The sequence below is a fragment of the Streptomyces griseosporeus genome, assembly GCF_014656055.1.
In the GTDB taxonomy this organism is placed as follows: Bacteria; Actinomycetota; Actinomycetes; order Streptomycetales; family Streptomycetaceae; genus Streptomyces; species Streptomyces griseosporeus.
Genome location: NZ_BNBR01000003.1, coordinates 712433 through 770103, shown reverse-complemented (window position 1 = coordinate 770103; position 57671 = coordinate 712433). Strand labels below are relative to the sequence as shown.

Here is a 57671-nt window from a genome sequence, read left to right as displayed (position 1 = left end):
TCCCGCTCAGCCTCGTCGGCATGCCGCAGGAGACCCTGCGCTTCAAGCTGTTCCACCAGCGCGACCTGTTCGACGACACCGCCGCCGCGGCCGTCGCGGACCGCTTCCTCGCCCTGCTCGACATCCTCGTCGGCGAGCCCGGCAGGCCGCTCGGCCGGATCGACGTGATCGGCGCCGACGAGACCGCCCGCGCGCTCGCCGCCGCGGCCGGACCCGAGGGCGCCGCCGCCCACGGCGTCCGCCTGCCCACGCTGCCCGAGCTGTTCACCGACCAGGCCGCCGCGACCCCGGACGCCCCCGCCGTGCGCGCGGGCGACGAGGTCCTCACGTACCGCGAACTCGACGCGCGCGCCAGCCACGTCGCCCGCACGCTGGTCGCGCGCGGTGTCACCCCCGGCCGCACCGTGGCCGTGCTGCTGCCGCGCGGCATCGACCTCGTGGTGGCGCTGCTCGGCGTCGCCAAGTCCGGTGGCGCGTACGTGCCGCTGGACCCGGAGCACCCGGCCGAGCGGATCGCCGCGGTGCTCGCCGACGCCGACCCCGTGCTGGCCCTGGTCGAGCCGGGCATCGACCTGCCCGACACGCCGACGCTGGCCGTCACCGACGAGGAGGCCGCCTCCTTCACCGCGGCCCCGCACCCGCACGACCCCGCCTACCTCATCTTCACCTCCGGCTCCACCGGACGCCCCAAGGGCGTGGTCGTCGAGCACGGCTCCGTGGCCGCCTACCTCGTACGGGCCCGCGCGGCCTACCCGGATGCCGCGGGCCTCACCCTCGTGCACTCCTCGGTCACCTTCGACCTCACCGTCACCGGCCTGTACACCCCCCTGGTCTCGGGCGGCTGCGCCCACCTCGCCGAACTCCCCGAGGCCGTCGGCGGACCGCGCCCGACCTTCCTCAAGGGCACCCCCAGCCACCTGGAGCTGCTGGACACCCTGCCCGCCGAGGTCTCCCCGTCCGGCACCCTCGTCCTCGGCGGCGAGGCCCTGCGCGGCGAAGCCCTCCGGACCTGGCGCGCGGCCCACCCCGACGCCACCGTGATCAACGCGTACGGGCCCACCGAGGCGACCGTCAACTGCCTGGAGTTCCGCATCGAGCCCGGCACGGAACTCGCCGACGGCGCCGTCCCGATCGGCCGCCCCTTCGCCGACACCCGCGCCTACGTCCTGGACGCCGCCCTGCGCCCCGTCGCGCCCGGTGTCGCGGGCGAGCTGTACATCTCCGGCGTGGTCCTGGCCCGCGGCTACCTCGGCCGCCCCGGCCTCACCGCCGAGCGCTTCGTCGCCGACCCCTACGGCCCGCCCGGCGCCCGCATGTACCGCACCGGCGACCTCGCCCGGCGCCTGCCCGACGGCACCTTCGTCTACGCGGGACGCGCCGACGATCAGATCAAGCTGCGCGGCTTCCGTATCGAACCCGGCGAGATCGAGGCGGTCGCCGCCGCCCACGCCGACGTCACCCGCGCCGTCGTCCTCGCCCGCGAGGACCGCCCCGGCGACGCCCGGCTGATCGCCTGGGTGACCCCCGAGACCGTCGACACCGAGGCGCTGCGCGCCCACCTCGCCGACGCGCTGCCCGCCTACATGGTGCCGGCCGCGATCGTCGCGCTGCCCGCGATGCCGCTCACCCCCAACGGCAAGATCGACCGCAGGGCGCTGCCCGCCCCCGACGAGACCACCACCGCGCTGCCCGTGCAGCGGGCCCGGCGCGACCCGCGCGAGGACCTCGTGCGCGACCTGTTCGCGGGGGTCCTCGGTCTCGCCTCCGTCGGACCCGACGACGACTTCTTCGACCTCGGCGGCCACTCCCTGCTCGCCATCCGCCTCGTCAGCCGGCTGCGCGCCGCCCTGGGCGTCGAGCTGTCCGTCAAGCACCTGTTCCGCAGCTCCACCCCGGCCGCCCTCGTCCGCTCCCTCGGCGAGGCCGAGGAGGCGCGCCCGGCGCTGGTCCGCACCGAACGTCCCGAGCGGCTGCCGCTCTCCTACGGGCAGCAGCGCCTGTGGTTCCTGCACCGCATGGAGGGCCCCAGCCCGGTCTACAACCTGGCCTCCGCCCTCCGCCTGACCGGCCCCCTCGACCACGACGCGCTGCGCGCCGCGTACGCCGACGTCGTCGCACGCCACGAGAGCCTGCGCACCGTCATCGCCGAGGACGAGCAGGGCGCCCACCAGATCGTCCTGGACGACGTACGCCCCGAACTCACCCACGTGCGCTGCACCGAGGACGAGCTGGCGGAGCTGCTCGCCGAGCACGCCCGCCACCCCTTCGACCTCTCCGCGGACCTGCCGCTGAAGCTGTTCCTGTACGAGCTGGCCGAGGACCGGCACGAACTGCTCGTGCTGCTGCACCACGTGGCCGGCGACGGCTGGTCCACACCGCTGCTCACCCGCGACCTGACCCGCGCGTACGCCGCCCGGGCCGAGGGCGCCGAACCGCAGTGGCGGGAACTGCCCGTGCAGTACGCCGACTTCGCGCTGTGGCAGCACCGGCTGATGGGCTCCGAGGACGACCCGGACAGCCGCGCCTCGCGGCAGCTCGCGTTCTGGCGCGAGACCCTCGCGGACCTGCCCGAGGAACTGGCCCTGCCCACCGACCGGCCGCGCCCCGCCGTCGCCTCCTACCGCGGCGACAACGTGCGGATCACCGTGCCCGCCGCCCTGCACCGCGCCGTCGCCCAGTGCGCCCGCGCCGCCGACGCCACCGTGTTCATGGTGGTCCAGGCCGCGCTGGCCGTCACCCTGTCCCGGCTCGGCGCGGGCGACGACATCCCGCTCGGCTCGCCGGTCGCGGGCCGGCTCGACGAGGCGCTCGACGACCTCGTCGGCGACTTCATCAACACCCTCGTCCTGCGCACGGACGTCAGCGGCGACCCCACCTTCGCCGAGCTGCTCGCCCGCGTACGGGAGACCGACCTCGCGGCCTGGTCCCACCAGGACCTGCCGTTCGAACGGCTCGTCGAAGTGCTCAACCCGGCGCGCTCGCTGGCCCGTTCGCCGCTGTTCCAGACTCTGCTGGCGTTCAACAACACCGGCGGCCCGGCGGGTTCGGGTCAGGCCGAGGCCCGGCTCGGCCGGCTGTCGGTGACCGCGCGCGGCGGGGTCGGCAGCGGGGTCGCCAAGTTCGACCTCGCCTTCAACCTGCACGAGCGGCACGCGGACGACGGTGCGGCGGACGGCATGACCGGCATCCTCGAATACGCCGCCGACCTGTTCGACCACAGCACGGCCGAACGCCTCGCGGAGCGCTTCGTCGCCGTCCTGGCCCGCCTCGTCGCCGACCCCGCACAGCGCGTCGGCGCCGTGGACGTCCTCCTCGACGGGGAGCGCGCCGCCGCCCTCGTCCTGCCCTCCACCACCGCCCGCGCCGCCGAGGACCGCTGGTTCCTCGACCGCTTCGAGCAGCACGCCGCCCGGCGCCCCGACGCGCCGGCCGTCACGGCGGGCGACCTCACCCTCTCCTACGGCGAGGTCAACCGCCGCGCCAACGCGCTGGCCCGGCTCCTCACCGAGCGGGGCGCCGCCCCCGAGCGCTTCGTCGCCGTCGCCCTGCCCCGCACCGCCGACCTGCTCGTCACACTGCTCGCCGTGCAGAAGTCGGGTGCCGCCTATCTGCCGCTCGACACCAACTTCCCCGCCGACCGCATCCACCGGATGATCACGGACGCCGCCCCGGCCGTCCTCGTCACCACCGCGCAGCTGCTGCCCGGCCTGCCCGACGTGGCCGTGCCCACCGTCCTCGCCGACGAGGCGGACCCGGCCGGGTACGCCGACCACGACCTCGGCGTGCGCGCCCCGGCCACCGGCGCGGCGTACGTGCTGCACACCTCCGGCTCCACCGGCGTCCCCAAGGGCGTCGTCGTGCCGCGCGGGGCACTCGACAATTTCCTGCGGGCGATGGCCGACCGGTGCCGGGTCACCGCGGACGACCGGCTGCTCGCCGTCACCACCATCGGCTTCGACATCGCGGGCCTGGAGCTGTACCTGCCGCTCGCCTGCGGCGCGCACGTCGTCGTCGCCGGACCGGACACCGTGCGCGACCCCGAGGCCCTGCGCGCCGCGGTCACCCGGCACGGCATCACCCTCATGCAGGCCACGCCGACCCTGTGGCGGGCCGCGACCGGACGGGACGCCTCGTTCCTGAACGGCGTCCGCGTCCTGGTGGGCGGGGAGGCGCTGCCCGCCGACCTGGCCGCCACCCTCACCGCCGGCGCCCGCTCGGTGCTCAACGTGTACGGGCCCACCGAGACCACCGTCTGGTCCACCGCCGCCGAGATCACCGACCCCGCCGGCATCCACCTCGGCGACCCCATCGACAACACCGGCGCGTACGTCCTGGACGACCGGCTGCGCCCCGTCACCCCCGGCGTCCCCGGTGAGCTGTACCTGTCCGGCTCCGGCCTGGCACGCGGCTACCTCCGGCAGCCGGGCCGCACCGCCGAGCGGTTCGTGGCCGACCCGTACGGCGCCGCGGGCAGCCTCATGTACCGCACCGGCGACCTGGTGCGCCGTACGCCCGCCGGGCGTCTGGAGTACGTCGGCCGCGGCGACCAGCAGGTCAAGCTGCGCGGCTTCCGCATCGAGACCGGCGAGATCGAGGCCGTGCTCACCGCCCACGCGGACGTCCGCGCCGCGGCCGTCGGCGTCCGGCCCGACGCGTCCGGGGAGGCCCGGCTCGTCGCCTGGGTCGTCACCGACCTCGACGTCCTCGCCCTGCGCGGCCATGTGTCCGCCGCCGTCCCCGAGTACATGGTCCCGGCCGCCTTCGTGACGCTGCCCGAGCTGCCGCTGACCGCCAACGGCAAGCTCGACCGGAAGGCCCTGCCCGACCCGGCCGAGACCCACGACACGGCGGGCCGTCCGCCGCGCTCGCCGCAGGAGGAGATCCTCTGCGGGCTGTTCGCCGAGATCCTCAGCCGCCCCCGCATCTCCATCGACGACGACTTCTTCGCCGCCGGCGGGCACTCGCTCGCCGCGATGCGCCTGGTCGGCCGGATCCGTTCGGTGCTCGACGTGGACCTGCCGATCAGTGTCCTGTTCGAGGCGCCCACCGTCGCCGCGCTCGCCGCCCGGCTCACCGGTGCGGGCGCGAGCCGGGCCCCGCTGACCGCGGGGGAGCGCCCCGAGCGGCTGCCCGCCTCGCCGGCGCAGCAACGCCTGTGGTTCCTCAACAAGTTCGAGGGGCCCGGCAGCCCCACGTACAACGTGCCCGTGGTGCTGCGGCTGAGCGGCGCCCTCGACGAGCAGGCCCTGGCCGCCGCGCTCACCGACGTCGTCACCCGCCACGAGACCCTGCGCACGGTCTTCGCCGAGGACGCCGAGGGCCCGTACCAGGTCATTCTCGATCCGCGCCCGGTACCGACGGCCCAGCGGCCCGCCACCGAGGAGGAGCTGCCCGCACTGCTCACCGAGGCCGCCCGCACCGGCTTCGACCTCGCGGCCGATCTCCCGCTGCGCGCCCACCTGTTCGCGCTCGCGCCCGACGAGCACGCCCTGCTGCTCGTCATGCACCACATCGCCGGCGACGGCGGCTGGTCGGTGCCGCTGCTCGTCAAGGACCTCGCCACCGCGTACGCGGCCCGGCGCTCCGGCGAGGAGCCCGGCTGGCAGCCGCTCGCCGTGCAGTACGCCGACTACACGCTGTGGCAGCGCGAGGTGCTCGGCTCCGCCGACGACCCGGACAGCGAGCTGGGCCGTCAGCTCGCCCACTGGCGCGAGGCACTCGCGGACCTGCCCGAGGAACTCACCCTGCCCACCGACCGGCCGCGGCCCCCCACGGGCACCGGCCAGGGCGCGGACCTGCGCTTCCACATCCCGGCCGAGCTGCACGCCGAGCTGGAGTCCCTCGCCCAGAAGCACCGGGCCAGCCTGTTCATGGTGGTCCAGGCCGCCGTCGCGGTGGCCCTGTCCCGGCTCGGCGCCGGCGAGGACATCCCGCTCGGCACGCCCAGCGCGGGCCGCGTCAACGAGGCGCTCGACGGGCTCATCGGCTTCTTCGTCAACACCCTCGTGCTGCGCACCGACCTGTCCGGCGACCCGACGTTCGCCGAGGTGCTCGACCGGGTCCGCGGCACCTCGCTGAACGCCTACGCCCACCAGGACGTGCCGTTCGAACGGCTCGTGGAGGCCCTCAACCCCGACCGGTCGCTGGGCCGGCACCCGCTGTTCCAGACGATGGTCACCTGGAACAACGCCGCCCAGGACGCCACCGGCAGGCTCGCCGAGGACCTGCCCGGTCTGCGTATGCGGGTCGGCGAGGTGGACGCGCGGGTGGCCACCTTCGACCTGCTGTTCGCCTTCTCCGACCTGCGGACCGAGCGCGGCGCACCCGACGGTCTCGCCGTCCGCCTGGAGTACGCCACGGACCTGTACGACCCGGCGACGGCCGAGCTGTTCGTGTCCGCCCTGACCACCGTGCTCGCCGCGGTCGCCGCCGACGCCGAGCGCCCCGTGCACCGCATCGACGTGCTGCCGCCCGCGGCCCGCGCCCGGCTGCTCGGCACGGCGGACGGCCCCGAGCCGCGCCCGTACCGGCCACTGGCCCGGCTCCTCGCCGCGCAGGCCGAGCGCACCCCGGACACGGTCGCCATCACCGACGAGCACGGCAGCCTCACCTACCGCGAACTGCACGAGCGGGCCCGCGCCCTGGCCGTCGAACTGCTCGGCCTGGGCCTCGGCCCCGAGGACCGGGTCGCCGTGGCCCTGCCGCGCGGCACCGACCTCGCCGTCGCGCTCGTCGCGACGCTCACCGCGGGCGCCGCCTACGTGCCGGTCGACCCGGACCTCCCGTCCGAGCGCGTCGCGCTGATCCTCGCCGACACCGCGCCCGGCGCGCTGGTCACCACCGCCCGCACCGCCGCGCGCCTGCCCGCCGTCGGCGTGCCGCAGGTGCTCGTCGAGGTGCCCTGGCCGCCCGCCGACGCCACGCAGGCCTTCCCCGACGCGCTGCCCGGCCACCCGGCGTACGTCATCTACACCTCGGGATCCACCGGCCGCCCCAAGGGCATCGTCATGCCGCACGGGGCGCTGGCCAACCTGCTCGACTGGCACGAGCGGGCGGTGCCCGAGCCGCCCGGCACCGTCGTGGCCCAGTTCACCGCCGTCGGCTTCGACGTCTCCGTGCAGGAGATCCTCTCGGCGCTGCTCACCGGCAAGACCCTCGCCGTGGTCCCCGAGGACACCCGGCGCGACCCGCGGGAGCTGGCCCACTGGCTCGCCGACCACGAGGTGGCCGAGCTGTACGCGCCGAACCTGGTGATCGACGGTGTCCTGGAGGCCGCCCGCGAGTGCGGCGCCGACCTGTCCGGGCTGCGCCACCTCGTCCAGGCCGGCGAGGCCCTGACCCTGCGTGAGCCCGTGCGCGCCCACCACGCCGGGGCCCCGACCCGGCTGCACAACCACTACGGGCCCGCCGAGACCCACGTGGTCACCGCGTGGACGCTGCCCGCGGACCCCGCGCACTGGCCGGACACCCCGCCCGTCGGCCGCCCCGTCGACGGCGTCGGCGTCCGCCTCCTCGACGCGGGCCTGCTGCCCGTGCCGCCCGGCGTCGTCGGTGAACTCCACCTGTCCGGCGTGGCGCTGGCCCGCGGCTACCTCGGCCGGCCCGACCTGACCGCCGAGCGCTTCGTCGCCGACCCGTACGGCCCGCCCGGCAGCCGCATGTACCGCACCGGGGACCTGGCCCGGACGACCCCGGACGGCGACCTCGTCTACGTCGGCCGCGCCGACCACCAGGTCAAGATCCGCGGCTTCCGCATCGAGCCCGGCGAGATCGAGGCCGCGCTCACCGCGCACGAGGACGTGGCGCGCGGTGCCGTCGTGGTCCGCGAGGACACCCCCGGCGACAAGCGGCTCGTCGCCTACGTCGTGCCCCGGCAGGGCGGTTCGCCGTCGGCGTCCGCGCTGCGCTCCCACCTCGCGGGGCTCCTGCCGTCCCACATGGTGCCCGCCGCGTACGTCCTGCTCGACGCACTGCCCCTGACCCGCACGGGCAAGCTCGACCGGGCCGCGCTGCCCGCGCCCGCACCGGACCTGGCGGCGGTCCGCGCCCCGCGCACCGCACGCGAGGAGGCGCTGTGCGGCCTGTTCGCCGAGGTGCTCGGCCGCCCCGTGGTCGGCGTCGACCAGGACTTCTTCGAGCTGGGCGGCCACTCGCTGCTCGCCACCCGCCTGGTGGCCAGGATCCGTACGGTCCTCGGCGTGGAACTCGCCGTGCGCGGCCTGTTCGAGCAGCCCACCCCCGCCGGCCTCGCGGCCCTGCTCGACGAGGCCGACGGCGCCCGCCCGGCGGTGACCCGCCGCGAGCGGCCCGAGCGGATCCCGCTCTCGCCGGCCCAGCGCCGGCTGTGGTTCCTGCACCGCCTGGAGGGCCCCGGCGCCACCTGGAACATGCCCACGGCCCTGAGACTGACCGGCCCCCTCGACGAGGAGGCGCTCGGCGCGGCCCTCGCGGACGTCGTCACCCGCCACGAGTCGCTGCGCACGGTCTTCGCCGAGGAGTCCGGCAGCGGCCACCAGGTGATCCGCACACCCGAGGAGACCCTCGCCGCGCTCGGCACCCTGCGGGCCGCCGACGTGGCGCGCGACCGGCTCGAACGGGAACTGTCCGCGGCCGCGGCCCGCCCGTTCGACCTCGCCGCCGAGCCGCCGCTCAGGGCGACCCTGCTGCGCACCGGCCCGCAGGAGCACGTCCTGCTGCTCGTCGTGCACCACATCGCCACCGACGGCTGGTCGGCGCCCGTGCTCGCCCGTGACCTCACCGAGGCGTACACGGCACGGCACGCCGGCCAGGCTCCCTCCTGGGCCGAACTCCCCGTCCAGTACGCCGACTACACCCTGTGGCAGCGCGACGTCCTCGGCGCGGAGGACGACCCCGACAGCGTCGCCGCGCGGCAGCTCGCCTACTGGAAGCGCGCGCTGGCCGGAATCCCGGAGGAACTGGCGCTGCCCGCCGACCGGCCCAGGCCCGCGGTCGCCTCGCACCGCGGCGACACCGTCCCCTTCCACCTCCCCGCCGACCTGCACGCGGGCCTCGCCCGGCTCGCCGGCGAGAACCGGGCCAGCCTCTTCATGGTGGTCCAGGCGGCCTGGGCGACGCTGCTGTCGCGCCTCGGCGCGGGCGAGGACATCCCGGTCGGCACACCGATCGCCGGCCGCACCGACGAGGCCCTGGACGATCTGGTCGGGTTCTTCGTCAACACCCTGGTGCTGCGCGCCGACCTGTCCGGCGACCCCTCCTTCACCCAGCTCGTGGACCGGGTCCGCGAGACCTCGCTCGGCGCATACGCCCACCAGGACGTGCCGTTCGAGCGTCTGGTGGAGGTGCTCAACCCGGCGCGCTCCCTGGCCCGCCACCCGCTGTTCCAGACGATGCTGATGTGGAACAACAACGACGACCTGACCGCGGCCGGTGCCGCGGACGGCTTCGCCGGCCTGACCGCCGAGCCGCTGCCGCTCGGCACCGGGGTCGCCAAGTACGACCTCACGCTGGCCCTGAAGGAGGCCTACGCCGCCGACGGCGGAGCGGCCGGACTCCACGGCCACCTGGAGTTCGCGACGGACCTGTTCGACCGGTCCACCGCCGAGAGCTTCGTCGAGCGGTTCACGCGGGTCCTGCGCACGGTGGTGGAGCGGCCGGGGATCCCCGTCGCGGACGTGGACGTGATGGCCCCCGGAGAACGGGAGAAGGTGCTCGGTGAGGGGAACGACAGCGACCGTGAGGTCCCGGACGCCCCGCTCACGCGGCTCTTCGCGGACCGCGTGGCGATATCGCCTGAGGCGTGCGCTGTGGTCTTCGGTGACCTGGCCCTGTCGTACCGGGAGCTGAACGCCCGCGCGAACCAGCTGGCGCACTGGCTCGCCGAGCGGGGCGCCGGGCCCGAGCGCCTGGTCGCCGTCGCCCTGCCGAGGTCGCCGGAGCTGCTCGTCGCGCTGCTCGCCGTCCTCAAGACCGGCGCCGGATACGTGCCGGTGGACCCCGACTTCCCCGAGGAGCGCATCGCCTACATCCTCCGGGACGCCGACCCGGTCCTGACCCTGACCGGGGAACTGCTCGCCGGCACCGACCTGTCGGCGTACGGCTTCGACGACCCGGTGGTCCGGGGCGGTTCGGCCCGGAACACCGCGTACGTCATCTACACCTCGGGCTCCACGGGCCGCCCCAAGGGGGTGACCGTCACCCAGGCGGCCCTGGTGAACTTCCTGACCGCGATGCAGGACCGGTTCGCGCTCACCGAGTACGACCGGCTCGTGGCCGTCACGACGGTCGGCTTCGACATCGCGGGCCTGGAGCTGTTCCTGCCGCTGCTGCACGGCGCGCAGGTCGTCCTGGCCCCGCGCGAGGTGGTCCGCGACCCGGCCGCCCTGGCGTCCCTGGTCGACGACGCGGGCGCCACGCTCATGCAGGCCACCCCGAGTCTGTGGCAGGCCCTCGCCGAGGCCGGGGGAGTGCCCGCGGGGCTGCGGGTCCTGGTCGGCGGCGAGGCGCTGCCGGCGCCGCTCGCGCGCACCCTGGCCGGGGGCGGGCGCACGGTGACCAACCTGTACGGGCCGACGGAGACGACCGTCTGGTCCACGGCCGCGGACGTCACGGGATCCGGTGGCGTCACCATCGGCGGCCCGATCGCCAACACCCGGCTGTACGTGCTGGACGCGCGTCTGCGGCCGGTGCCGGCCGGTGTGGCGGGCGAGCTGTACATCGCGGGCGCCGGTCTGGCCCGTGGCTACCACCGCCGGGCGGGGCTCACGTCGGAGCGGTTCGTCGCCGACCCCCACGGCCCGGCCGGCACGCGGATGTACCGCACGGGCGACCTGGTGCGCCGTACGGCCTCGGGCGACCTGGAGTACCTGGGCCGCACCGACTTCCAGGTCAAGGTGCGCGGCTTCCGCATCGAACCCGGCGAGATCGAGAGCGCGGTGCTCGGCCACCCGGACGTCGTCCGCGCCGCGGTCGTCGTCCGCGAGGACAGCCCCGGCGACAAGCGCGTCGTCGCCTACGTCGTGCACGGCCCGGACGGCTCGCCCGACGGTGACGTGCTGCGCAAGCACGCCGCCGTGAGCCTGCCCGACTACATGGTGCCGTCCGCGTTCGTCGTCCTCGACGAACTGCCGCTCACCCCCAACGGCAAGCTCGACCGCGCCGCCCTGCCCGCACCCGCGCTGGGCGCGCTCGGCGAGGGACGCCCGCCGCGCACCGAGCAGGAGGAGATCCTGTGCGGCCTGTTCGCCGAGGTGCTCGGCGTCGAGCGGGTGAGCATCGACGACGACTTCTTCGCCCTCGGCGGCCACTCGCTGCTCGCCAACCGCCTGGCCGCCCGCGTCCGTTCGGCGCTCGGCAAGGAGATGAGCATCCGCGGCTTCTTCGCGAACGCCACGGTCGCCGCCCTGGCCGAGAGCCTCGCCACCGCGACCGCCACCACCACCCGTCCCGCGCTGCGCCGCCGCACCGGTACCAAGGAGAACTCGTGACCACGCTGTCCTTCTCGCAGCGCCGCCTGTGGTTCCTCAACCAGCTGGACGGCCCGAGCGCGATCTACAACATCCCCACCGCCCTGCGCCTGTCCGGAACCCTCGACCGCGACGCCCTCACCGCGGCCCTGGCCGATGTGATCACCCGCCACGAGACGCTGCGCACGGTCCTCGCCGACGGACCCGAAGGACCCCGCCAGGTGGTCCTGGACGCCGGCGACGAGGCCGCCGCTCCCGTGCTCACCATGGCCGGCGCCGACGAGGCGGGCCTGGACGCGGCCCTTCAGGAAGCGGCCCGGTACACCTTCGACCTGCTCGGCGAGACGCCGATCCGCTGCACCCTGTTCGAGCTGGCGCCCGACGACCACGTCCTGCTGGTGCTGCTGCACCATGTGGCGGGCGACGGCTGGTCCGTGCCCGTGCTCGTCCGCGACCTGCTCGGCGCCTACGCGGCCCGGCAGGCCGGACGCACCCCGGGCTGGCCCGAACTGCCCGTCCAGTACTCCGACTTCACCGTCTGGCAGCAGGAGCTGCTCGGCTCCGAGGACGACCCGGACAGCGTGATCTCCCGGCAGCTGTCCTACTGGCGCGACACCCTCGCGGGCCTGCCCGAGGAGCTGGGCCTGCCCACCGACCGGCCGCGTCCCGCGACCGCCACCCACCGGGGCGACACGCTGCCCCTCGCGGTGCCGGCCGACGTGCACGCACGCCTCGTCGAGCTGGCGCGGGAGAACCGGGCCAGCCTGTTCATGGTCGTCCAGGCCGCACTCGCCGCCCTCCTGTCCAAGCTGAGCGGCAGCACGGACGTGCCGATCGGCACGCCGATCGCGGGCCGCACGGACGAGGCCCTGGACGATCTGGTCGGGTTCTTCGTGAACACCCTGGTGCTGCGCGCCGACCTGTCCGGCACCCCCACCTTCCGCGAACTGCTCACCCGCGTGCGGGACGCCGACCTGGCGGCGTACGAGCACCAGGACGTGCCCTTCGAGCGCCTGGTGGAAGTGCTCAACCCGCCGCGCGCGATGGCCCGCCACCCCCTGTTCCAGACCCTGCTGACCTGGAACGACAACGACCAGCGCCAGGCCCGTACGGCCGCCGCCGAACTGCCGGGCCTCACCGTGCGCGGCCACAACGCCGAGACCCGCACCGCCCGTTTCGACCTCTCCTTCACCGTCGAGGAGCGCCCGACGCGGACGGGTGCGCCCGAAGGGCTGAGCGGTGCCCTGAACTACAGCACCGACCTGTTCGACCGGGCCACCGCCGAGCGCGTCGCGGAGCGCTTCACCCGGGTCCTCGCGGCGGTCGCCGCCCGGCCCGACGCCCCGGTCGCCCGCCTCGACCTGCTCACCGGGGACGAGCGGCACGAGGTCCTCGAACGGGCCAACGCGACCGTGCGGGACGTGCCCTCCGCCACCGTCCCGGAGCTGTTCGCGGCCCGCGCCGCGGCCGCACCCGACGCGCCCGCCCTGTCCTTCGGCGCGGAGACCGTCTCGTACGGGGAGCTGAACGCCCGCGCCAACCGGCTCGCGCACTGGCTCGTCGAGCGGGGCGCCCGGCCCGAGTCGCTGGTGGCCGTGGCGCTGCCGCGGTCGGTCGACCTGGTGGTGGCGCTGCTCGCCGTCCTGAAGTCGGGCGCGGGCTATGTGCCCGTGGACCCCGAGTTCCCGCAGGACCGGATCGCGTACATCCTCCAGGACGCCGCACCGGTCCTGTCGCTCACCGCGGACGTCCTCGCGGCGGCCGACCTCACCGGCTGCCCCGCCGAGGATCCGCAGGTCGCGGGGGGCTCGGGGGACACCACCGCGTACGTCATCTACACCTCGGGCTCGACGGGCCGCCCCAAGGGCGTGGCGGTCCCGCACGCGCCGCTGGTGAACTTCCTGACCGGGATGCAGGACCGGTTCGCGCTCACCGCCGGGGACCGCCTCGCGGCTGTCACGACGGTCGGCTTCGACATCGCGGGCCTGGAGCTGTTCCTGCCGTTGCTGCACGGCGCCCAGGTGGTGCTCGCGCCCCGCGAGGTGGTCCGCGACCCGGCCGCGCTCAGCACGCTCGTACGGGAGTCGGGGGCCACGCTCATGCAGGCCACCCCGAGCCTGTGGCACGCGATGGCCGAAGCCGGGGGAGTGCCCGAGGGACTGCGCGTCCTGGTCGGCGGCGAGGCACTGCCCGCGGCCCTCGCCCGCACCCTCGCCGAGGGCGGGCGGCCGGTCACGAACCTGTACGGCCCGACCGAGACCACCATCTGGTCCACGGCCGCCGACATCACCGGCGAGGTGACCATCGGCGGTCCGATCGCCAACACCCGGCTGTATGTGCTGGACGCGGGACTGCGCCCCGTCCCGGCCGGTGTGGCGGGCGAGCTGTACATCGCCGGCGCCGGTCTGGCCCGCGGCTACCACCGCCGTCCGCAGCTCACCTCCGAGCGGTTCGTCGCCGACCCCTACGGTCCGGCCGGCACGCGGATGTACCGCACGGGCGACCTGGTGCGCCGTACGGCCTCGGGCGACCTGGAGTACCTCGGCCGCACCGACTTTCAGGTCAAGGTGCGCGGCTTCCGCATCGAACCCGGCGAGATCGAGACCGTCATCGCCGACCACCCCGACCTGGCCCGCGCCGCGGTCGTCGTCCGCGAGGACAGCCCCGGCGACAAGCGCATCGTCGCCTACGTCGTCCCCGTCGGCGGCAGCGGCGGCCCGCACCACGCGCTGCTGCGCAAGTACGCGGCCGCGTCCCTGCCCGAGTACATGGTGCCGTCCGCGTTCGTCGTCCTCGACGAGCTGCCGCTGACCCCCAACGGCAAGCTCGACCGCGCCGCCCTGCCCGCCCCCTCCTACGGCCTCGACCAGGCCGGCCGTGCCCCGCGCACCCCGCAAGCTGAGATCCTGTGCGGCCTGTTCGCCGAGGTCCTCGGGGTGCCGAGGGTCACGGTCGACGAGGACTTCTTCTCACGCGGCGGGCACTCGCTGCTCGCCCTGCGCCTGATGACCCGCGTGCGCGCCACCCTCGGCGTGGACCTGCCGGTCCGCCAGCTCTTCGAGACACCGACCGTCGCCGGCCTCGCCGCGCTGCTCGGCTCCGGCGGCACCGCACGGCCCGCGCTCGGGGCCCGCCCCCGCCCCGAGCGCGTGCCGGTCTCCTTCGCGCAGCGCCGCCTGTGGTTCCTCAACCGGCTCGAAGGCCCGAGCGCCGCCCACAACATCCCCACCACCCTGCGGCTGTCCGGCTCCCTCGACCGCGAGGCGCTGGCCGCCGCGCTGGCCGACGTGGTCACCCGGCACGAGACCCTGCGCACGGTGTTCGCCGAGGACGAGCAGGGCCCCCACCAGGTCGTCCTCAGCCCCGAGGAGGCACGCCCCGCACTCCGCGTCACGCGCACCGACGAGGCGGGCCTGGCCGAGGAGCTGCGCCGGGCCGCACGCCGGGGCTTCGACCTGCAGGCCGAACCGCCGCTGCGCGCCCACCTGTTCGAGCTGGACCAGGACGAGCACCTGCTGATGCTGCTCGTCCACCACATCGCGAGCGACGGCGGCTGGTCCACGCCGGTCCTGGTCCGCGACCTCACCACCGCCTACGCCGCGCGCTGCGCCGGCGAGGCCCCGGCCTGGACCCCGCTGCCCGTGCAGTACGCCGACTACACCCTCTGGCAGCACGAGGTGCTCGGCTCCGAGGACGACCCCGAAAGCCTCGTCAGCCGGCAGGTCGCCCACTGGAGCGAGACCCTGCGCGACCTGCCCGAGGAACTGCCGCTGCCCACCGACCGGCCGCGCCCCGCCGAGAGCAGCTACCGCGGCGCCACCGTGCCCGTCACGATCCCCGCCGAGCTGCACCGCCGCCTCGACCACCTCGCCCGCGAGAACCGCGCCAGCCTCTTCATGGTCGTCCAGGCCGGCCTCGCCGCCCTGCTCGCCAAGCTGAGCGGCACCACGGACATCCCCCTCGGCACCCCCATCGCGGGCCGCACGGACGAGGCCCTGGAGGACCTGGTCGGGTTCTTCGTCAACACCCTCGTCCTGCGCACCGACGTCTCCGGCGACCCGACCTTCACCGACCTCGTGGCGCGCGCCCGCGGCACCGACCTCGCCGCCTACGCCCACCAGGACGTGCCCTTCGAGCGGCTCGTCGAGGTGCTCAACCCGCCGCGCGCGAGGGGCCGCCACCCGCTGTTCCAGACCATGCTCGCCTTCAACAACGTCGACCAGAAGGCCGCGCTCGGCGAGGGCCGGCTGCCCGGCCTGACCGTCTCCGGCGACAAGGTCGGCACCGGGGTCGCCCAGTTCGACCTGCTGCTCGCCGTGGCCGACGGCCGCGCAGACGACGGCACACCCGCCGGGATCACGGGCCACCTCGAATACAGCGAGGACCTCTTCGACCGGTCCACGGCCGAGACCCTCGTACGCCGCCTCACCCTGCTGCTCGACGCCCTGGCCGAACAGCCCGATCTGCCCCTGAGCTGGGTCGGCGTCCTGGAGGACGACGAGCGCGCGCGCATCCTCGGCAGCTGGCTCGACACCGCCGCCGAGGTGCCGCACGCGACCCTGCCCGCCCTGTTCACCGCCCAGGCCGCCCGCACCCCCGACGCCCCCGCCGTGCGGCACGGCGAGCACACCCTCTCGTACGCCGAACTCGACGCCCGCAGCAGCCGGCTGGCGCGCCTGCTCGTCGCGCACGGCGCCGGGCCCGAGCGGTTCGTGGGCATCGCCCTGCCGCGCACCGAGCTGACGCTCGTCGCCGTCCTCGGCGTCCTCAAGTCCGGCGCCGCCTACGTGCCCGTCGACCCGGGCTATCCCGCCGACCGCCAGGCCCACCTGCTGCGCGACGCCGCGCCCGCCCTGGTGCTCACCGTGCGGGACGTGGCCGGCGGGCTGCCCGCGGAGGGCGCCGAGCTGCTCGTCCTCGACGATCCGGCCACCGAGGCCGCCCTCGCCGCGACGTCCGCGGACGAGGTGACCGACGCGGAGCGCCGCGCCCCGCTGCTGCCCTCGCACGCCGCGTACGCCATCTACACCTCGGGCTCCACCGGCCTGCCCAAGGGCGTCGTCGTCCCGCACGAGAACGTCGCCGACCTGGCCGCCTGGGCGCTCGCCGAGTTCGGCGCCGAGGGCATGGCCCACGTGGTGGCCTCCACCTCCCTCAACTTCGACGTCTCCGTCTTCGAGATGTTCGGCCCGCTGCTCAGCGGCGGCAGCGTCGAGGTGATGCGGGACGTCCTGGAACTCGGCGACCCCGCCCACGCCGGACGCCCGGTCTCCCTGATCAGCGGCGTGCCCTCCGCGGTCGCCCAGCTCGTCGCGGAAGGCGGCCCGCTGGTCTCGGCGCGCGAGGTCGTGCTCGCCGGCGAGGCCGTCTCCGCCCGCGACGCCAACGACGTCGTACGGGCGGTCGGCGCCGAACGCTTCGCCAACATCTACGGGCCCACCGAGGCCACCGTGTACGCGGCCGCCTGGTACAGCCGGGAGGAGATCACCCGCGTACCGCCCATCGGCGCCCCCCTCCGCAACACCCGCCTGTACGTCCTGGACGCGGCCCTGCAGCCGGTCCCGGTCGGCGTCCCCGGCGAGCTGTACATCGCGGGACCCGGCCTGGCCCGCGGCTACCACCGCCGCGCCGGCCTCACGGCGGAACGCTTCGTCGCCGATCCGCACGGTAGGGCCGGCACCCGCATGTACCGCACCGGCGACCTGGTCCGCTGGACCGCCGACGGCGACCTCGACTACCTCGGCCGCACCGACTTCCAGGTCAAGGTGCGCGGCTTCCGCATCGAACTCGGCGAGATCGAGGCCGTCGTCCTCGGCCACGAGGACGTCGCCCGCACCGCCGTGCTCGTCCGCGAGGACCGGCCGGGGGACAAGCGGCTGGTCGCGTACGTGGTTCCGGCCGCCGGACGCGACGTGGACCGGGCCCGGCTGCGCGCCCATGTGGCCGCCGCGCTGCCCGACCACATGGTGCCCTCCGCGTTCGTCGCCCTCGACGCCCTGCCGCTCAACCCCAACGGCAAGCTCGACCGGGCCGCGCTGCCCGCGCCCGAGTACGGCCCCGCGCAGACCGGCCGCGCCCCGCGCACCCCGCAGGAGGCGATCCTGTGCGGGCTGTTCGCCGACGTCCTCGGCGTGCCGCGGGTCTTCATCGACGACGACTTCTTCGCGCTCGGCGGCCACTCCCTGCTCGCCACCCGCCTCGCGGGCCGGATCCGCGCCACCCTCGGCGAGGAGCTGACCATCCGGCAGTTCTTCGAGACGCCGACGGTCGCCGGGCTCGCCGCCGCGCTCGGCGCCGGCGGACCCGCCCGCCCCCCGCTGCGGGCCGGCGCACGGGCCGCGCGCGTCCCGCTCTCCTCCGCCCAGCAGCGCCTGTGGTTCCTCGGCCGGTTCGAGGGCCGCAGCCACACCTACAACGTGCCGACCGCCCTCCGGCTCGCCGGCGCGGTCGACCGGGAGGCGCTCGCCGCCGCGCTCGCCGACCTCGCCCTGCGCCACGAGACCCTGCGCACGGTCTTCGCGGAGGACGCCGAAGGCCAGTACCAGACCGTCCTCGACCCCGAGGACGCCCGTCCCGTCCTCGCCCTGCGCGAGACCACCGAGGAGCAGCTGACCGCGCACCTGGAGCAGGAGGCGCGGTACGCCTTCGACATCGGCGCCGAACCGCCGCTGCGCGCCACCCTGTTCACCGTCGGCCCCGACGAGCACGTGCTGCTCGTCCTCGTCCACCACATCGCCACCGACGGCTGGTCGATGCCGCTGCTCGTCCGCGACCTCACCACCGCCTACGCCGCGCGCTGCCGCGGCGCGGAGCCCGGCTGGCAGCCGCTGCCCGTGCAGTACGCCGACTACACCCTGTGGCAGCGCGACCTGCTCGGCTCCGAGGACGACCCGGCGAGCCTGGCCGCCCGCCAGCTCGCCCACTGGCGCGAGACGCTGTCCGGGCTCCCGGAGGAACTCGACCTGCCCACCGACCGGCCGCGCCCCGCCGTCTCCTCCTACCGCGGGGACCTGCTCGACGTGGAGATCCCGGCCGCGGTCCACGCCCGGCTCGGCGCACTGGCCCGGGACAACAACGCCAGCCTCTTCATGGTCGTCCAGGCCGCGCTCGCCGCGCTGCTGTCCAAGCTGAGCGGCTCCACGGACGTCCCGATCGGCACCCCGATCGCCGGCCGCACCGACGAGGCCCTGGAGAACCTGGTCGGCTTCTTCGCCAACACCCTCGTCCTGCGCACCGAGGTGGCGCCCGACGAGCCGTTCACCGCGCTCGTGGCGAAGGTCCGCGAGACCGACCTGACCGCGTACGCCCACCAGGACGTGCCCTTCGAACGGCTCGTGGACGTGCTCAACCCGGTCCGCTCCATGGCCCGCCACCCGCTGTTCCAGACCATGCTGACCTTCGACAACGTGGCCGCCCGCGACACGGCGGACCCCGCCCACGCGGGACCGATGCCCGACGTGGCCGCGTCCGGACAGCACGTCGGCACCGGCGTCGCCCGGTTCGACCTGATGTTCCGGCTCGGCGAGCGGCACACCGCGGACGGCACCCCCGGCGGGATCGCCGGTGTCCTGGAGTACGCCGCCGACCTGTTCGACCGGGACACCGCCCGCCGGCTCGCCGACCGCCTCGTCGCCGTCCTCACGGCCGCCGCCGACCGCCCCGACGCACCGGTGGGCGCCCTCGACACCCTGCCGGAGAGCGACCGCGGCCGCCTCCTCGTGGACTGGAACGACACCGCGCGCGAACTGCCCTCCGAGCACCTGCCGGCCCTCTTCCGCGCCCAGGCCGCCCGTACACCCCACGCGCCCGCCCTCGACTTCGAAGGCCGCACGCTCGGCTACCGGGAACTGGACCTGCGCTCCGACCGGCTCGCCCACGCCCTCGCGGCCCGCGGCGTCGGCGCCGAGGACCTGGTCGCGGTGGCCCTGCCGCGCACCGACGCGATGGTCGTCGCGCTGCTCGCGGTCCTCAAGGCCGGCGCGGCCTACGTGCCGATCGACCCGGAGTACCCGGCCGACCGCGTCGCCTACATGCTCGACGACGCCGCCCCGGCCCTGCTGCTCACCGACCGGGACACCGCGGCGGGACTGCCCCCCGGCACCGCGGTGCCCCGCCTGGTCCTGGACGACACGCGGACGGCCGACGAGCTGGCCGCCGTCACCGAAACCGGGCTGGACCGGGTCCGCCGCATCCCCGCGCCCCACCCGGAACACCCGGCGTACGTCATCTACACCTCCGGCTCGACCGGCCGCCCCAAGGGCGTCGTCGTCGGCCACGAGAACCTGCTCAACCTGCTCAACGCCATGCAGGGACAGCTGCGGCTGACCGCCGGGGACCGGCTCCTCGCCGTCACCACCATCGGCTTCGACATCTCCAACCTGGAGCTGTGGACGCCCCTCGCGCACGGCGCCCGCCTGGTGCTGGCCGCCCGCGAGACCGTCAAGGACCCGGTGGCGCTCGCCCGGCTCGTCGAGGAGTCCGGCGCGACCGTCCTGCAGGCCACCCCGACCGCCTGGCAGGGCCTGGTCGCCACCCGGCCCGACGCGCTGCGCGGCCTGGTCAAGCTCGTCGGCGGCGAGGCCCTGCCCGGGCCGCTCGGCCGCGCCCTGCACGACCTCGGCGGCTCGCTCACCAACGTCTACGGCCCGACCGAGACCACCATCTGGTCCACCTCCGCCCTCCTCGACGCGACCACGTGCGAACGGCCGCCCATCGGCCGCCCGCTGGACAACACCCGGGTGTACGTCCTGGACGCGGGCCTGCGCCCGGTCGCGCCCGGCGAGGCCGGCGAGCTGTACATCGCCGGCACCGGTGTGGCCCGCGGCTACCTGAACCGGCCCGGCCTGACGTCCGAGCGGTTCACCGCCGACCCCTTCGGCCCGGCCGGCAGCCGTATGTACCGCACCGGCGACCTGGTCCGCTGGAGCGCCGAGGGCGACCTGGAGTACATCGGCCGCACCGACCACCAGGTGAAGGTGCGCGGCTTCCGCATCGAACTCGGCGAGATCGAGGCCGCGCTGACCACGCAGGAGGAGATCGCCCAGGCCGTCGTCGTCGCCCGCGAGGACACCCCCGGCGACAAGCGCCTGGTGGCGTACACCGTGCCGGACCGCGGGGACGGCAGCCGCGACACCGAGGCCGAGGAGCACCAGGTCCGCGAGTGGGAGGAGGCCTACGACGCCCTCTACGGGGAGCCCGGCTCCGACACCTTCGGAGAGGACTTCGGCATCTGGCGCTCCACCTACACCGGCGACCCGATCCCCCTTGAGGAGATGCGCGAGTGGCGTGCCGCCACCGTCGAGCGCATCCTCGCCGGCCGGCCACGCCGCGTCCTGGAGATCGGCGCCGGCACCGGCCTGATCCTCGCCCACGTCGCCCCGCACTGCGAGAGCTACTGGGGCACCGACCTGTCCGCCTCCGTCATCGAGCGGCTCGGCGCCCAGGTCGCCGGGCGCCCCGAACTCGCCGACCGTGTCACCCTCACCGTGCAGCCCGCCCACGACACCGACGGCCTGCCGAAGGGCGCCTTCGACACCGTCGTGCTCAACTCGGTGGTCCAGTACTTCCCGAGCGCCGACTACCTCGCCGAGGTCCTCGGCAAGGTGCGCGAGCTGCTCGCCCCCGGCGGCACCGTCTTCATCGGCGACGTCCGCAACCTCCGTACGCTGCGGGCACTGCGCGGAGCCGTCGCCCTCACCGGGCAGGACACGCCGGCCGAGGGCGCCGGACGGGACGCGCTGCGCGCCGGGGTCGAGCGAGCGGTGGCCCGCGAGAAGGAACTCCTGCTCGCACCCGAGTGGTTCACCGGCCTGCCCGGGGTGAGCGGCGTGGACCTGCGCGTCCGCCGCGGCGTCCACCACAACGAGCTGACCCGGCACCGCTACGACGTGGTGCTGCGCACCGCACCCGGCGACGAGGCCGCCGACACCGCCGACGCCCCGGTCCTGCCCTGGGCCGGCGCGGAGCACCTGGCCGCCGAACTCGCCGCGGGCCGCCCGGCCCTGCGGGTGACCGGCATCCCCAACCTCCGCCTGACCGCCGAGGTGACGGGCGTACGCGCCCTGTTCGACGAGGACGCGCCGCCGGCCGACGCCGTGGACCCCGAGGACCTGTACGCGCTCGCCGAGCGCACCGGCCACCGGGTGGCCGTCACCTGGTCGGCCACGGACGCCGAGGACGGAGCCCTGGAGGCCCTGTTCGTCCGCGGGGACGGCCCGGTGGACCTGGCGCTCGCCGGGACCTACCGGCCCGCACCCGGACCCGACGCCCGGCCACGGGCCAACGACCCGGCGAGCCGCCGCGACGACACCGGACTCGGACCCGTCCTGCGCGACCGGCTCAAGGAGACCCTGCCCGCGCACATGGTGCCCGCCGCCGTGGTCGTCCTCGACGCCCTGCCGCTCACCCCGAACGGCAAGGTCGACCGCGCCGCGCTGCCCGCGCCCGACTTCGGCACGCACGGCGACGGCCGGGCGCCGGCCACCCCGCGCGAGGAGCTGATGTGCGCCCTGTTCGCCGAGGTCCTGGGCCTGGCGCGGTTCGGGCTCGACGACAACTTCTTCGAGAGCGGCGGGCACTCCCTGCTGGCCACGCGGCTCGTCGGCCGGGTCGGCGCCGTGTTCGGCGTCGAGGTGCCGCTGCGCCGGCTCTTCCAGGCGCCCACCCCCGCCGCGCTCCTGCGGGACCTGGCGCCGGAGGGGGCGCACGACGGGCACGGCGTCCTCGTGCCGCTGCGCGCCTCCGGCTCGGGCACCCCGCTGTTCTGCGTGCACCCGGCCGCGGGCCTGAGCTGGGTCTACCTCGGACTGCTCGCCCATCTGGGCCCGCAGTACCCGCTGTACGGCCTCCAGGCACGCGGCACCGACGGCACGGGCGGCCTGCCCGCGTCGATCGGGGAGATGGCCGCCGACTACGCCGACCAGATCACCGCCACCGCCCCCGAGGGCCCCTACCGGCTGCTCGGCTGGTCGGTCGGCGGGACCGTCGCGCACGCCGTCGCGGCCGAACTGGAGCGCCGCGGCGAGCGGGTGGAGCTGCTCGCCGTCCTCGACGCCTACCCGGTCGCCGACGCCGCCGGCGGCGAACCGCCCTCCGAGGCCACGATCATCGCGCACAACCTGCGCGCGATCGGCTTCGACTTCCACGAGTCCGAACTGACCCCGGAGGCCTTCCCGATCGAGCGCTACCGGGCCTTCCTGGCCCGCGAGAACAAGGTGATGGCGCGGTTCGAGGAGCACGAGATCCTCGCCATGAAGGACGTCTACGTCAACAACACCCGGCTCATGTGGTCGCACACACCCCCTCGCTTCGGCGGCGACCTGCTCTTCGTCACCGCCGAACGCGACCGGGGAGCGCTGGCCCGCGAGCGCGGCCACCAGGCCTGGGCACCGTACGTCGGCGGCGAGATCGTCAACCACGACGTGGACAGCGACCACGAGGGCCTGATGACCCGGCCGGGTGCGATCGCCCACGTCGGGCGCGTCCTGGCCGGACGGCTCGCGGTGCTCGACGAGGCGGCGGCGAGCGCGCGTAGAACCGGCGTAGACGCCCCGGGCAGGCTCAGCGCATGACAGCCCCGGCAGAGACGGCGGTCGCGGCGCCGCCCCCGCTGCGCCGCAACCGTGACTTCCTCCTGCTGTGGACCGGCAACTGGCTGCAGTTCTTCGGCTCCCGGATGAGCACCGTCTGCTACCCGCTGCTGGCCCTGCAGATCTCCGGGGGGTCGGCGGAGGCGGTCGGCCTGGCCTCGGCCGCGGCCGTACTGCCGCAGGCCGTGGTCCAGCTGCCGGCCGGCGTCCTGGTCGACCGGTGGGACCGGCGCGCGGTCATGCGCTGGTGCGCGGCCGGGCGGTTCCTGGCGCTCGCCGCCGTGGGGACCGCCCTCGCGCTCGGCGTGCTCGGCATGGAACTGCTGCTGGGGCTGATCGCCGTCGAGGTCTCGCTCGCGATCGTCGGCTCGCTCGCCGAACGGGCCGCCGTCCGCACGGTCGTCCCGGGGGAGCAGCTGCCCGCCGCGCTGTCGCAGAACGAGGCCCGCGGCCGGATCGCGGGCCTGCTCGGCGGACCCGCCGGCACCGTCCTGTACACCTGGACCCGCTGGAGCCCGTTCGTCGCCGCCACGCTCGGGGCGCTGATCGCCGCCGTCAACCTCCGCTTCATCCGGGCCGACCTGAGCACACAGAACCCGCACGAGCGCCGTCCCCTCCACCGCGACCTGGCCGACGCCCTGCGCTGGCTGTGCCGGCAGCGGGCGCTGCGCGCGATGCTGCCCGTGGTCACGGTGGCCACGGCCCTGCTGCAGGTGGTGATGCAGGGCCTGGTGGTGATCCTGGTCAAGGAACAGGGGCTGCCGGAGGCCACGCTGGGCCTGGTGCTCGGGATCAGCGGCTGCGGCGGGCTGCTCGGCGCGCTGACCGGACGCTGGTTCATGGCGCGGCTTCCGCTGTCCGTCCTCCTCATCGGCGGCCTGACCCTGTGGGCCGCGCTGATGAACGCCATGGCCTGGGCCACCGGGCCGGTGCAGCTCGGGGTCCTGTTCGCGCTGATGAACATCATCGGGGCGGTGTTCGGGGTGGCCACCGCCGTCTACCAGGTGACCGTCACCCCGCAGGAGCTGCAGGGCCGGGTCGCGGCCCTGTCCGGTCTGGTCGTCGCGCTCGGCACCACCGGGGGCGCGTACTGCGCCGGGAAGCTCCTGCAGGCCTACCGCGGACTGCTGTCGCTGCTCGTGGCGGCCGGACTGATGGCCGTGACGGCCGCGGTGGCCGCGCTGGTCCCGGCCGTGCGCAAGGCCCGCATCCCGGACGCGGCAGCCCGTCCCGGGACCCGCGCACCGTCCTGATCCGTCCGCCGACCTCCGTCTTCCGACCCTCCGAGCCTTTGTCACCACGCGTCGTAAGGACCGCCCATGGACCTGAGCCTGTTCTATTTCGCGCACGACTCCACCGCCCCGGGGCAAGCCGGCCGCTACGAGCTGCTGATCGAGGGGGCGAAGCTCGCCGACCGGTCGGGCCTGGCCGCCGTATGGACCCCGGAGCGGCACTTCGACCCCTTCGGCGGGGCCTACCCGAACCCCGCCGTGCTCGGCGCGGCCGTGGCCATGTGCACCCGGCGCATCGGCATCCGGGCCGGCAGCGTCGTCGCCCCGCTGCACCACCCGGCTCGGATCGCCGAGGAGTGGTCGGTGGTCGACAACCTGTCCGGCGGCCGCGCGGGCATCGCCTTCGCCTCCGGCTGGAACACCGTGGACTTCGCGCTCCGCCCGGAGAACCACGCCGACCGGCGCACCCTGGTCCGCGACATCGCCGAGGACGTACGACGGCTGTGGCGCGGCGAGGCCCTCGCCACCACGGACGGCCTCGGCCGGCCGGTCGACATCCGCGCCTACCCGCCCGCCGTGCAGAGCGAACTGCCCGTCTGGCTGACCTCGGCCGGCGGCGTCGACACCTTCCGGGCCGCCGCCCGCATGAAGGCCGGCATCCTGACCCACCTGCTCGGACAGTCCCTCGACGAGGTCGCCGCGAAGATCGCCGAGTACCGGCGGGTCGCCGCCGAGGAGCACGACGGCTGGTCCGGCCATGTCGTGCTGATGCTGCACACCCTGCTCGGCGACGACCTCGACCAGGTCCGCGAGCAGGTGCGCGAGCCCTTCACCAACTACCTGAAGAGCTCCGCCAACCTCACCGCCAAGTCGTTCACCGGCAAGGACATGGACCTGTCCCAGCTCAACGCCGACGACATGGACTACCTCGCCGCCCGCGCCTTCGACCGCTACTTCGAGACCGGCGGTCTCTTCGGCAGCGTCGAGCGGGCCGCCGAACTGCTGCCGCGCGTCGCGGCCCTGGGCGTCGACGAGATCGGCTGCCTGGTGGACTTCGGAGTGGACTCCAGGGCCGTACTCGACGGCATCGACAAGCTCGGCAAGCTGAACGAGATCATCTCCCGATAGGAGCCGGAGACGTCATGAGCACCACCGTGAGCGAGAACCTCACCTGGGCCCCGCACGAGATCACCGCGGCCGAGGCCCGGGGACGCGACCTGGCCGCGCACCTCACCGCGCTGGGCGCACAGGGTCTGACCGACCTGCTGACCGAGCACAAGGCGCTCGTCTTCCGCGGCTTCGGCGTCCCGCCCGAGTCCATCGACCCCGTCCTGGACCGGCTGCTGCCCACCCGGCTGCCGTATGTGCACGGCAACTCGCCCCGCACCCGGGTCAAGGGCAACCTCTACACCTCGACCGAGTACCCGCAGCGCTTCACCATCTCCATGCACAACGAGCTGAACTACGCCCGCAGATGGCCGGCGCGGCTGGCGTTCTACTGCGAGAAGGCCGCCGAGTCCGGTGGCGCGACCCCGGTCGTGGACGGCGAGCTGTGGCTGAACTCGCTGCGCCCGGAGGTCCGGGAGGCCTTCGCGGGCGGCATCCGCTACGTGCAGAACCTGCACGACGGATACGGCCTCGGCAAGAGCTGGCAGGACACCTTCGAGACCGACGACAAGGCCGAGGTGGAGCGCTATCTGGCGGCCGCGGAGGCGGAGTGGGAGTGGGGTCCCGACGGCATCCGCGTGGTCCAGCACCGGCAGGCCACCACCACGCACCCGGTGACCGGCACCGAGGTCTGGTTCAACCAGGCCGACCAGTGGCACCCGGCCGGACTCGGCGACGAGACCGCCAAGGAGCTGTACGACATCCTGCCGCCCGAGGAGTTCCCGCAGTACGTCACGTTCGCGGACGGCGCCCCCATCCCCGACGAGTACGTCACGCACATCCGTGACGTCGGCCTGGACCTCGCGGTCGACGTGGACTGGCGCGAGGGCGACGTCCTCGTCATCGACAACGTCCTCACGGGCCACGGCCGCCGCCCCTTCGAGGGCACGCGCCGCATCCTCGTCGCCATGTGCGACTGAGCCCCCGAACGCGCGACCCCGCCCACCCCTCACCGGGGGTGGGCGGGGTCTGCCGCTTCACGGGCCGGACGCTTGCCGGCCGCGGGCCGTCACGCCCGCAGATACGCCAGCACCGCGAGCACCCGGCGATGCCCCTCCGTGTCCACGGGGAGGTCCAGCTTGTTGAAGATGTTGCCGATGTGCTTGTTCACCGCCGCCTCGCTGATGAACAGGTGCTTGGCCAGGCTCGCGTTGGTGCGGCCCTCCGCGATCAGCGCGAGCACCTCGCGCTCACGGGCGCTGAGCCGCTCCAGCGGGTCCTGGCGCAGCTGCACCAGCTGCTGGATGACCTCCGGGTCCACCACGGTCCCGCCGGCGGCGACCCGTTCGATCGCGGAGGTGAAGTCCGCGACCTTGCCCACCCGTTCCTTGAGCAGGTAGCCCACCCCGGCGCCGCCGCCCGAGTCCAGCAGGCGCAGCGCGTAGGACCGCTCCACGTACTGGCTGAGCACCAGCACGGGCAGCCCGGGGAACTCCGTGCGCAGCTCGACCGACGCGCGCAGTCCGTCGTCGCCGAGCGAGGGCGGCATCCGGACGTCCGTGACGATCAGGTCGGGCCGGTCCGCGCGGACCGCCTCGACCAGGGCGTCGGCGTCGCCGACGGCCGCCACCACCTCATGGCCGACCCGTTCCAGCAGTCCGACCAGGCCTTCGCGCAGCAGCACGGCGTCCTCGGCCACGATCAGGCGAAGCGACACGGGACCTCCACGTGCACCAGGGTGGGACCACCGACCGGGCTCGACACCCGCATCCGGCCGTCGAGCGCGGCGACCCGGTCCGCGAGCCCGGTCACGCCGCTGCCCGCGGGGTCGAGCCCGCCCCGGCCGTCGTCCTTGATGTCGAGGATGAACAGGTCGGAATGGTACCGGCCGTGGACGTGCGCGGTCGTGGCGCCGCTGTGCTTGGCGATGTTCGTCATGGCCTCGTTGATCAGGTAGTACATCGTCGTCTCGAGCTTTCTGGGCAGCCGCTGGGGCAGCTTCAGGTCCACGGTCACCGGGATCGGGAAGCGGCCCGCGTAGTCCTCGATGGCCGCGACGAGTCCGTGGTCGGCGAGGACCGGCGGGTTGAGGCCCCGGATCAGGGCACGCAACTCCTGGTGCGCGGTCGACAGCTGGTTCTCGGCCTGGGTGAGCAACTCGTCCTGCGTGGAGCCCTCCTCGACGTCCAGGCGCATCAGGGCCAGGGTCATGCCCAGCGACACGAGATGCTGCTGGGCCCCGTCGTGCAGGTCGCGCTCGATCCGCACCCGCTCGGCGTCGAAGGAGTCCAGCAGACGCGACTGCGAGGCGCGCACCTCGCGCAGCTCCTCGCCCAGCTCCCTGTCCCGCGGGGCGAGGAACGTACGGGCCATCACGGCGCGGGCGCCCGCCCACGAGGTCACCGTGTAGGGCGAGGTGAGCAGCACGATCACGGCGAACACCGTCCACGGCCAGGTCTCCTTGGACGTCGAGGCGATCAGCGTGGCCGGCACCCCGAAGGAGAAGCCCAGCACCAGGAGGTCGAGCCACCACAGGGCCGCCGCGGACAGCAGCGTGAACACCAGCTCCCGCCAAGTGGCCTGCTCCTTCAGCCGGGTGGCCACCCAGCCGCGCAGGCCCGGGGCGTCCGGGCTGCGGTGCGGGTCGGTCAGCCGGTCGAGGTCCACCAGGGACAGCCGCCGGCGCTCCACCGTGGCCACCACGGTGGAGGCGAGCACCAGGCCGACCAGCGGCGCCACCCCGATCAGTACGACGAGCAGGGCCAGGCCCGCGGCCAGGCCGACCGCGAAGACGAGGACCGCCGCGGCACCGACCAGGACGCCGCCGCTCAGATACGCGAGGGACCGCCAGGGCCAGCTGGAGGTCAGAAAGCTCAGGGGACGCTGAGCCATGGCCTGCCAGGCCGTTGTGGGTTGCATGCGCCCAACGTACCCAGCGGACCTCTACGGGATCCCCGCGATCACGGCAGGCACCGCTCTCGCGGTCCGGAAGTAGAGCTGGCTCTACCTCAGGAGTAGAGAGCGGGTCAGTGCCCGGGCCACCCCCCGCACGGTGAAATCGATGCATGACGACGACGAGCCACATCACCCCCACACAGAACGCGGTCGAACTCCACGGCCTCCGCAAGGTGCACGGCACCGGCGGACGCCAGGTGACCGCTCTGGACGGCGTCTCCCTCAGCTTCCCCCGCGGCACCTTCACCGCGATCATGGGCCCCTCCGGTTCCGGCAAGTCGACCCTGCTGCAGTGCGCGGCCGGCCTCGAACAGCCCTCCGAGGGCAAGATCATCCTCGCGGGCACGGACATCGGCCGGCAGAACGAGAAGGAGCGCACCGAACTGCGCCGCAAGCACGTCGGATTCGTGTTCCAGGCCTTCAACCTGGTCGAGTCCCTGACGGCCGCGCAGAACGTGGAGCTGCCCTCCCGGTTCGCCGGCCGCAAGGTCAGCCGCGAGCAGGTCGACCAGGCGCTCGCCTCCGTCGGACTCGCCGAGCGCGCCGGACACCGTCCCAGTGAGCTGTCCGGCGGTCAGCAGCAGCGCGTCGCCCTCGCCCGCGCCCTCGTCACCCGCCCCGACGTCCTCTTCGCGGACGAGCCGACCGGCGCCCTGGACACCGTCACCTCCCGCGAGGTGCTGCGGATGATGCGGATGCTGGTGGACCAGGAGGGCCAGACCACCCTGATGGTCACTCACGACCCGGTGGCCGCGGCCCACGCCGACGTCGTCGTCTTCCTCAAGGACGGCCGCATCGCCGACCGTATCTCGCTCGACCGCCAGGCCGGTGTCAACAACGCCGCGGCGATCGCCACCCACATGGCCCGGCTGGAGGCCTGACCGACATGCTGATCCTCGCGAACGTCCGTGAACGCTGGTCCGGTTTCCTCGGCGCCTTCGTCGCCGTCCTGGTCGGCGTGGCCCTGATCACCACCACCCTGGTCATCTACGACTCCGCCAAGGCCAAGGTCCAGCCCCGCTACCAGGGCACCGCGGCCCTCGCCCTGCCGCCGCAGGCCGTCGACGTCGGCGGCAGCCCCGAGGACCGGATGCCCTGGAGCGAGACCGAGGCGAAGCCGCTGGTCTCCGGCCTGGAGAAGGTCCCCGGCGTCGCCGGCGCGGTCGTGGACCGCTCCTTCTACGCCCAGGCGATCAGGAACGGCAAGCCCGTCACCGACGAGGGCGCCCTGGAGTCCGGGCACGGCTTCTCCAGCGCCCGGATGGCACCGTACAAGCTGGTCTCCGGCCGGGCCCCGGCCGCGGCGGGCGAGGTCGTGGTCGACCGCGCCCTCGGCGCGGCCGTCGGCAGCGAACTGACCGTCAACGTCACGCAGGGACGCCAGCAGTTCAAGGTCGTCGGCACCGTGGACGGCCCCGGCTACTACTTCAGCGAGCAGTTCGCCGCCCACCAGCAGCCCGGTGTCTCCACCATCGCCCTGATCCCCGACAAGGGCGCCGACACCGGTGCGATCGTCAGCGCGGCGAAGAAGGTCGTCGGCGAGCACGGCAGCGTCGTCTCCGGCGACGGACGGGCCGAGCTGCAGCCCGAGTACATCGAGCACAAGCGCTTCCTCGGCGTCCAGCTGATCAGCGCCATGGCCATCCTGGGCCTGTTCACCACCGTGTTCGTGGTGGCCTCGATGCTGGTCCTGTCGACCGGGATGCGCCGCCGCGAGATCGGCCTCCTGCGCACCATCGGCGCCTCGCCCAAGCAGGTCCGCCGCATGATCCTCGGTGAGGCCGCCGTGGTCGGCCTGGCCGGCTCGATCGTGGGCTGCGTGGCCGGTGTGGCCGCCTCGCCGCTGCTGCTGTCGATCCTCAAGGGCCTGGACGTCACCCCGCCCGGCATGCGGATCGACGTCGCCGCCTGGCCGCTGCTCGTGGCCTCCGTGATCGGTATCGGCGTCAGCGTGATCGGCGCCTGGGCCGCGGGCCGCAAGGCCGCCAAGGTCGCCCCGATCGAGGCGCTGCTCGACAGCCGCTCCGCCAACCAGGGCATGGGGCGCGGCCGCTGGATCGCCGGCCTGTCCGTCCTCGGTCTCGGCGTCGTGCTCGCCGTCGGCACCGCCACCAGCACCGCCGACAACCGCATCAACATGGCGATCTTCGCCACCATGACGCTGATCGTCGCGGCGGCCCTGCTGGCCCCCGTGTTCGTCGGACCCGTCGGACGGATCCTGACCGCCCCCTTCCAGCGCGGCGGAAAGGCCGCCCCGGTCCTGGTCCGGGCCGAACTGGTCGCCAACCCGCGCCGCGCCGCCTCCCTGGTGGCCCCGGTGATCGCCGCCGTCGGCTTCGCGGTGCTGCTCAGCGGCATGGTCGAGACGATGCGGGTCGCCTACCCGGCCGGTGAGGCACTGAAGGTCGCGGGCCAGACGATCGTCACGCCGGACGGCACCCCCGGCAACACCGACGAGGTCGTCGCCGCCAACCCGGTCGGCAAGGCCGCCCTGCCGACCCGCGCGTTCGTCGAGCCGAAGAAGGCGAGCGGCGGTACGGCCACCGTCCTGGACGTCCTCGGCAGCCGCGACCCGAAGTGGAACAAGCAGGGACAGGCCGTCCTCGGCGAGAAGACCGCCGGTGAACTGGGCCTGAAGCAGGGCCAGGACGTCCCGGTCCGGTTCGCGGACGGCGCGACCGTCACGCTCACCGTCGCCAAGGTGCTGCCCGACGACCCGGCCCGTGGTGACTTCGTGGTCGCCCGCGACCTGGTCCGCGCCCACGACCCGGCCGCGCTCACCGACGACATCTTCGTCCCCGCCGGCCTCAAGGCCTCGGCCGCGGTCCCCGGAGTGGCCCTGCACGACGCCGCCCAGTTCGCCCTGGCCGACTACAACACCGACGCCAAGCTCACCGACTCCCTCGCCATGATGCTGATCGTCATCGCCGTCGGCTACAGCGTGATCGCCGTCGCCAACAGCATGGCCATGGCGGCCCACGGCCGGCGCCGCGACTTCGGGGTGATGAAGTCGGCCGGCGGCACCGTCCGCCAGCTGCTGTTCACCTCGGTCGGCGAGACCACCCTGGTCGTCGTCATCGGCGCCGCCCTCGGTGTGCTGGTCACGCTGCCCCCGCTGGCCGGCATGGCGGCGGGCCTGTCCGAGGCCACCTCCTCGGACGTGAGCCTGCACCTGAACACCGGCACCATCGTCACCGCCGTCCTCGGCACGCTGGCGGCGGCGGTCCTCGCCGGGGTCGCCGTCACGGCCAAGACGCTCAAGCGGCAGACGGCGTAAGGCGCAGGGGGCGAGAGGCGAAAGGCCGGAAGGAGGACGTACACGCAGGCGGCGGCCCCGGGAACCCCCGGGGCCGCCGCCTTTCGCGTGCCCGGCCGCGCCCGCCGCCCCACCCCCTCCCCGCCCTTCCCGGCCCCCGGTTATAGAGCCCGGATAGCACCGCTGGATGTGCTGGTCGGCGCAAGCGCGATGGGAGGGGAAGAAAGTGACCGTTGAGGACCTGCACACGCAGTCACGGTGGCTCAAGACGTTCCGCCGTGTGGCGAGGCCCCGGTGCCGGCTCGTGTGCGCCCCGCACGCCGGCGGCACCGCGCAGGCGTACCGCGCCTGGCCCGCGGGCCTGCCCGCCGACGTCGAGGTGCACGGCGTGCAGTACCCCGGCCGGCAGGACCGGCTCGGCGAGCCCGCCCCCCACTCCATGGACGACCTGATCGGCCCGATCGCCGACTCCCTGGAGCCCTTCCTCGGCGAGCCCCTCGCCCTGTTCGGCCACAGCATGGGCGCCGTCGTCGCGTACGAAGTCACCCTCGAACTCGAACGCCGCCACGGGCAGGTCGTCGACCTGCTCGCCGTCTCCGGGTCCCGCGCCCCCCACGAGCGCGAGAACCACGACCGGCACGCCCTGGACGACGAGGGCCTGATCGAGGAACTGCGCCGCCTCAACGACGGCTTCACCGACCTGCTCGACTCCCCCGAGCTGCTCGAACTCGTCCTGCCCTCCATCCGCGCCGACTTCGGCGTCGTGGCCGGCTACCTCCGCACCCCGCCGGTCCCGGTGCGCGCCCCCCTGCTCGTCCTCGGCGGCAGCGAGGACCCGGACGTCTCACCCGAGCAGCTCACCCGGTGGCGGGCCTGCGCGGGCGGCGCCTTCGGCACCCGCGTCCTGCCCGGCGGCCACTTCTACCTCGACGACGAGCAGCCGGTGCTCGACCAGCTCACCCCCTGGCTGCCGGGCCGCCGTTCCTGAACCCCGCACGTCACGGCGCCGATCGCGTCGCACAGACCCCACGACCACAGGAGTTCGCGCAGCATGGCTGACCTGACCGGCGCCTCGAACGTCGTCGAGATCTTCACCGAGCACGCGCGCACACGCGGCGACTACCGCGCCGTCGCGATCGTGCCCGACCCCTCCGACCCCTCCACCACCCAGTGGGTGACCTACGAGCAGCTCGACCGCGCCGCCCGCGGCTGCGCCGCCGACCTGCTGCGCGGCTGCCGCCCCGGCGACCGCGCGCTGCTCCTGCTGCCGAACTCCGCCGAGTTCGTCGTCGCCCTCCTCGGCTGCTTCTACGCGGGTCTCGTACCGGTCCCGTCGTCGATGCCCGGCCGCTACAAGCAGGACCGGCGCCGGGTGAGCGGCATCGCGCGGGACGCCGGGATCGGCGTGGTGCTCACCGGGCCCGACGAACTGGACGACGTGCTCACCTGGGCCGGGGCGGAGGACCTCGACGTCCCCGTGCTGATCCCCGACGTCGACCCGGAGCCGCTCACCGAGCCGTTCACCCCGCACGCCGCGCACCCCCACGACCTGGCGCTGCTCCAGTACACCTCGGGCTCCACCAGCGACCCCAAGGGCGCCCAGGTCACCCAGCGCAACCTGCTGCTCAACGCGCACGCCATTGACACGTATCTACCGGTGCGCGAGGGCCAGCGCTACGGCGGCTGGATCCCCAACTACCACGACATGGGCCTGATGGGGCACATCCTGACCCCGCTGCTCGCGGGCCGTGGCATCGCCCTGATGACCCCGGCGGCCTTCCTGCGCCGCCCGCGCGCCTGGCTCGAACTCGTCGACCGCTTCGACATCGGCCTGTCCGCCGCACCCAACTTCGCGTACGAGCTGTGCCTGACCCGGGTGCCCGAGGACTCCATCGGCGACCTCGACCTCTCCCGCTGGACGCAGACCATCAGCGGCTCGGAACCGGTCAAGGCGAGCGTCCTGGCGGAGTTCGCGGAGCGGTTCGCGCCCGCCGGCATCCGCCCCGAACAGCTCACGCCCTGCTACGGCATGGCCGAGACCACCCTGATGATCTCGACCACGTCGGGCCGCGTCCCGCGCGTCCTCACCGTCGACCCCGACGCACTGGAGGCGGGCCGGATCGAGCAGGCGGACGGCGGCGCGGGACGGACCCTCGTCAGCTGCGGCGAGCCGCGGCACCTTCAGGCCCGTATCGTCGACCCGGCCACCGGCGAGGCCCTGCCGGAGGGCTCGGTGGGCGAGATCTGGCTGCGCGGTGAACTCGTCGTCGACGGGTACTGGCGCAACCCCGCCGCCACCGAGGCCACGTTCGGCAACCGGGTGTCCGGCGATCCCGGTGACGCAGGGGGCTGGCTGCGCACCGGCGACCTCGGCGCCCTGCTGGAGGGCGAGATCTACGTCACCGGCCGCATCAAGGAGATGATGATCGTCCGCGGCCGGAACATCTACCCGCACGACATCGAGCACGAACTGCGCCGGCAGCACGAGGAGTTGCGTGACACGGTCGGCTCCGTCGTCGCGGTCGCCTCCGGCGCCGGCGACACCGACGGCCGGCTCGTGGTCATCCACGAGGTCCGCCGCCGCGCCCAGGACGAGGAGCTGGCCCGCCTCGCGGCGGGCGTGCGCGCCACCGTGGCCCGCGAGTTCGGCCTGCGCGCCGACGCCGTGCTCCTGATGCGCCGCGGTGCCGTACGCCGCACCACCAGCGGCAAGATCCAGCGCGGCACCATGCGCACCCTGTACGCCAACGGCGAGCTGGAGCCGCTGTGGGCCGACGGCTACACGACGGCCGACCGCCCCGTCGCGATACCGGCGGGAGAACGCGGATGACGACGCCCTGGAGAGCACCGGACCCGACACCCGAGCCCGGCACCGCGGACGCCCACCCGACCACCGCCGCGCCGCCCACGGTCACCACCGGACCCACCGCACCCCCGACCGTCGCCGCCCTCGACGCCCGCCTGCGGGAATGGTCGTGCGGCGGAGGCCCCTTCGACCCCGGGCTGCTTGCCGCGCACGACGAGAAGGAGGCCTTTCCGGCCGAGGCGTGCGCCGCGCTCGACGCCTGGGGACTCCCGGAGTTCTACGTCCCGACGCGCTACGGCGGACGCCAGGAGCGGCTCGACGAGTTCGTCGCCGTGCTGCGCCGGATCGCCGCCCGCGATCTGACGGTGGCCGTGGCGCACGGCAAGACCTTCCTCGGCGGGGTCTGCGTCTGGGCGGCCGGCGACGACGGCCCCGCCCACCTGCTGGCCCGGCACGTCCTCGCGGGGGAGCCCGTGGCCTGGGGTCTGACCGAGCCCGGCGGCGGCAGCGACCTGCTCGCCGGTTCCCTCACCGCCACCCGGCACGGCTCGGGCTGGCGCCTGAGCGGCCGCAAGTGGCCGGTGAACAACGCCACCAGGGGCAACCTGATGTGCGTCCTCGCCCGCACCGAACCGAGCGGCGGGGCACGCGGGTTCAGCCTCTTCCTGATCGACAGGCGCGCCACCCCGGCCGGGACGGTGCGCCCCCTGCCCAAGATGCCCACGCACGGCATCCGGGGCGCCGACATCAGCGGCCTGGAGTTCGACGACGCCAGGGTGCCCGCACACGCCCTGGTCGGCACGGTCGGCGGCGGCCTCGAACTGGTGCTCAAATCACTGCAGCTGACCCGCATCGTGTGCGTGTCGCTGTCCCTGGGCGCCGGCGACCACGCGCTCGCGCTCCTGCGCCGCTTCCTCGGCGAACGACGCCTGTACGGGCGCTTCCTGGCCGACCTGCCGCACGCACGGGACGTCGCGGGCCGTGCCGTGGCCCGGCAGTTCCTCGCCGAGACCGTCGCACACACCGCCGCGCGGGCGGCCCACCAGATCCCCGAGCAGCTGAGCGTCGTGTCCGCGGTGGCCAAGGCGTTCGTGCCGGGCCTGATCCAGGGGCAGCTCCGGCTGGTCGGGGACCTCTTGGGCGCCCGCGGGTTCCTCACCGAGGTCGAGGGATACGGAGCCTTCGCCAAGCTGGAGCGCGACCATCAGGTCGTCCCGCTCTTCGACGGCAGCACGTGGGTCAACCGGGCCGGCCTCGCCGCCGTCCTGCCCGTGCTGCGCCCCGGCCGCCGGCCGGACCCCGCCGGTGCCGGGTCCCCGGCGCGGTGGCTGCGCGCGGACCACCCGCTCGACCCGCTCGACGCGGACCGCCTCCGCCTGATGACCCCGCGCGACGCCCTGCTCGGCGCCCTGCCCGGCCTGGTGGCCGAACTGGCCGCGGAGGAGGAGGTCGAGGAGCCGGCCGTCACGGCCATGGCCCGCGCCCTGCTCGCGGCCTGCGAACAGCTGGGCCGCGACACCGCTGCCCTGCGCCCCACCGGCGGCGCGCCGAGCACCGCCGCGATGCGGCTCGCCGAGCGCTACGAGTGGTGCTTCGCGGGCACCGCCGCCCTCGCGCTGCACCGGGCCCGCCCGGAGCTGCGCGACGGGCCGTGGAGGAGGGACGCGCTGTGGCTGCGCGGCTGCCTGGCCGTCGTCCTCGAAGGCCTGGGCGCCGAACCGGCGGACGCCCCGCGGGTGTACGGCGAGCTGGGCGCCCTCCTGACGGCCGCGCCGGACGTCCCCGTGACGCTGCTCGACGCGACCGAGACGGACGCCCCGGTGGTCCTGCCCGACGAGCCGTCCGCCGGCGGCCCCGGGTCCGCACGCGACGTGGAGGCAGCATGACCGGCATATGGTCCCGCACGGACCATCTGGAGAAACTTCTCGGCGACCCCTGGGACGCCGGCAACCCGGCCGGCTTCGCCGCCGCCGTCGCCGCCGACGAACGCGAGGAGACGGCCGCGGCCGCCGAGGCCGCCCTGGACGACTTCGGCCTGCACGCCGAGTTCGTGCCCCGGGCGCTCGGCGGCCGGCTCGAACGCGTCGACGACATGGTCGAGCTGATGCGCTCGGTGTACCGGCGCGACCCGGCCCTCGGCCTGGGCCGCGGCGGGCAGCTCCTGCCCACCGTCCACGTCTGGACCGCCGGATCGCCCGAGCAGCGCCGCGAGGCGGCCGGCCTGCTGCTCGACAACCGCAGGATCACCTGCGCCGTCCACGAGCTGGCGCACGGCAACGACATCTCCGCCAGCTCCTTCGCGGCACGGCGCGCCGACGACGGCGCTCTGCGCCTGCACGGCCGCAAGGAGTCCATCTCCAACTTCGACCGCGCCGACGCCCTGGTCGTCCTGGCCCGCACGAACGAGTCGAACGGGCCCCGCTCGCACTCCCTGCTCTTCTTCGGCGCCGACCTGCTCGACCCGGCGCGGGTGCGCGTCCTGCCCCGGTTCCGCTCCGTCGGCATGCGCGGCCTGCGGCTCGGCGGCATGGCGGCGGACGGCCTCGAAGTGCCCGGCAGCGCGCTGCTCGGTGCCGAGGGCACGGGCGTGGACACGGTGGTCCGCGCCTTCCAGGTGACCCGGATCGCGTTCCCGGCGATGAGCACCGCCGTGCTCGACACGGCCCTGCGCGTCACGCTGCACCACACGCGGGGGCGCGTGCTCTACGGCCGGCCGGCGGCGGCCCTCCCCATCGTGCGCACGACCCTGGCCGAGGCGTTCGCCGACCTGCTGGTCTGCGAGGCGCTCTGCCGGGCGGCGACCCGTGCCCTCCAGGTGTGCCCGCAGGCCGGCAGTGTGCACGCTCCGACGGTGAAGTACCTGGTCGCGGGCCTGCTCACGGACGCGGTCGAGCGGCTGTCCACGGTGATGGGCTCGGAGTTCTACCGGCGCGACGGCGAGCACGCCGTGTTCCAGAAGCTCGCCCGTGACATCCGGCCGGTCGCCTTCGCCCACATCGCCCGCGCGGCCTGCCTGTCCGCGCTGCTTCCCCAGCTGCCCGGCCTGCTCGGCCGCTCCCGGCGCGACCCGGCCCCCGCACCCGACGCCCTGTTCGCCGCGGAGGCCGACCTGCCCGCACTGGACCTGCCCGGACTGCGGTCGGTCGCCGGCGGCCGGGACCCGCTCGCGGCCTCGCTGCCCACCGTGCTCGACGAGGAGCTGCCGTCGGCCGTACGCCCGCTCGCCGAGGACCACGTACGCGCCTTCGCGGCGCTCACCGAGACCGGCACCGCCCTGCGGCCGCCGCAGCTGGCGATCGACGCCGAGGTGCCGGTGCGCCGGCTCGCGGCCCGCTACACCGTGGCCCTCGCGGCCGCCGCCTGCCTGGGCGTCCACCGCACCGCGGCCTCCGGTGACTTCCTGGCGCGCCCGGAGTGGCTCGTGGCCGCGCTCACCCGTCTGTCGGCCGTCGAGCGGCCGTCCGGCGCGCAGCTGCCGCCCGAGATCGAGGACGCGCTGCTGGAGGAGCTGGGGGACCGGTACGACCGCGGCCTGTCCTTCGGGCTCAGCGCCCGTCCGTACGCGTGAGGCGGCTGCCCGGCCGCGCCCGTCCGCCCGACCCTCCGTCCCCCTCACCGACGTCGTGCGCAGGCGGGGTGGGCGGGCCCGTCGGCCCGCTCTCCCCGCGCACGTCCCGTCGCTCACGCCGAGCGTCCGCCCTACCGCAGATCCAGAGGAGACCCGGAACATGACCACGTTCGCCTTCGACCCCACCGTCCCCGCGCAGCTCGAGGGCTGGCTCGTCGAGCGTCTCGCGGAGTACCTGCCGGACCTGTCCGAGGCCGTCGACCCGCACCGCGACCTCGGCGAGTACGGGCTCGACTCCATCGCGGTCGTGGCCTTCGCCGCCGACGTGGAGGAGCGGCTCGGCACGGCCGTCGATCCCGGCGCGATATGGGACCACCCGACCATCGCCCGGCTCGCGGAGCACCTGGCGTCCGAACTGGCGGCCGCCGCCGGGGCGGACGAGCGGCCGCAGGCCGCCTGACGGACCGGCCGGGCCCCCGGGTACCTCCCCCGGCCCGGGGGCCCGGCCACAGAGGAAGGGGGCCGCGGTGGTGATCCCACCGCGGCCCCCTTCGCGCGGACGGCTCACGCCGCGTCGGCGGCCATCGCGCGCACCAGGCTGAGCGGACGCATGTCGGTCCAGTTCTCCTCCACGTAGGCGAGGCAGGCGGCACGGGTGTCCTCACCGTGCACCGTCCGCCAGCCCGCCGGGACCTCGGCGAACGCCGGCCACAGCGAATGCTGGCCCTCGTCGTTGACGAGCACGAAGTACGACGCCTCGTCGTTCTCGAACGGATTGGCCACGATGCCACCTCACAAGTGCGTGCGGAACTGCGGTCGGCACGAGAGTGGGGCGCGGCTCTACGGCATTCCTACAGGAATCCATTCCTCCGGAAACGACCTGGGTGATCGCGATGGCCGTAACCTGCCACGCACAAAGGGGAGCAGTGGGAACAGAACCGCTTCCCCGTGCGGCCGGGGCCGGCGATCCGACCACGGCGGTTCCGGATTCCGCTGGCAGGCGCGGCGACCACGGTGAACGGCTCCTCGGCCGGTGACGGCAAACGCTGTCAGTTCTCTGCCATCGCAGCAGGCTGTCACGCCGCTTGCTGGAGAAACGCGGATCCCGAAGGCAAGAATCTTCTCGTGCAAAGGCGCCGCTCCGAGCGTGGGTGAGGGCGCCGACAGCAAACGGAAAGTGTTCGGCGATCCACGTCCGGAAGAATTTGGAGTTCATCGATGAAGTCCGCAGCATTCCAGAAGGTCTCCGTCATCACCGTCGCCGTGATCGCGCTCGTGCTCGGGCCCGCGACGGTGGGCACGGCCTTCGCCGACGAGCCGGGCTGGCAGACACCGCTGCCGGAGGTCGGCCAGATCGTCACCGGGCCGCTCGAGGACCCGGGCTGGCAGACGCCGCTGCCGGGCGAGCCGGGCTGGCAGTGAAACCCGGCGGACCCGCTAAAACGATCTTCCGCCGGCCCTGAGGGATTCGCTCGCCCCGGCTCCGACGCCCGCGTCGAGGAGAACGCCCGTTCTACAGATGCGTGTTACTCTGCCCACGTCGCGACAGGCTTGGACCAGGACTTTCGTTCGACGACGGGGTGGGGGACACGTGCTTGAGCCCATAGGGTTGAGTGCGGTGGCAACTGAGGTCTACAGAGCGTCATTACTGAGTTCGGGCGGGTCGGTCGAGGAATTGGCCGAATTGATCGGCCGCCCGGTGGAATTGGTACGGGGAGCGCTCGACGAGTGCGTGCGCCTCGGTCTGATCCGGCCCTCGTGGGAGACCCCCGGCCGGCTGCACGCGATCAGTCCCGACGTCGCTCTCCAGCCCCTGCTGGCACGCCAGGAGTCGGATCTGCTCGCCCGGCAGCGCGAGATAGCCGATACGCGGGTCGAAGTGGCCCGGCTCGCGGAGGAGTTCGCGGCGCTGCGCAGCCGCAGCGAGCGGAATGAGGTGGAGCAGCTCCACGGCATCGACCGGATTCGCGATCGCATAAAGGAACTGAGCGCCGGCTGCGAACGCAGCCTGGTGGCCTTCGCCCCCGGCGGGCACCAGACCCCGGACAACCGCGAGGCGAGCCGCCCGCTCACCGAGGCACTGCGCGACCGTGGTGTGACCATGCGCACCGTCTACCTGGACAGCATCTACAACGACCCCGCGACCGTCGAACACGCCCGCTGGCTGGTCGGGTTGGGCAACGATGTCCGGACCGTGGCCTCGCTGCCGGCCCGCATGATCATCTTCGATGACGAGGCGGCCGTCGTGCCGATGGACCCGGACAACAGCGCCGAGGGGGCGCTGCTGTTCCGGGGCCGCGGGATACTCGCCGCGCTGTCCGAGCTGTTCCGCATGGTGTGGGAGCGCGCCGCCCCGGTCGCCACCGGCCGAAGACAGCGCACGAGTACCGACGACAACGGCCTGACCAGTCAGGAGAGCGCCGTACTGCGGCTGCTCAGCGAGGGCCTCACCGACGAGGGCGTGGCACGCAAGCTCGGGGTCTCGGTGCGCACGGGCCGCCGGATCACCGCGGAGCTGATGGCGAGGCTCGGCGCCAGGAGCCGCTTCCAGGCCGGTCTGCGGGCGGCCCGCCTCGGCTGGATCGGCGAGAGCCCGGACGACGAGGGCGGCGTGACCGAGCTGCTCGACCTGGATCCGTCCAGGACCACGACGACACCGGGGGGCACGCCTCCCGCCGGCAGCCGCCTGGCCGGCTGCTGAACGACGGCACACGCCAGGCCCGTCACGCGAGGGCATGAGCGCCGGCACACGCCGGGCCGTCGGGCGACGGCACGATCCGGGCCGTCGGGCGGCGGGACCGCCGTACGGTTCAGGCGGCCGCCACCGGACCGGTCACGGCACGCGGACCGGACTGGGGACCGAGGAACCCGCCTCGGTAGTACAGGAGCGGACCGGCGTCCTCGGTGCCCTCGGGCGCGCTCAGGTCCATGACCCGGCCCACCACGATCCGGTGGTCGCCAGCCGGGAACACCTTCTCGATCCGGCAGTCCACCCACGCGATACCGCCGGCCAGCCGCGGCGACCCGGTCACCTCGGCCGGACTCCAGGCCACCCCGGCGAACTTGTCCCCTCCGGAACGGCCGAACCTGCGGCACACATCGGCCTGGTCGGCGCCGAGCACCGTCGCGCAGAAGACGCCCGCCCGCTCGATCCGGGCTCCGCTCGCCGACGTCCCGGACACCGCGAACGACACCAGCGGCGGATCCAGGGACAGTGACGTGAAGGACTGGCACGCGAAGCCGGCCGGGGCGCCCTCGTGCACGGCGGAGATGATCGTCACCCCCGTACAGAATCGGCCGAGCACGTCACGGAAGCGGCTCCCGTCGAAGCGGAGGGCGGTGGCGGTTGTGTTCACGCGAACCTCACAGGGCAGGGGGCAACGGTCGACGCGCCGCGGGGCGCACGCCGGACGATCACCGTCTCCGCGTCCCCTACACGAGGTCTACACGGCCCTGGCCGGTGCTGCTGCGCGAGCGTCGCCGTCCGATCTCGGCCAGGACGGCCGGCGGACGATTCGTAGGACGCGCGGCATAGGAATACCGTAGGCCGCCGCCCTTTGATGAACCACGTGTCGTAGGCCGCCGGCGCACTGTCCTGTCCCCCACCGGCCTTCCTGTTGCGATGTCGGAGAAAGGCCGTGTGGTGATCGTGGAGCCCTGGACGCCGCTGGAGATCGACCCGGAGGGCATCGGCGGACCCGAGGAACTCGTCCAACGACTGGCCGAGCTGGGACCGCAGGAGCTGACGGACCTGCTCGCCGAGGAGAAGGCCCTGGTCTTCCGCGGGTTCGACGTGACCCCCGACAGCCTCGCCGACGTGCTCGACCTGCTGCTCCCCACCCGGTGCCGGCAGGGCCCGCGGTCGGCCGACGGGGTCCTCGGCGGCATCTGCCGGGTCACCGAGGACCGGCCCGAGACCACGGTGTGGCCGTATCACAAGATGAGTGCCGCCCATGCCTGGCCCACGCGGCTCGCCGTGTACTGCGACGCCGCCCCGCTCACCGGCGGCGCCAGCATGCTGGTGGACGGCGAGGCCTGGCTCACCGCGCTCGACCCCGTACTGCGCGAACGCCTCACCCCGGGGGTGCGCTACGTCCGCTACCTCCACGACGGATCCCGCGTCGGCGAGAGCTGGCAGAGCGCCTTCGGCACCGACCGGCGCGAGCAGGTCGAGCTGTTCCTCGACGGCACCGGCGACGCCTGGGTGTGGATGGCGGACGGCGGGATCCAGGTCTCGCGCACCTGTCCCGCCACCGTCAGACACCCGGTCACCGGCGCCGAGGTCTGGTTCAACCAGATCCACCGCTGGCATCCGGCCGGGTGCGGAACCCGGGACGCGCTGTCGCGGATCCTGCCGGAGGACCAGCTGCCCTGGAACGTCACGTTCGCCGACGGATCCGCGATCCCCGACCACGTCGTGGGCGAGATCTGCCGCCGGGGCTTCGCCACCGCGGTCGACATCCCCTGGAACCAGGGCGATCTGATGCTCCTCGACAACGTGTCCCTCGCCCACGGCCGCCGCCCCTTCACCGGGACGCGCCGCATCTGCGTCGCCATGTCGAACTGACGGCCTCACCGCAGTACGGCCCCCACACCCCCCTCGCGAGGAGCCTGTTCATGCACGGAGCGACGTACCGGACCCTGCGCCAGACCGATGCCGTCCACGTCTGGCAGGGCAGGGTCCCCGACTCCTTCGACCCCGCGGCCCTCGCCGTCCTCTCACCCGGCGAACGGGAGACCGCCGCCCGCCGCCCCGCACCCGTCGGCACGCGCTACGCCCGGGTGCACGCGGAGGTACGGCGCATCCTCGCCGGCTATCTCGACGCCGACCCGGGGGAGCTGCGGGTGGGCCGATGGCCCTGCCCGCGCTGCCCCGACCCGGCGCACGGCAGGCCCCGGCTGGAGTTCCCCAGGACGGGGCTCGACTTCAACCTCTCCCACTCCGGGGCGCACTGGCTGCTCGCGGTCACCGCGGAGCGGCCGGTGGGGGTGGATCTGGAGAACGCCCGCCCGGCGGCGGACCTGTGGACCACCTCGGCCGCCGTCATGTCACCGTCCGAGCTGCGCCATCTGAGGGGGCTGCCGGACGAGGCCGCGCGCACGGCCGCGTACTACCGGGCCTGGACCCGCAAGGAAGCGGTGGTCAAGGCGAGCGGTGTGGGCGTCGTGGCGGACCTGCGGGCCGTGGAGGTACGTCCCCACGAACCGGCACCCGTCCTGGTACGCCATGCCGAGCCGCGCGGGCCGCAGCTGTGGCTGGTGCGCGACCTGCCGCTCGGCCCCGGCCGGTACGGCGCCCTGGCCACGGAACCCGAACTCCGCGGCCCTGTCCTCCTGATCGACCCGGCCGGCCCCGGCACGGCGGTCGTCCCGGTCCGGGACGGCGAGGCACCGCTCCAAGGACCCGTCCCGGACGGTCTTCCGTCGCACCGGTTGCCCCTTCCGGACGGTGTTCCGTCGCGCCGGTTGCCCCTTCCGGACGGCGAACCGCCGCTCCAGGCGCCCGTGCCGGGCGGCGTACCGCCGTTCCAGGTGTCCGTCCCGGAGGGAGAACCGCCGCGGCGGTGACCACGCTGTCCGCCGCCGAGGGGCGTCCTCGCCCCGCCCGAGGCCGTCACCCGCTCCCCGCCGGCGGGTGACGGCCTCGCGCGTGCGGTCCTCAGGCGGCGGACCGCTGGACCTCCCGCGCGTAGCCGCTCGTCCCGGCGAACAGCCGTACCAGACTGTTGAGCCGGTACACCGGCTCGCCCGGTTCGTCCGAGAAGCTGAGCAGCCCCTGGTCGACGAGGGCCTCCAGTCCCGCCTCGAGCGGCGTCGCCGCGAGACCGAGCGACCGGGCCGCCGACCGTACGGAGAAGACCTCCCGGTCCAGCCGCGGCAGCAGCAGGAGCAGCCGGCGCTGCTCCCGGCCGAGACGGTCGATCGCGGCCGACAGGCTGCGGGGCACGGACAGTCCGCGCGCCTGCAGCTCCCCCAGCCGGCCGTGCGGATCGGCGAGGCGGTCCGCGAACCGCCGCAGCGAGGAACTCGGCCGGGCCGCGAGCCGCGTCGCCACGATCCGTACGGCCAGCGGCAGGCCCGCGCAGTACTGGGCGATGTCCATCGCGGACTGCGGCTCCGCGGCGATCCGCGCCGGGTCCACGGCCGCCGACAGCATCTGGAAGCCCTCCTTGGTGCTGAGCGGCGACAGCACGAGGGTGTGCAGCCCGCCGATCGGCCCGAGCAGCGTCTGGCTGGTGATCAGCACGCCCGGCTCGGGCGCCCCGGGCAGCAGCGGGGACAGCTGCAGCTCGCTGACCGCGTTGTCCAGCAGGATGAGCAGCCGCCGCCCCGCGGTCCGCGTCCGGTACAGCCTGACCAGCTCGTCGAGGTTCGACTCCCCAGCGCCCACCGGTTCCCCGAGGGAGCGCAGCATCCCCACCAGCAGGTCCCGCGGATCGACGGGCGAGCCGTCCGGGTGCCTGAGACTCACGTACAACTGGCCATCGGGGAAGGCGTCGATGCACTCGTTGGCCGCCCGTACGGCGAGGGCGGTCTTGCCGATCCCCGGCATGCCCGTCACCAGGAAGCGCCGGGTGTGCCAGGACCGGTCCTCGGCCGGCGGAAGCAGCCGGCGCAGTTCGGCCAGCTCGGCGTGCCGGCCGGTGAAGTCCGGTATGTCCGCGGGCAGCAGGGCGGGCGGAGCGGTCCGCGCCGCCGCGCGGCGGGCAGGCGGTGCCACCAGGGGGTCGCCGGTGAGGACGGCCTGGTAGACGGAGGTCAGCTCGGCGCCCGGGTCCACGCCGAGTTCGTCCGCGAGCACCCGGCGCCCCTCGTGGTACGCGGTGAGCGCGTCGGCCTGCCGTCCGCACTGGTAGAGCGCCTTCATCAGATGCGCCCGCATCCGCTCCCGGACCGGGAACTCGGCGACCAGGGCGGTCAGTTCGGGCACCACCTGACGGTGCCGGCCCAGCTCCAGATCGGCCTCGATCCGGTTCTCCAGCGTCACCGCGCGGGCTTCCTCCAGCCGGGGCAGCTCGGCGTCGGCCAGGAACTCGGTGACGTTCGACAGCGCGGTGCCGCGCCACAGGTCCAGGGCGTCGCGCAGCAGCGCGCCTGCCCGCTCCACGTCACCCGTCTCCTGCGCCTCGGTGCCGAGCCCGCTGAGCCGCTCGAACTCCCGGACGTCCACCAGGGCGTTGCCGGTGTCCAGTGCGTAGCCCGGCAGCCGGCGCTCGATCCGCACGCCGTCGCCGAGCCTCATGCGCAGCCGCGAGATGTAGGTGTAGATCTGCGCGCTGACCGTGGCCGGCGGGTTCCACCCCCACAGCAACTGGCTGAGCTGCGCGTCGGAGACGACCCGTCCCCTGGCGAGCAGCAGAGCCGCAAGCACCGTCTTGACCTTGGTCCCCGACAGAACGACGGGTTCGCCGTCTCTGCGGGCTTCCACAGGACCGAGAATCCGGAACTCCATGACACCCCCTGGTTGGCTGCTTTGCGTTGCCCAGTCTGTGAGCGCACAAGCCCGGTTGGGGGGTCCGGGACCTGTCAGGAGGCTGCGGTGGCAGGACCTTGCGAGCACGGCGCCGTGTCCTCCCGGCACGCCGTGTCGTTCCGCGGGCCGGCCCGGCGTGCCTTCCGAAGGCCGGCCCGGGGCGTGTTCCGCGGGCCGGGCCGGGGTGCGCCGAGGGGCCGCGGCGGCAGCTGCCACCGCGGCCCCTCGGGGCGGTTCGGGTCAGGCGCCGGTGCCGGCCATGGCGTGCACCAGGCTGAGCGGGCGCATGTCGGTCCAGTTCTGCTCCACGTACTCCAGGCAGGCGGCGCGGGTGTCCTCGCCGTGCACGGCCTTCCAGCCGGCCGGGATCTCCGCGAACGCCGGCCACAGGGAGTGCTGCCCCTCGTCGTTGACGAGCACGTAGTAGGACGCCTCGTCGTTCTCGAACGGATTCGCCACGGTTTCCACCTCACACGTCAGCAACTGCGGTCCGCACGATCGTCGCGGCCGGCTCTATACGATTCCTGCGCCGCGCCGCCGGCCACGGTCCCCTCAGGGCCGCGGCGGGTGTGGCAGGAAGCGGCCTCCGGCCGGGAGCTGCCGCCGCCTCCACCCGTACGCGAGGGCCGGCCCGGGACGCGCCGATGCCCTCCGGCCTGGGGACAGAGGGCGGAGGGACGCGGGGGAGGGGTGCCGCTAGGCGACCAGCGGCTCCCACCAGGCGCGGTTGTCGCGGTACCACTGCACGGTCTCCGCGAGCCCCGCGCGGAAGTCCTTGCGCGGCGCGTAACCGAGCTCGCGGCGGATCTTGGCGCAGTCGACCGAGTACCGGCGGTCGTGGCCCGCGCGGTCGGCGACGTACTCGACGCTGGTCTCCCAGTCGGCGCCGCACGCGTCGAGCAGCAGCGCGGTCAGCTCCCGGTTGGACAGTTCGGTGCCGCCGCCGATGTTGTAGATCTCGCCCGGCCTGCCCTTGGTGCGCACCAGGTCGATGCCCTGGACGTGGTCGTCGATGTGCAGCCAGTCGCGGACGTTGCCGCCGTCGCCGTACAGCGGGACCTTCTTGCCGTCGAGCAGGTTCGTCACGAACAGCGGGATGAGTTTCTCGGGGAAGTGGTGGTGCCCGTAGTTGTTGGAGCAGCGCGTGACCCGCACGTCCAGGCCGTGGGTGCGGTGGTAGGACAGCGCGAGCAGGTCGCTCGCGGCCTTGGCCGCGGAATAGGGCGAGTTGGGGGCCAGCGGGTGCGTCTCCGGCCACGAGCCCTCGTCGATGGAGCCGTAGACCTCGTCGGTGGAGACGTGGACGAACGTGCGGCCGCCCGCCCGGTGTGCCGCCTCGACCAGTGTGTGCGTGCCGACCACATTGGTCCTGACGAACTCGGCGCCGCCGTCGATCGACCGGTCGACATGGGACTCGGCGGCGAAGTGCACCACCTCGTCGTGCTCGGCCATCAGCTTCGCGACCAGGTCGGCGTCGCAGATGTCGCCGTGCACGAACGAGAAGCCCGGACGGTCCTCGACCTCGGCGAGGTTGGCGCGATTGCCCGCATAGGTGAGCAGGTCGAGCACGGTGACCGACACGTTCCCCGGGCCCTCGGGGCCGAGCAGCGTACGCACGTAGTGGGAGCCGATGAAACCGGCGCCGCCGGTGACGAGTATCCGGGAGCTCACGACGAGATCTGGACCTTACTGTGATCACCGAGCACGAGCCGGTGGGCGGACGGGGTACGGGGAGCCGGCGTGACCTCGACGTCACGGCCGATGAGGGAGGCCTCGACCCGGCGCACGCCGCGGACCGAGGAGCCGCGCAGGACGATGGAGTACTCGATCTCGCTTTCCTCGATCCGGCAGTGCGCCGAGACCGAGGTGTACGGGCCGATGTAGGCGTCGCGCACGACCGTGCCCTCGCCGATCACGACGGGGCCGACGATCCGGCTGCCGACGATCTCGGCGCCCTCCTCGATCACCACGCGGCCGATGACCTCGGAGCCCTCGTCGACCCGCCCGTGCACGAACGGTTCGAGCGTGTCCAGGACGGAGCGGTTGACCTCCAGCATGTCCGCGGTGTTCCCGGTGTCCTTCCAGTACCCGGAGATCGCCGTCGAGCGGACCGTGCGGCCGTGGTCGATCAGCCACTGGAGGGCGTCGGTGATCTCCAGCTCGCCGCGCCAGGACGGTTCGATGGCGCGGACGGCCTCGTGGACCGCCGGGGTGAACAGATAGACACCGACCAGGGCGAGGTCGCTCTTGGGCCGCAGCGGCTTCTCCTCCAGGCCGACCACGTTCCCCGCGGCGTCCAGCTCCGCGACGCCGAACGCCGTCGGGTCGGCGACCCGGGTGAGCAGGATCTGCGCGTCGGGCCGCTCCGCGCGGAAGCCGTCCACCAGCGAACGGATGCCGCCGACGATGAAGTTGTCGCCGAGGTACATCACGAAGTCGTCGTCGCCGAGGAAGTCCTCGGCGATCCGCACGGCATGGGCGAGGCCGAGCGGCGACGCCTGCGGAATGTAGGTGACCTTCAGACCGAACCGGGCGCCGTCCCCGACGGCTTCCTCGATCTCCTCGGCGGTGTCGCCGACGACGATTCCCACCTCGATGATGCCGGCCTCGGCGATGGCCTCCAGGCCGTAGAAGAGCACCGGCTTGTTCGCCACCGGCACCAACTGCTTGGCCGAGGTGTGGGTGATCGGGCGCAACCGGGTGCCCGCGCCCCCGGCCAGGACCAAAGCTTTCATGGAACTCTCCATACTGTGCTGTCGAGTCGCTGAGGGCGGTGCGTGAGGGGCGCGCCGAAGGCCTTATCCGGTGACGGTCTCGATGAGCCGGCGCACGATCGCGTGGCGGCCCGCGTCATGGCGGCGCAGGAACTCCCGGAGCCGCTCGGCGTGCCGGTCACTGCTGCACTGCAGGGGATGGACGACCGCGAAACGGCCCTCCTCCTCGACGTAGGCGAGTTCGCGCAGCATGGGGACGGCCGGGTCGGTGACGAACTTCTCCAGACCGGTCAGGGCCTCCTCGACGCTCATGCCGCGCGGCGTCACCAGCTCACCGGCGTCCGCGATCGCCCGGTAGAAGCCGAGCATCTCCGCGGCGAAGCAGGCGCGCAGCTCGTCCTGCACCGCCGGGGTCCCGATGGCTTCGGAGAGCTTCGTGCAGGCCGCCTCGTCGGGCAGCGTGCCGAGGGTCAGCCGGTGGCTGACGGTCATGGTGCGCCGGCGGGAGGTGTCCCGCAGGTACATCCGGACGGTACGGTCCAGGACCGTGGTGAAGCGCTCCCCGGCGTCGGCGAGCCGCAGCCACAGATCCCAGTCCTCCATACCGGTGTGGTCGGTGGTCCAGCCCCCGACGCTCTCCGGGAGCCCGCGCACATGGCCCACCCGGGACGGCTCGTACAGCGGCCACAGCAGCTGCAGCTCCGGGTGCCACAGGCCGTTGAGCGGGTGGGAGCGGTACTCCTCCTCGCCCTGCTCGTTCATCCCGATGCTCGCCGTCGACACCAGCCGCGCCCCGGCGTCGAACTCCCGCTGCAGTACGGCGAGATGGTCGGGGAGCCACTCGTCGTCGTAGTCGAGATAGGCGATGGCCGGCGCGGTGGACGCGGCCAGGCCGATGTTGCGGGGGCCGCCGGGATGCCCGTGCCGTTCGGTACGGATCAGCTGTACGCGCTCGTCCTCGTAGGAGAGCACCACGTCGTCCGTGTCGTCGGTGCAGCCGTCGGACACCACGATCAGCCGCCAGTCCTCGAAAGTCTGGGCGAGCACGCTGTCGACGGTCGTCCGGATGGCCTCGGACCGGTTCCAGGCCGGGCAGATCACATCTATCGCTGCCGTACTCAAGGGCTTCCTCGCAGACTCCTCAAGACGGCCTGCGTGCCGTCTTCGGTACCTTCGGCGCCCTGCCTACACAGCGGCTATACGGGCGGGCGCCGCCACGTCCCGCGGCCGCCGCGGTCAGGCGAAGACGACGGTGCGCTGCCCGTTGGGCAGGACGCGGCGCGAGCTGTGCCACGCGACGGCACGCGCGAGTGCCTGGCACTCCACGTCCCGGCCGATCGCCACCAGCTGGTCCGGGGTCACGGCATGACTGACCCGCCGGACCTCCTGCTCGATGATCGGGCCCTCGTCGAGGTCGGCCGTCACGTAGTGCGCGGTGGCGCCGATCAGCTTCACGCCGCGCGCGTGCGCCTGGTGGTAGGGCTTGGCGCCCTTGAAGCTCGGCAGGAAGGAGTGGTGGATGTTGATGATGCGCCCGCTGAGCTGCTTGCAGAAATGGTCCGAGAGGATCTGCATGTAGCGCGCCAGCACCACCAGTTCGACCTGCTCGGCCTCGACCAGGTCGAGCACCTGCTGCTCCGCGAGGGCCTTGCCGTCCTTCGTCACCGGGATGTGGTGGAAGGGCAGGTCGTACGAGCCCACCAGGTCCCGGAAGTCGGCATGGTTGGAGACGACGCCGGCGATCTCCACCGGCAGCGCACCGGTCCGGGAGCGGAAGAGCAGGTCGTTGAGGCAGTGCCCGTACTTGCTGACCATCAGCAGGATCCGCATACGGTCCTTCGCCCGGTGGATCTGCCAGTCCATGCGGAAGGTGTCACCGACGGCGGAGAAACTGGCGCGCAGCTTGTCGACCGAGACCGACGCCTCGGCCGAGAACGCGACCCGCATGAAGAACAGCCCGGTGTCCTGATCGCCGAACTGCTGGCTGTCCTCGATGTTGCAACCCGTCATGAACAGGTAGCTGGACACGGCGTGCACGATGCCTTGCTTGTCGGGGCAGGAGAGGGTGAGGACGTAGTGCTCGGCGGGCATGGGCGTCTCCGATGCGGTGGGGCCCGGCGACCTGACCGGACCTGGTGGCAGGACGGTGCGGAGCCACCCAAGCGCCCGCGTCCATTTTTTTCATACGTGCGGGACGTCTTCAGCGCGCCGTCTCCTCACCCGGCGGTCACGTCCGTCAGGTCGGCGAGGATCTCCGAGGCGACGACCGGGTCGAGGTCGCCGAAGCGCAGGGGGTAGCCGCGGCTCGGCCAGTAGTCGCCCGGCGCGGAGTCGAGCCACACCTGCGCGAAGGTCTGGTCGGGGAACACGTCGAGCGCGCCCACCGCTATGCCCTCGTCGAGGCCGATCACCACATGCCGGTCGTCGTCGACGCGCCGGTGGAACCAGCGCTCCACACCCGCGTCCTGCGGCTCCCCCCGCTCCCAGCCCCGCCGGGTGAGCCCGAGCAGCTTGCCCACCGGCACGCTCGCACCCTCGAACCGGGTCAGCCGGTGCCCGGCGGCCTCCTCCCCGGTGAGCCGGTGCACGGGCCGGCTCAGCTGCGGGAACGGCTGGAGGATCCCCTGGCCCGCGAACGCCGCCGACCAGGCCGGCAGGTCCCCGCCCAGATGCAGCGGGTGCGCCACGCGGACCCTGACGTCCTCGGGCAGCGTCAGCTCACCGTCGTCGGCACCGGCGAAGGTACGGTCCTCCGTCACCCGGAACGCCGCAACCTCCCCACCGCCCTCCGCCAGCCACACCAGGCGCCGGACCAGATGCCCCACCAGCGGATGGGCGACGAACAGCTCCTGGAACTCCCGGACCGTCCACGACCGCTGAGCCACCATCGCCGCCTCCAGCCGCCGCACCTGCTCGGCTCCGACCGCGCGGACGTCCTTCTTCAGCGCGGCGAACCGCTTGCGCTCCGCGGGCGCCAGCTCCGGGTCGTCCTTCGCGCCGGGCGCGGGGAGTGCCTTGCGCTGCCGGCCGTCGGCGTCACGGACGCAGGGCCGCAGCTGCTCGTCGAAACCGACCCTGAACTGCCGGGGCCCGTAGTCGATGACCGTGCTGCCGTCGGCGTCCAGGCCGAGGTCGGGCACCAGCCGGTCGCCGAGCTGCTCGCCGGTCAGGCCCAGGCCCTCGGCGACCTCGGCGATCTTCTCCCGCGCGCGCTGCTTGAGCGCCTTGAACGGCACGCGCTGGGAGATGCCGTGCAGGTGCGTCAGCGCCACCTCGGTGCCGATCTCCGCGAGGACGGCCAGCCCCTCGACGGCGCGGTGGTGGGCGCCCTCGCCGGGCCAGGCCCGCAGGACGGGCGTGAGCCGGCGCACGGTGTCGTCGTCGCCGAGCCACCCGAGGGCGTGCAGCGCCCAGCTCTCCTTGGGCGGCATCCCGACCAGCCGCCACTGCTCGAACAGACCCCAGGCGAAGGCGGCGAGGGAGTCCGCCGTGCAGTGCGCGGTGAGCACTTCCAGGCCCGGATAGACGTCGCCGGGCTTGGACAGCGCGAGGACCGTCAGCACATGCCGCAACGCCTCAGCGGGCAGCGCACCGCCCCCGGCGAGCAGGATCTGCGGCAACAACGCCGGTTCGGCCCACGGCACGACCGCCGGCACACGCGCGGGCAGGGCACTGACCAACGGGTCGACGGCCAGCATCGCCGCGACGATACCGACGGCCTCCGCCCGGCCCCCGGCACCGCCCGCGGAGTTCGGACCGCTGCCGGCCATGCCCGTGGTCTTCACCCCGCCGCCGGTGACGGCCGTGCCCTCCGCCCCGCCGCCGGCGAGGTAACCGGCCTCCGACCCGCCCCCGGCGATGCCCGCGGCCTCCGACCCGCCCCCGGCGCTGCCCGTGGCCTCCGCCCGGCCCCCGGCACTGCCCGTGGCCTCCGCCCGGCCCCCGGCGCCCCCCGCCGCCTCCACTCCGCCCCCGGCGACGGCTGCCGTCCCCGGTTCGCGCCCGGGCACGGCCGCGACCACCGCCTCCACCCCGTGCGCGTCCGCCAGCAGTCGCAGTGCCTTCTCCGCCCCGCGTCGGACGGGGCCGGCCGGGCCCACCGCGTGCGGGGCGAGGAACGGTACGGCGTCCAGGCCGTGCCGGGTCAGCCAGGCGCGGGCCGTCGCGTCGGCCGCCTTCAGCCGGGCCAGCCAGTCGCACACCAGCTCGGCGACCTCGGCGCTGCGGTACGGCAGGAGCAGCCGCCCCAGCGTGCTCGGGTGCCGGGTGGCGGCGCGCCGCATCAGGGGCAGCGCGGCCAGACCGTGCCGGGCGGCGACCGGCTTCAGCTGCTCCTCGCCGTCCCAGTAGTCCTCCGGGTCGCAGTCGGCGAGCAGCGGCCGTACGACGTCCTCGGGGCCGTCGACGAACAGCCGCACATGCCACCAGCTCTCCAGCTCGCCGGTCCGGCGCAGATGGTCGATCTGCCGCGACCAGTCACCGCCGTCCCGCCAAGCGGTGTACGCCGCACCGGCCTTGGCCCAGCTCTCCCGCTCGCCCGGCCGCCACGCGATCGCCGGCTCCGGAGCCACCGGCACCTCGGCCGCCACCCGCGGCTTGACCGCCTTGCGCTTCCGCGTCCACGGCGGGCTCACCAGCAGCGCGGGCAGCGCCTCGGCGGGGGCGTCGGGGACCCGGCCGGCCCGCGTCAGCAACGGCGCCACGAAGGCGGCGACCCGCGCCGGGAGGCCGGGCAGGGCGGCCTCGGCCACCTCGGGGTGCGCGGCGACGTGCGAGGTGAGCAACTGCCCGGCGAGCGAGGCGTTCTTGCCGGAGCCCGTCGCCGCCGCACCCAGCAGCCGCAGCGTGCGCACCGGGTAGCGCCGCATCGCCTCCAGCAGGTGCGGACGGATGTGCTTGCCGGCGACCTTGCCGGCGGAGCGATCCAGCAGGATCCGGAACGCCTCGTCCGACGGCAGCTCCACCAGGGCGCTCGCGTACGTCCGGGTCACATCGGAGTTGTAGGCCCGGTCCAGGGGCTCCTCCAGGAACCGGGCGAAGGCCGCGCCGGTGCTCTCGGCGAGGGTGGCGATCAGCACCGGCGACCAGCCGTCCCAGCCGAGGCCGGCCCGGTCGCCGAAGTGGCGCAGCTGGTCGGGGGAGCCGAGCGAGCACAGCAGCATCGCGCGCAGCGACCCGTCGGCCCCGTCGGCCTCGGCGCAGCACTCCTCGGCCCACGCCCGCTCGCCGGGCACCAGGTACGACACGACGACCCGGCGGCGTACGTCGGTGCGGCAGGCGGCCAGGGCCTCGACGGCGCGCCGGTAGTCGTCCTCGCCGGCCACGGCCAGCAGGGCGCGCATCCGGTCGGCGAACTTCGTGCGCGCCCAGCCGGTGCCGACGCCGTTCCCGGGCAGGAAGCCCAGCCAGGGGTCGTCGCGGCGGCTGCCGTACTGGATGTAGTGCGGCTCGACACCGAAGAAGTCGACCACCGCGCGGGCGGCGAAGGGCAGGCCGTGCGCGCGCACCCAGGCGTCGACGAAGATGCCGTCCGGGTGGCGGTAGTGGAAGATCAGGTGACCCAGCGCGGCCGCGCCGAGCGGATTCTGACTGCCGTTCAGGTGGTCCCTGGTCGCCTGGACGAGCCGGGGGTGGCTCTTGGGCGCGGTGAGCATGGCCTCGATCCAGCCGGCCTCCTCCTTCACCCGCCGCGCCTCCACCGCCTGCGCCTCCGGGTGGAGGGGCGGGACCGGCCGCTCGATGCCGCCGCGCCGCGGCAGCACCAGCCGCCGCCACGCCTCCGGCATCCGGAAGGCGTCCTCGTCGGGCAGGACGACGGCCTGCCCGTCCGCCCGCTGCTCGCCGGTCGACGCCCCACCCCGCACGGCCCCTCCTCCACCGACCCGGCCGGGCCGGATCCCACGCAGCACCGATCACCGGCCCCCCGGCCGGACGATCGCTCGATCAGATGCCGAGAACGTTAACCGCCACCACTGACAACGCCCCCCGCACCAGGGCTGCCAGCGCGCCCGCCCCCGCAGTGGCACCATGCCCTGAGCACGACGCGAAGGGGGCGGGATGGGCCGGGCGGAGCGGGAGGTCGTGGCGCGGGGGGCGCGGCTGGCCGAGGCGGCGGGACAGGTCGCCGAGGACCACGAACGGGCCGTGACCGCCGTACGGGAGGCCCTGCGGCCACTGCACGAGGAGCTGGTCCGGCAGGAGCTGGAGCGCCTGCCCGTGGCCCGGCTCAGGGACGTCACCGAGGGCCGGCTGCGGCTGGACGAGCTGGAGGCGGGCGGCTTCCGGACCGTCCAGGACGTGCTGGGCGCCGGGAGTTACCGGCTGCGGCAGACCCCGGGCGTCGGCCGGCGCACCGCCGACCAGGTCGTCGCGGCGGCCCGGCAGCTCGCGGAGGCCGTGGAGGAGTACGTCGGCGTACGCCTGGACGTCGACCGGCCCGAGCCGCGCGGCACCGCGCTCGTCGTCGCCCTGCACGTGCTGGTCGAGGCCGGACCGCAGGCGCGGCGCGCGGCCGAGGCGGGCCGGGCGCTCGCGGACCGGATGGCCCCGCTGCTCGACGGCGCCCGCCCCGCCACCGGACGCTGGCGGATGCTGCTCGCCGGCCGAGAGGCACGCCGGCGCGCGCTGGCCGCCGTGGCGGAACTGCGGACGCTGGTCGAGGAGGCGGAGGGCGACGGCGTACCGGAGCGGTTCGCGCAGGCCAGCGTGGACCTGCTGCGCCGCCCGGAGAACGACCTCGCCGCCTGGGTGGACTTCGAGCGGCGCGCCGCCGACTACTACGGCCTCCTCGCGGACATCGCCGACCACGGCCCGGACGCCGCGGCCGCCGAGGGCCATCTGCCCGACGAGGTGGCCGGGCGGGTCCGCGAGCAGCGGCTGGAGGACACGCACCTCCTGGTGTCGCTGCGCGGCTACCAGTCGTTCGGGGCGCGGTTCGCGCTCGCCCAGCGGCGGGTGCTGCTCGGCGACGAGATGGGGCTCGGCAAGACCGTGCAGGCCGTCGCCGTCCTCGCGCACCTCGCGGCGGAGGGGCAGAGCCACTTCATGGTGGTGTGCCCGGCGAGCGTGCTGATCAACTGGACGCGGGAGATCGCCACCCGCAGCACCCTGCGTCCCGTACCGCTGCACGGGCCCGGCCGGCAGGCCGCGTTCGCCGACTGGAAGGGCGGCGGTGGCGTCGCCGTCACCACCTTCGACGCGCTGCGCGGGTTCCCCACGCCGGGCGGCGGCGAGCTGGGCATGCTCGTCGTCGACGAGGCGCACTACGTCAAGAACCCGGCGGCCCTGCGCACGATCGCCGTGCGGTCCTGGGCCGAACGCTGCGCGCACGTCCTCTTCCTCACCGGTACGCCCATGGAGAACCGGGTCGCCGAGTTCCGCAACCTGGTGGGCATCCTGCGGCCGGACTTCGCCCGGCTGGTCGGCACCGAGGAGGCGGCGCACGGCTCGAAGGCGTTCCGCAGGGCAGTCGCGCCCGTCTACCTGCGCCGCAACCAGCGGGACGTGCTCAGCGAACTGCCCGCCCTCCAGCACACCGACGAGTGGGAGGAGCCGAGCCGCGCCGACGCGCAGGCGTACGCGGAGGCGGTGCGCAGCGGCAACTTCATGGCGATGCGCCGGGCCGCGTACGCGCGTCCGCAGCAGTCGGCGAAGCTGGGGCGGCTGCGCGAACTGGTCCGCGAGGCCGCCGAGAACGGCCTGAAGGCCGTCGTGTTCTCCGCCTTCCGCGAGGTCCTCGGCGCCGTCGCGGAGGCGCTGGGCGAGGTGCACGGGCCGCTCGGCGGCGGGCTGCCGCCCGAGCGGCGCCAGCAGATCGTGGACGGGTTCACCGCCGCGCCCGGGCACGCGGTGCTGCTCGCCCAGATCGAGGCGGGCGGCATCGGGCTCAACCTCCAGGTGGCGTCGGTGGTGATCCTGTGCGAGCCGCAGCTCAAGCCGACCGTCGAGCGGCAGGCCGTGGCCCGCGCCCACCGCATGGGCCAGGTCCGCCCCGTCCAGGTGCACCGCCTGCTCACCACCGGCGGCCTGGACGAACGCCTGGTGGAGCGGTCGCAGACCAAGGACCGCCTCTTCGACGCCTACGCCCGCCGCAGCGCGGTCGCCGAGTCGACCCCGGACGCCGTCGACATCTCGGACGTCACGCTGGCCCGGCGGATCGTGGCGGAGGAGCAGGCGCGCCTGGGGCTGGCCGCGGAGCCCGCCGACGGGGCGGTGGAGGCCTGAAATCCCCACCTGCCCGCGCTACTCGACCCCTCGCACCTCCCGGCACGCGCGCGCGTACCCGCGCACCAGCGGCCGGTCCCCGTCCTCCCGGCGCCAGGCCAGGACGTACCGGCTCGGCGCGAGGTCCCGTACCGGGCGGGTGGTCACGCCGCCGAGGGTGATCAGCGGGGCGTTGCCCTCGGCGACCAGGCAGACGCCGAGGCCGGCGACGAGGGCCTCGTACGTCTCCTCCGTGCCGGCGATCTCCGCGCCGACGCGGGCCGGGCGTCCGGCGCGGTGGTCCAGGGCGAGCCAGTGGTCGCGCAGCACCCCGGCCGTCTCCGGCAGCGCGAGGAACGGCTCGTCCAGCAGGTCGGCGAAGGCGATCTCCTCCCGCCGGGCCAGCGGATGGTCCTCGGGCAGCGCGACCAGGCGGGGCTCCTCGGCGACCACCGTCCAGTCGTAGCGGCCCTCGTCGGGCAGCGGCAGCCACACGAACGCCACGTCCGAGGTGCCGTCCGCGAGGCCCGCAGTGGGGTCGTCCCAGCCGACCTGCCGCAGCCGGACCGTCGTGTGCGGGTGGGCCGCCGTGAAGCGGGAGCGGATCGCCGGGAGGAGGCCGCCGCGGCCGGGGCTGGTGCTCATGCCCACGGCGAGCGTGCCGCGCTGCGCCGCCCGCGCCCGCTCCACCGCCGCCGCCCCCTCCTGCCACGCCTCCAGCACCCGCCGCGCGTGCGGCAGCAGCGCCTCGCCCGCCGGGGTGAGCCGTACGCCGTGCCGGTCCCGGTCGAACACCGGCGCGCCCAGCTGCTTCTCCAGCGCCCGGATCTGCTTGCTCAGTGCGGGCTGGGAGACGTACAGCAGCTCCGCCGCGCGCGTGAAGTGCAGTTCCTCGGCCACCGCGACGAAGTAGCGCAGGTCCCGCACATGGACGTCCATGGTCATAACCATCGGCTATCACGACAGATCTTGGACGGTCAACGGCCCCGGACGGCAGGGTGGTTCACGCAGGACACACGAGGAACGAACGAACCGGACGAAGCAGGAGCGGACATGAACAAGGTGTGGCTGGTCACCGGCGCCAACAGCGGTTTCGGACGGGCGATCACCGAGGCGGCCGTCGCCGCCGGGGACGTCGTCGTGGGGGCCGTACGGCGGCCCGAGACCCTGGACGACTTGGTCGCCGCGCACCCCGACCAGGTGGAGGCGCTGCGCCTGGACGTGGCCGACACCACCGCGGCCGGGCAGGCGGTGGCCGACGTGCTCGCCCGGCACGGGCGGATCGACGTGCTGGTGAACAACGCCGGGCGCACCCATGTGGGCGC

General features: G+C 74.2%; 30 protein-coding genes (2 of these 30 running past the window's edge). 18 read left to right on the top strand and 12 right to left on the bottom strand.

Annotated features, from left to right (window positions below; translation table 11 throughout):
• The 5 genes from IE308_RS18055 to IE308_RS18035 form a co-directional block, all read left to right on the top strand.
• Nucleotides 1–11465, top strand: partial view of a non-ribosomal peptide synthetase gene (locus IE308_RS18055; RefSeq protein ID WP_190218700.1) — the 3' portion only. 1153 nt of this gene lie to the left of the window's left edge; 11465 of the gene's 12618 nt are visible here — the last part of the coding sequence; its start codon lies off the left edge, out of view; it ends in the stop codon at nt 11463–11465.
• Nucleotides 11462–23014, top strand: a complete 11553-nt coding sequence (locus tag IE308_RS18050; protein ID WP_190218699.1) for a non-ribosomal peptide synthetase — start codon at nt 11462–11464, stop codon at nt 23012–23014. The genes IE308_RS18055 and IE308_RS18050 overlap by 4 nt, the downstream gene beginning before the upstream one ends.
• Nucleotides 23011–24285: an MFS transporter gene (locus tag IE308_RS18045; RefSeq protein ID WP_190218698.1), complete on the top strand. Its 1275-nt coding sequence runs from the start codon at nt 23011–23013 to the stop codon at nt 24283–24285. The genes IE308_RS18050 and IE308_RS18045 overlap by 4 nt, the downstream gene beginning before the upstream one ends.
• Before the next feature lie 66 nt (nt 24286–24351).
• The gene (locus IE308_RS18040) at nt 24352–25392 is read left to right on the top strand and encodes a MupA/Atu3671 family FMN-dependent luciferase-like monooxygenase (RefSeq protein ID WP_110630124.1); all 1041 of its coding nucleotides are present in this window, start codon (nt 24352–24354) and stop codon (nt 25390–25392) included.
• A 14-nt stretch (nt 25393–25406) separates the two neighbouring features.
• Nucleotides 25407–26351, top strand: a complete 945-nt coding sequence (locus tag IE308_RS18035; RefSeq protein ID WP_190218697.1) for a TauD/TfdA family dioxygenase — start codon at nt 25407–25409, stop codon at nt 26349–26351.
• 89 nt (nt 26352–26440) lie between these two features.
• Here the strand turns inward: IE308_RS18035 and IE308_RS18030 are convergent, their stop codons facing one another.
• Nucleotides 26441–27088 (bottom strand): response regulator, encoded by a 648-nt coding sequence (locus IE308_RS18030; protein ID WP_110630126.1) that lies wholly within the window; start codon nt 27086–27088, stop codon nt 26441–26443.
• A complete protein-coding gene (locus IE308_RS18025) occupies nt 27073–28290 on the bottom strand; it encodes a sensor histidine kinase (protein ID WP_229908920.1) in 1218 nt (405 codons plus the stop codon). The genes IE308_RS18030 and IE308_RS18025 overlap by 16 nt, the downstream gene beginning before the upstream one ends.
• Nucleotides 28291–28436: 146 nt before the next feature.
• Between IE308_RS18025 and IE308_RS18020 the strand changes: the two genes are divergently transcribed.
• From IE308_RS18020 to IE308_RS17990, 7 genes are all read left to right on the top strand, one after another.
• Nucleotides 28437–29207: an ABC transporter ATP-binding protein gene (locus IE308_RS18020; RefSeq protein WP_110630128.1), complete on the top strand. Its 771-nt coding sequence runs from the start codon at nt 28437–28439 to the stop codon at nt 29205–29207.
• Between the two features lie 5 nt (nt 29208–29212).
• Nucleotides 29213–31603, top strand: a complete 2391-nt coding sequence (locus IE308_RS18015) for an ABC transporter permease (protein WP_190218696.1) — start codon at nt 29213–29215, stop codon at nt 31601–31603.
• Between the two features lie 259 nt (nt 31604–31862).
• Nucleotides 31863–32570, top strand: coding sequence for a thioesterase II family protein (locus tag IE308_RS18010; RefSeq protein WP_229908919.1), 708 nt, complete (start codon nt 31863–31865; stop codon nt 32568–32570).
• A 63-nt stretch (nt 32571–32633) separates the two neighbouring features.
• Nucleotides 32634–34412 carry a fatty acyl-AMP ligase gene (locus IE308_RS18005; protein ID WP_190218694.1) on the top strand — a complete coding sequence of 593 codons (1779 nt, stop codon included), beginning with the start codon at nt 32634–32636 and terminating at the stop codon, nt 34410–34412.
• Nucleotides 34409–36274 (top strand): acyl-CoA dehydrogenase family protein, encoded by a 1866-nt coding sequence (locus IE308_RS18000; protein WP_190218693.1) that lies wholly within the window; start codon nt 34409–34411, stop codon nt 36272–36274. The genes IE308_RS18005 and IE308_RS18000 overlap by 4 nt, the downstream gene beginning before the upstream one ends.
• Nucleotides 36271–37956, top strand: a complete 1686-nt coding sequence (locus IE308_RS17995) for an acyl-CoA dehydrogenase family protein (protein ID WP_190218692.1) — start codon at nt 36271–36273, stop codon at nt 37954–37956. Before IE308_RS18000 ends, IE308_RS17995 begins: the two co-directional genes overlap by 4 nt.
• Before the next feature lie 160 nt (nt 37957–38116).
• Complete coding sequence (locus IE308_RS17990) at nt 38117–38416, top strand: acyl carrier protein (RefSeq protein ID WP_110630138.1); 300 nt, start codon at nt 38117–38119, stop codon at nt 38414–38416.
• Between the two features lie 104 nt (nt 38417–38520).
• On the opposite strand, the gene IE308_RS17985 is transcribed toward IE308_RS17990, so the two are convergent.
• Nucleotides 38521–38739: an MbtH family protein gene (locus tag IE308_RS17985; RefSeq protein WP_275429374.1), complete on the bottom strand. Its 219-nt coding sequence runs from the start codon at nt 38737–38739 to the stop codon at nt 38521–38523.
• A 435-nt stretch (nt 38740–39174) separates the two neighbouring features.
• On the opposite strand from IE308_RS17985, the gene IE308_RS17980 reads away from it, so the two are divergent.
• Nucleotides 39175–39378 carry a hypothetical protein gene (locus IE308_RS17980; RefSeq protein ID WP_110630142.1) on the top strand — a complete coding sequence of 68 codons (204 nt, stop codon included), beginning with the start codon at nt 39175–39177 and terminating at the stop codon, nt 39376–39378.
• 253 nt (nt 39379–39631) lie between these two features.
• On the top strand, nt 39632–40657 hold the full coding sequence (locus IE308_RS17975; RefSeq protein ID WP_229908918.1) for a LuxR C-terminal-related transcriptional regulator: 1026 nt from the start codon (nt 39632–39634) through the stop codon (nt 40655–40657).
• 109 nt (nt 40658–40766) lie between these two features.
• On the opposite strand, the gene IE308_RS17970 is transcribed toward IE308_RS17975, so the two are convergent.
• Entirely contained in the window at nt 40767–41312 is a 546-nt protein-coding gene (locus IE308_RS17970) for a flavin reductase family protein (RefSeq protein ID WP_110630146.1), read from the bottom strand.
• 266 nt (nt 41313–41578) lie between these two features.
• Between IE308_RS17970 and IE308_RS17965 the strand changes: the two genes are divergently transcribed.
• Nucleotides 41579–42523, top strand: coding sequence for a TauD/TfdA family dioxygenase (locus IE308_RS17965; RefSeq protein WP_190218691.1), 945 nt, complete (start codon nt 41579–41581; stop codon nt 42521–42523).
• 50 nt (nt 42524–42573) lie between these two features.
• Nucleotides 42574–43524 carry a 4'-phosphopantetheinyl transferase family protein gene (locus tag IE308_RS17960; RefSeq protein WP_190218690.1) on the top strand — a complete coding sequence of 317 codons (951 nt, stop codon included), beginning with the start codon at nt 42574–42576 and terminating at the stop codon, nt 43522–43524.
• 91 nt (nt 43525–43615) lie between these two features.
• Here the strand turns inward: IE308_RS17960 and IE308_RS17955 are convergent, their stop codons facing one another.
• The 7 genes from IE308_RS17955 to IE308_RS36970 form a co-directional block, all read right to left on the bottom strand.
• Nucleotides 43616–45385 (bottom strand): AfsR/SARP family transcriptional regulator, encoded by a 1770-nt coding sequence (locus IE308_RS17955; RefSeq protein WP_229908917.1) that lies wholly within the window; start codon nt 45383–45385, stop codon nt 43616–43618.
• Between the two features lie 285 nt (nt 45386–45670).
• A complete protein-coding gene (locus IE308_RS17950) occupies nt 45671–45889 on the bottom strand; it encodes an MbtH family protein (RefSeq protein ID WP_190218688.1) in 219 nt (72 codons plus the stop codon).
• 237 nt (nt 45890–46126) lie between these two features.
• The gene (rfbB, locus tag IE308_RS17945) at nt 46127–47101 is read right to left on the bottom strand and encodes a dTDP-glucose 4,6-dehydratase (protein WP_190218687.1); all 975 of its coding nucleotides are present in this window, start codon (nt 47099–47101) and stop codon (nt 46127–46129) included.
• Nucleotides 47098–48165 carry a glucose-1-phosphate thymidylyltransferase gene (locus IE308_RS17940; protein WP_110630158.1) on the bottom strand — a complete coding sequence of 356 codons (1068 nt, stop codon included), beginning with the start codon at nt 48163–48165 and terminating at the stop codon, nt 47098–47100. Before IE308_RS17940 ends, rfbB begins: the two co-directional genes overlap by 4 nt.
• Before the next feature lie 63 nt (nt 48166–48228).
• Complete coding sequence (locus IE308_RS17935) at nt 48229–49266, bottom strand: glycosyltransferase family 2 protein (protein WP_190218686.1); 1038 nt, start codon at nt 49264–49266, stop codon at nt 48229–48231.
• Nucleotides 49267–49380: 114 nt separating this feature from the next.
• On the bottom strand, nt 49381–50235 hold the full coding sequence (gene purU / locus IE308_RS17930; RefSeq protein ID WP_190218685.1) for a formyltetrahydrofolate deformylase: 855 nt from the start codon (nt 50233–50235) through the stop codon (nt 49381–49383).
• A gap of 125 nt (nt 50236–50360) precedes the next feature.
• Nucleotides 50361–54008, bottom strand: a complete 3648-nt coding sequence (locus IE308_RS36970) for a DUF4132 domain-containing protein (RefSeq protein WP_229908916.1) — start codon at nt 54006–54008, stop codon at nt 50361–50363.
• A 193-nt stretch (nt 54009–54201) separates the two neighbouring features.
• Between IE308_RS36970 and IE308_RS17920 the strand changes: the two genes are divergently transcribed.
• Nucleotides 54202–56367, top strand: a complete 2166-nt coding sequence (locus IE308_RS17920; RefSeq protein WP_190218684.1) for a DEAD/DEAH box helicase — start codon at nt 54202–54204, stop codon at nt 56365–56367.
• 18 nt (nt 56368–56385) lie between these two features.
• Here IE308_RS17920 and IE308_RS17915 read toward each other — a convergent pair whose 3' ends face one another.
• Complete coding sequence (locus tag IE308_RS17915; RefSeq protein ID WP_229908915.1) at nt 56386–57291, bottom strand: LysR family transcriptional regulator; 906 nt, start codon at nt 57289–57291, stop codon at nt 56386–56388.
• Nucleotides 57292–57399: 108 nt separating this feature from the next.
• Between IE308_RS17915 and IE308_RS17910 the strand changes: the two genes are divergently transcribed.
• On the top strand, nt 57400–57671 hold the start of the coding sequence (locus tag IE308_RS17910) for an SDR family NAD(P)-dependent oxidoreductase (protein WP_190218683.1). The gene runs 559 nt beyond the window's last position; the window shows 272 of its 831 coding nt (coding positions 1–272); it begins with the start codon at nt 57400–57402; the stop codon falls past the right edge of the window.

Excerpts from the sequence above, each read along its gene's own strand:
- IE308_RS18045 (WP_190218698.1), top strand. The coding sequence starts at position 23,011 with ATGACAGCCCCGGCAGAGACGGCGGTCGCGGCGCCGCCCCCGCTGCGC.
- IE308_RS18040 (WP_110630124.1), top strand. The coding sequence starts at position 24,352 with ATGGACCTGAGCCTGTTCTATTTCGCGCACGACTCCACCGCCCCGGGG.
- IE308_RS18035 (WP_190218697.1), top strand. The coding sequence starts at position 25,407 with ATGAGCACCACCGTGAGCGAGAACCTCACCTGGGCCCCGCACGAGATC.
- IE308_RS18025 (WP_229908920.1), bottom strand. The coding sequence starts at position 28,290 with ATGCAACCCACAACGGCCTGGCAGGCCATGGCTCAGCGTCCCCTGAGC.
- IE308_RS18020 (WP_110630128.1), top strand. The coding sequence starts at position 28,437 with ATGACGACGACGAGCCACATCACCCCCACACAGAACGCGGTCGAACTC.
- IE308_RS18015 (WP_190218696.1), top strand. The coding sequence starts at position 29,213 with ATGCTGATCCTCGCGAACGTCCGTGAACGCTGGTCCGGTTTCCTCGGC.
- IE308_RS18005 (WP_190218694.1), top strand. The coding sequence starts at position 32,634 with ATGGCTGACCTGACCGGCGCCTCGAACGTCGTCGAGATCTTCACCGAG.
- IE308_RS18000 (WP_190218693.1), top strand. The coding sequence starts at position 34,409 with ATGACGACGCCCTGGAGAGCACCGGACCCGACACCCGAGCCCGGCACC.
- IE308_RS17995 (WP_190218692.1), top strand. The coding sequence starts at position 36,271 with ATGACCGGCATATGGTCCCGCACGGACCATCTGGAGAAACTTCTCGGC.
- IE308_RS17990 (WP_110630138.1), top strand. The coding sequence starts at position 38,117 with ATGACCACGTTCGCCTTCGACCCCACCGTCCCCGCGCAGCTCGAGGGC.
- IE308_RS17980 (WP_110630142.1), top strand. The coding sequence starts at position 39,175 with ATGAAGTCCGCAGCATTCCAGAAGGTCTCCGTCATCACCGTCGCCGTG.
- IE308_RS17965 (WP_190218691.1), top strand. The coding sequence starts at position 41,579 with ATGTCGGAGAAAGGCCGTGTGGTGATCGTGGAGCCCTGGACGCCGCTG.
- IE308_RS17960 (WP_190218690.1), top strand. The coding sequence starts at position 42,574 with ATGCACGGAGCGACGTACCGGACCCTGCGCCAGACCGATGCCGTCCAC.
- IE308_RS17940 (WP_110630158.1), bottom strand. The coding sequence starts at position 48,165 with ATGAAAGCTTTGGTCCTGGCCGGGGGCGCGGGCACCCGGTTGCGCCCG.
- purU (WP_190218685.1), bottom strand. The coding sequence starts at position 50,235 with ATGCCCGCCGAGCACTACGTCCTCACCCTCTCCTGCCCCGACAAGCAA.
- IE308_RS17920 (WP_190218684.1), top strand. The coding sequence starts at position 54,202 with ATGGGCCGGGCGGAGCGGGAGGTCGTGGCGCGGGGGGCGCGGCTGGCC.
- IE308_RS17915 (WP_229908915.1), bottom strand. The coding sequence starts at position 57,291 with ATGACCATGGACGTCCATGTGCGGGACCTGCGCTACTTCGTCGCGGTG.